The sequence below is a fragment of the Flavobacterium sp. ALD4 genome (assembly GCF_002836475.1).
Taxonomy (GTDB): Bacteria; Bacteroidota; Bacteroidia; order Flavobacteriales; family Flavobacteriaceae; genus Flavobacterium.
The window spans coordinates 1-57,671 of sequence record NZ_PJBJ01000022.1; the positions used below are offsets into that span (position 1 = coordinate 1).

General features: G+C 35.6%; 49 protein-coding genes and 3 tRNA genes (1 of these 52 running past the window's edge). 28 read left to right on the forward strand and 24 right to left on the reverse strand.

Annotated features, from left to right (window positions below; translation table 11 throughout):
* A partial coding sequence (locus CXF59_RS00170) for a T9SS type A sorting domain-containing protein (RefSeq protein ID WP_157824488.1) occupies window positions 1–1,273 on the forward strand: 1,273 nt, incomplete at its 5' end.
* A 430-nt stretch (window positions 1,274–1,703) separates the two neighbouring features.
* On the opposite strand, the gene CXF59_RS00175 is transcribed toward CXF59_RS00170, so the two are convergent.
* Together CXF59_RS00175 and CXF59_RS00180 are read right to left on the reverse strand one after the other, a co-directional pair.
* On the reverse strand, window positions 1,704–1,994 hold the full coding sequence (locus CXF59_RS00175; protein ID WP_101135712.1) for a GIY-YIG nuclease family protein: 291 nt from the start codon (window positions 1,992–1,994) through the stop codon (window positions 1,704–1,706).
* Between the two features lie 480 nt (window positions 1,995–2,474).
* The gene (locus CXF59_RS00180) at window positions 2,475–3,044 is read right to left on the reverse strand and encodes a DUF1543 domain-containing protein (protein ID WP_369828515.1); all 570 of its coding nucleotides are present in this window, start codon (window positions 3,042–3,044) and stop codon (window positions 2,475–2,477) included.
* 98 nt (window positions 3,045–3,142) lie between these two features.
* On the opposite strand from CXF59_RS00180, the gene CXF59_RS00185 reads away from it, so the two are divergent.
* Window positions 3,143–3,643, forward strand: a complete 501-nt coding sequence (locus CXF59_RS00185) for a hypothetical protein (protein ID WP_101135714.1) — start codon at window positions 3,143–3,145, stop codon at window positions 3,641–3,643.
* A 97-nt stretch (window positions 3,644–3,740) separates the two neighbouring features.
* Window positions 3,741–4,313 (forward strand): hypothetical protein, encoded by a 573-nt coding sequence (locus CXF59_RS00190; RefSeq protein ID WP_101135715.1) that lies wholly within the window; start codon window positions 3,741–3,743, stop codon window positions 4,311–4,313.
* A gap of 368 nt (window positions 4,314–4,681) precedes the next feature.
* Here the strand turns inward: CXF59_RS00190 and CXF59_RS00195 are convergent, their stop codons facing one another.
* A complete protein-coding gene (locus CXF59_RS00195; protein ID WP_101135716.1) occupies window positions 4,682–5,641 on the reverse strand; it encodes a TerC family protein in 960 nt (319 codons plus the stop codon).
* 291 nt (window positions 5,642–5,932) lie between these two features.
* Here CXF59_RS00195 and CXF59_RS00200 point away from each other — a divergent pair, with 291 nt between their 5' ends.
* A complete protein-coding gene (locus tag CXF59_RS00200) occupies window positions 5,933–8,122 on the forward strand; it encodes a glutamine synthetase III (protein ID WP_101135717.1) in 2,190 nt (729 codons plus the stop codon).
* 338 nt (window positions 8,123–8,460) lie between these two features.
* Here CXF59_RS00200 and CXF59_RS00205 read toward each other — a convergent pair whose 3' ends face one another.
* The gene (locus tag CXF59_RS00205) at window positions 8,461–8,742 is read right to left on the reverse strand and encodes a DUF4242 domain-containing protein (protein WP_101135718.1); all 282 of its coding nucleotides are present in this window, start codon (window positions 8,740–8,742) and stop codon (window positions 8,461–8,463) included.
* Window positions 8,743–9,121: 379 nt separating this feature from the next.
* Between CXF59_RS00205 and CXF59_RS00210 the strand changes: the two genes are divergently transcribed.
* From CXF59_RS00210 to CXF59_RS00220, 3 genes are all read left to right on the forward strand, one after another.
* Entirely contained in the window at window positions 9,122–10,300 is a 1,179-nt protein-coding gene (locus CXF59_RS00210; protein WP_101135719.1) for an AIR synthase related protein, read from the forward strand.
* A 105-nt stretch (window positions 10,301–10,405) separates the two neighbouring features.
* Window positions 10,406–10,762: a hypothetical protein gene (locus CXF59_RS00215; RefSeq protein WP_101135720.1), complete on the forward strand. Its 357-nt coding sequence runs from the start codon at window positions 10,406–10,408 to the stop codon at window positions 10,760–10,762.
* 221 nt (window positions 10,763–10,983) lie between these two features.
* Window positions 10,984–11,598, forward strand: a complete 615-nt coding sequence (locus CXF59_RS00220; protein ID WP_101135721.1) for a GNAT family N-acetyltransferase — start codon at window positions 10,984–10,986, stop codon at window positions 11,596–11,598.
* A gap of 2 nt (window positions 11,599–11,600) precedes the next feature.
* Here the strand turns inward: CXF59_RS00220 and CXF59_RS00225 are convergent, their stop codons facing one another.
* The 3 genes from CXF59_RS00225 to CXF59_RS00235 form a co-directional block, all read right to left on the reverse strand.
* On the reverse strand, window positions 11,601–13,463 hold the full coding sequence (locus CXF59_RS00225; protein ID WP_101135722.1) for a PAS domain-containing protein: 1,863 nt from the start codon (window positions 13,461–13,463) through the stop codon (window positions 11,601–11,603).
* A 269-nt stretch (window positions 13,464–13,732) separates the two neighbouring features.
* Window positions 13,733–15,622, reverse strand: a complete 1,890-nt coding sequence (locus CXF59_RS00230) for a cation-translocating P-type ATPase (protein ID WP_101135723.1) — start codon at window positions 15,620–15,622, stop codon at window positions 13,733–13,735.
* A 176-nt stretch (window positions 15,623–15,798) separates the two neighbouring features.
* Entirely contained in the window at window positions 15,799–16,929 is a 1,131-nt protein-coding gene (locus CXF59_RS00235; RefSeq protein WP_101135724.1) for a Rieske 2Fe-2S domain-containing protein, read from the reverse strand.
* Window positions 16,930–17,253: 324 nt separating this feature from the next.
* Between CXF59_RS00235 and CXF59_RS00240 the strand changes: the two genes are divergently transcribed.
* Window positions 17,254–17,694, forward strand: a complete 441-nt coding sequence (locus tag CXF59_RS00240) for a hypothetical protein (protein ID WP_101135725.1) — start codon at window positions 17,254–17,256, stop codon at window positions 17,692–17,694.
* A gap of 87 nt (window positions 17,695–17,781) precedes the next feature.
* Here CXF59_RS00240 and CXF59_RS00245 read toward each other — a convergent pair whose 3' ends face one another.
* From CXF59_RS00245 to CXF59_RS00270, 6 genes are all read right to left on the reverse strand, one after another.
* On the reverse strand, window positions 17,782–18,993 hold the full coding sequence (locus CXF59_RS00245; RefSeq protein ID WP_101135726.1) for a peptidylprolyl isomerase: 1,212 nt from the start codon (window positions 18,991–18,993) through the stop codon (window positions 17,782–17,784).
* Window positions 18,994–19,034: 41 nt separating this feature from the next.
* Window positions 19,035–20,159, reverse strand: coding sequence for a peptidylprolyl isomerase (locus CXF59_RS00250; protein ID WP_101135727.1), 1,125 nt, complete (start codon window positions 20,157–20,159; stop codon window positions 19,035–19,037).
* A 19-nt stretch (window positions 20,160–20,178) separates the two neighbouring features.
* Window positions 20,179–20,871, reverse strand: a complete 693-nt coding sequence (gldI, locus tag CXF59_RS00255; protein ID WP_101135728.1) for a gliding motility-associated peptidyl-prolyl isomerase GldI — start codon at window positions 20,869–20,871, stop codon at window positions 20,179–20,181.
* A gap of 6 nt (window positions 20,872–20,877) precedes the next feature.
* Window positions 20,878–21,885 carry a bifunctional oligoribonuclease/PAP phosphatase NrnA gene (locus CXF59_RS00260; protein ID WP_101135729.1) on the reverse strand — a complete coding sequence of 336 codons (1,008 nt, stop codon included), beginning with the start codon at window positions 21,883–21,885 and terminating at the stop codon, window positions 20,878–20,880.
* A gap of 68 nt (window positions 21,886–21,953) precedes the next feature.
* Window positions 21,954–23,210 (reverse strand): voltage-gated chloride channel family protein, encoded by a 1,257-nt coding sequence (locus tag CXF59_RS00265; protein WP_101135730.1) that lies wholly within the window; start codon window positions 23,208–23,210, stop codon window positions 21,954–21,956.
* Window positions 23,211–23,254: 44 nt separating this feature from the next.
* On the reverse strand, window positions 23,255–23,665 hold the full coding sequence (locus tag CXF59_RS00270) for a RidA family protein (RefSeq protein ID WP_101135731.1): 411 nt from the start codon (window positions 23,663–23,665) through the stop codon (window positions 23,255–23,257).
* 260 nt (window positions 23,666–23,925) lie between these two features.
* On the opposite strand from CXF59_RS00270, the gene CXF59_RS00275 reads away from it, so the two are divergent.
* Both CXF59_RS00275 and CXF59_RS00280 read left to right on the forward strand, forming a co-directional pair.
* Window positions 23,926–24,522, forward strand: coding sequence for a hypothetical protein (locus CXF59_RS00275; RefSeq protein ID WP_101135732.1), 597 nt, complete (start codon window positions 23,926–23,928; stop codon window positions 24,520–24,522).
* 167 nt (window positions 24,523–24,689) lie between these two features.
* The gene (locus tag CXF59_RS00280) at window positions 24,690–25,391 is read left to right on the forward strand and encodes a hypothetical protein (protein ID WP_232758538.1); all 702 of its coding nucleotides are present in this window, start codon (window positions 24,690–24,692) and stop codon (window positions 25,389–25,391) included.
* 16 nt (window positions 25,392–25,407) lie between these two features.
* Here the strand turns inward: CXF59_RS00280 and CXF59_RS00285 are convergent, their stop codons facing one another.
* The gene (locus tag CXF59_RS00285; RefSeq protein WP_101135734.1) at window positions 25,408–25,935 is read right to left on the reverse strand and encodes a hypothetical protein; all 528 of its coding nucleotides are present in this window, start codon (window positions 25,933–25,935) and stop codon (window positions 25,408–25,410) included.
* A 343-nt stretch (window positions 25,936–26,278) separates the two neighbouring features.
* Between CXF59_RS00285 and guaA the strand changes: the two genes are divergently transcribed.
* The 5 genes from guaA (at window position 26,279) to yidC (ending at window position 34,235) form a co-directional block, all read left to right on the forward strand.
* Window positions 26,279–27,808: a glutamine-hydrolyzing GMP synthase gene (guaA, locus tag CXF59_RS00290; protein WP_101135735.1), complete on the forward strand. Its 1,530-nt coding sequence runs from the start codon at window positions 26,279–26,281 to the stop codon at window positions 27,806–27,808.
* 131 nt (window positions 27,809–27,939) lie between these two features.
* Window positions 27,940–29,922, forward strand: a complete 1,983-nt coding sequence (locus tag CXF59_RS00295) for a LysM peptidoglycan-binding domain-containing protein (protein ID WP_369828516.1) — start codon at window positions 27,940–27,942, stop codon at window positions 29,920–29,922.
* Between the two features lie 322 nt (window positions 29,923–30,244).
* Window positions 30,245–30,478 (forward strand): DUF3820 family protein, encoded by a 234-nt coding sequence (locus tag CXF59_RS00300; protein ID WP_101135737.1) that lies wholly within the window; start codon window positions 30,245–30,247, stop codon window positions 30,476–30,478.
* Between the two features lie 153 nt (window positions 30,479–30,631).
* Entirely contained in the window at window positions 30,632–32,245 is a 1,614-nt protein-coding gene (locus CXF59_RS00305; protein ID WP_101135738.1) for a CTP synthase, read from the forward strand.
* An 85-nt stretch (window positions 32,246–32,330) separates the two neighbouring features.
* Entirely contained in the window at window positions 32,331–34,235 is a 1,905-nt protein-coding gene (gene yidC / locus CXF59_RS00310) for a membrane protein insertase YidC (protein WP_101135739.1), read from the forward strand.
* 69 nt (window positions 34,236–34,304) lie between these two features.
* Here yidC and CXF59_RS15620 read toward each other — a convergent pair whose 3' ends face one another.
* Window positions 34,305–34,562: a fasciclin domain-containing protein gene (locus CXF59_RS15620; RefSeq protein WP_157824503.1), complete on the reverse strand. Its 258-nt coding sequence runs from the start codon at window positions 34,560–34,562 to the stop codon at window positions 34,305–34,307.
* Window positions 34,563–34,801: 239 nt separating this feature from the next.
* A complete protein-coding gene (locus CXF59_RS00315) occupies window positions 34,802–35,773 on the reverse strand; it encodes a fasciclin domain-containing protein (RefSeq protein WP_101135740.1) in 972 nt (323 codons plus the stop codon).
* Window positions 35,774–36,231: 458 nt separating this feature from the next.
* Here CXF59_RS00315 and CXF59_RS00320 point away from each other — a divergent pair, with 458 nt between their 5' ends.
* From CXF59_RS00320 to CXF59_RS00345, 6 genes are all read left to right on the forward strand, one after another.
* Window positions 36,232–36,942: a toxin-antitoxin system YwqK family antitoxin gene (locus CXF59_RS00320; protein ID WP_101135741.1), complete on the forward strand. Its 711-nt coding sequence runs from the start codon at window positions 36,232–36,234 to the stop codon at window positions 36,940–36,942.
* A gap of 75 nt (window positions 36,943–37,017) precedes the next feature.
* Window positions 37,018–38,205 (forward strand): tRNA 2-thiouridine(34) synthase MnmA, encoded by a 1,188-nt coding sequence (gene mnmA / locus CXF59_RS00325; RefSeq protein ID WP_101135742.1) that lies wholly within the window; start codon window positions 37,018–37,020, stop codon window positions 38,203–38,205.
* A gap of 112 nt (window positions 38,206–38,317) precedes the next feature.
* Window positions 38,318–39,925, forward strand: a complete 1,608-nt coding sequence (locus CXF59_RS00330; RefSeq protein ID WP_101135743.1) for a S8 family serine peptidase — start codon at window positions 38,318–38,320, stop codon at window positions 39,923–39,925.
* 15 nt (window positions 39,926–39,940) lie between these two features.
* Window positions 39,941–40,885: a nitronate monooxygenase family protein gene (locus CXF59_RS00335; RefSeq protein ID WP_101135744.1), complete on the forward strand. Its 945-nt coding sequence runs from the start codon at window positions 39,941–39,943 to the stop codon at window positions 40,883–40,885.
* 11 nt (window positions 40,886–40,896) lie between these two features.
* Window positions 40,897–41,313 (forward strand): hypothetical protein, encoded by a 417-nt coding sequence (locus tag CXF59_RS00340; protein WP_101135745.1) that lies wholly within the window; start codon window positions 40,897–40,899, stop codon window positions 41,311–41,313.
* A 911-nt stretch (window positions 41,314–42,224) separates the two neighbouring features.
* Window positions 42,225–43,226, forward strand: a complete 1,002-nt coding sequence (locus CXF59_RS00345) for a porin (RefSeq protein ID WP_101136104.1) — start codon at window positions 42,225–42,227, stop codon at window positions 43,224–43,226.
* A gap of 169 nt (window positions 43,227–43,395) precedes the next feature.
* Here the strand turns inward: CXF59_RS00345 and CXF59_RS00350 are convergent, their stop codons facing one another.
* On the reverse strand, window positions 43,396–44,298 hold the full coding sequence (locus CXF59_RS00350; protein ID WP_101135746.1) for an N-acetylmuramoyl-L-alanine amidase: 903 nt from the start codon (window positions 44,296–44,298) through the stop codon (window positions 43,396–43,398).
* Window positions 44,299–44,417: 119 nt separating this feature from the next.
* Here CXF59_RS00350 and CXF59_RS15625 point away from each other — a divergent pair, with 119 nt between their 5' ends.
* Window positions 44,418–44,633 carry an SWIM zinc finger family protein gene (locus CXF59_RS15625; protein WP_101135747.1) on the forward strand — a complete coding sequence of 72 codons (216 nt, stop codon included), beginning with the start codon at window positions 44,418–44,420 and terminating at the stop codon, window positions 44,631–44,633.
* A gap of 234 nt (window positions 44,634–44,867) precedes the next feature.
* Here CXF59_RS15625 and rimO read toward each other — a convergent pair whose 3' ends face one another.
* The 4 genes from rimO to CXF59_RS00375 form a co-directional block, all read right to left on the reverse strand.
* Window positions 44,868–46,181, reverse strand: a complete 1,314-nt coding sequence (gene rimO / locus CXF59_RS00360) for a 30S ribosomal protein S12 methylthiotransferase RimO (protein WP_101135748.1) — start codon at window positions 46,179–46,181, stop codon at window positions 44,868–44,870.
* A 256-nt stretch (window positions 46,182–46,437) separates the two neighbouring features.
* The gene (locus CXF59_RS00365; RefSeq protein WP_101135749.1) at window positions 46,438–47,940 is read right to left on the reverse strand and encodes an OmpP1/FadL family transporter; all 1,503 of its coding nucleotides are present in this window, start codon (window positions 47,938–47,940) and stop codon (window positions 46,438–46,440) included.
* A 39-nt stretch (window positions 47,941–47,979) separates the two neighbouring features.
* Window positions 47,980–48,930 (reverse strand): hypothetical protein, encoded by a 951-nt coding sequence (locus CXF59_RS00370; RefSeq protein ID WP_101135750.1) that lies wholly within the window; start codon window positions 48,928–48,930, stop codon window positions 47,980–47,982.
* Window positions 48,931–49,741: 811 nt separating this feature from the next.
* Entirely contained in the window at window positions 49,742–50,740 is a 999-nt protein-coding gene (locus tag CXF59_RS00375) for a hypothetical protein (protein ID WP_101135751.1), read from the reverse strand.
* Between the two features lie 101 nt (window positions 50,741–50,841).
* Between CXF59_RS00375 and proS the strand changes: the two genes are divergently transcribed.
* The 5 genes from proS to rpsT all read left to right on the forward strand — a co-directional run bounded on the left by proS (window position 50,842) and on the right by rpsT (window position 52,986).
* Window positions 50,842–52,320, forward strand: a complete 1,479-nt coding sequence (proS, locus tag CXF59_RS00380) for a proline--tRNA ligase (protein WP_101135752.1) — start codon at window positions 50,842–50,844, stop codon at window positions 52,318–52,320.
* A 78-nt stretch (window positions 52,321–52,398) separates the two neighbouring features.
* Window positions 52,399–52,470: transfer RNA gene (locus CXF59_RS14815), tRNA-Glu, on the forward strand.
* Between the two features lie 43 nt (window positions 52,471–52,513).
* Window positions 52,514–52,585 (forward strand) — tRNA-Glu (locus CXF59_RS14820).
* Between the two features lie 41 nt (window positions 52,586–52,626).
* Window positions 52,627–52,698: transfer RNA gene (locus CXF59_RS00385), tRNA-Glu, on the forward strand.
* Window positions 52,699–52,734: 36 nt separating this feature from the next.
* The gene (gene rpsT, locus CXF59_RS00390; protein WP_101135753.1) at window positions 52,735–52,986 is read left to right on the forward strand and encodes a 30S ribosomal protein S20; all 252 of its coding nucleotides are present in this window, start codon (window positions 52,735–52,737) and stop codon (window positions 52,984–52,986) included.
* Between the two features lie 347 nt (window positions 52,987–53,333).
* Here rpsT and CXF59_RS00395 read toward each other — a convergent pair whose 3' ends face one another.
* Window positions 53,334–53,756, reverse strand: a complete 423-nt coding sequence (locus tag CXF59_RS00395) for a response regulator (RefSeq protein ID WP_101135754.1) — start codon at window positions 53,754–53,756, stop codon at window positions 53,334–53,336.
* A 4-nt stretch (window positions 53,757–53,760) separates the two neighbouring features.
* On the reverse strand, window positions 53,761–55,473 hold the full coding sequence (locus CXF59_RS00400) for a PAS domain-containing protein (protein ID WP_101135755.1): 1,713 nt from the start codon (window positions 55,471–55,473) through the stop codon (window positions 53,761–53,763).
* A 159-nt stretch (window positions 55,474–55,632) separates the two neighbouring features.
* Between CXF59_RS00400 and typA the strand changes: the two genes are divergently transcribed.
* Window positions 55,633–57,429 carry a translational GTPase TypA gene (gene typA / locus CXF59_RS00405; RefSeq protein WP_101135756.1) on the forward strand — a complete coding sequence of 599 codons (1,797 nt, stop codon included), beginning with the start codon at window positions 55,633–55,635 and terminating at the stop codon, window positions 57,427–57,429.
* A gap of 204 nt (window positions 57,430–57,633) precedes the next feature.
* On the opposite strand, the gene CXF59_RS00410 is transcribed toward typA, so the two are convergent.
* Window positions 57,634–57,671 carry the 3' end of a T9SS type B sorting domain-containing protein gene (locus tag CXF59_RS00410; protein WP_101135757.1) on the reverse strand. The gene runs 5,131 nt beyond the window's last position, so 38 of the gene's 5,169 nt are visible here — the last part of the coding sequence; its start codon lies beyond the right edge, outside the window; it ends in the stop codon at window positions 57,634–57,636.

The following is a 57,671-nucleotide window of genomic DNA, read 5'->3' on the forward strand; positions in this document are numbered from 1 at the left end:
TTCTCACACAGATGTTACTTGTTATGGAGACGCAGACGGAAAATTGACAATAGATAGTTTCAGCGGAACTGGTACTCCTACCTTTTATCTTAAAACGGGAGCAGGCGCATTTGTAGTAACAACGAAAGCTGCTATTGAAGCTGCTAGTTATGGACCAAACACCTACGTCATTAAAGTAGCCTATCCAGATGGAAATAATCCTCCAGGTTCAGGAGTTTGCGAAAAAATGGAGACCGTGATCATCAATGAAGGACCAGTTTGTACGACAGCCTTATGTACATACACTCAGGGTGCTTATGGTAATTCTGGAGGTAAATATTGTGACGGAACAGTAGGAGGAATTTCCACTACTAATCTAATTGCACAGGCATTAACTAATGCCGGCGGTTCTATTACCATAGGTAAATTTGGTCAGTCCGTTGTCATGAATTCAGGGGATGAAGATTGTATCATTAATGTAATGCCTGGCGGAGGTAAAGCTAGCGAACTTCCAACAGGTAATATTGGTATTTGTTCGTTGACCTCTCCATATTTGAAAAATGGCAGAATTAACAACATACTTCTTTCACAAACCATTGCAATGGCGTTGAATATCAATATAACCAGTCCTTCAGATTTAGGAGGCTTAATATTGCAAGCAGGTACTTTGGCAACAGCCAAACCAGCTGGCGGTTGTGGTACTGATATTCCACAAACAAGAGTTTGTGGTCATTATGAAGGCGATATTTGGGTGCCAACTGTAAATGAATATACTTACAGAACATTAAGCGCCGCTGTTATTAATTCTATTAATGGTGATAAAACAGTTGCCGGATTGTTAGATTTAGCAAATCGTGCTTTAGCTAATGTTGACGGAATTAAAAACTCTGAGGGAGGCGCATCATTATCTGATATTGCTGGTGCCGTTGGTTCCATAAATGAAGTATTTGACGAATGCGCTATATTCATAGGTTGGGATGTTTCTAAATGTTCTCCTAAAACAGAAGATTCTAGCTCGACTTCAAAAATTGAACTTGCTGGTTTTACCGCCAGCCCGGTTCCTTTCGAAGACCAACTGACTATCAAATATGATTTTGATTATCGGTCTGACGTGAAAATCGAAGTGTTCAATGTACAAGGAAACAAAGTCCTTTCAAAAGCAGATACAAATAGTTATTTGGGTAAGGAAGTGAGACTTAATGTTAATGTAAACAGAGGCCAAGAACAGGTTTTTGTTATCAAATTGACCACTAATCGAGGAAGCAGCACCAAAAAAGTGATGTCTTCCAGATAACAAATTTTATTAACCTTAATGTAAAAGCATCCGTTTTCGCGGATGCTTTTTTTGTGCTCGTAAGTTTGGTTCTGTCAGTTCGATTTGAGTAGTGATTTGCGATCGAAAATCATTGCGAAGTATTGAGAACAGTCGTGTACTTAAGGCTTCTCGATACAATTTCACGTCATTAAAGCTTGTGCTTTAACAAAGTAAAATCACTCGAAGTGACGGGAGTTGTTGCTATGTTTTGTAATTGTCGGTTCGATCTTGTCAGTTCGTTCCGAAACTTCGACTCCGTCAGTTCGAGTTGAGCAATGATTTGCGACAGAAAATCATAACGAAGTATCGAGAACCGTTCTGTCCTTAAGGCTTCTCGATACAATTTTACTTCATTAAAACGGGCGTTTTAACAAAGTGAAATTACTCGAAGTGACTGAGGCTGGGATTATCATTTAAATTTTTTCCTTGCTAAATTCGGGAGTGCGTCATAATCATCATTTATTAACGCTTCTTTTTTGGCTTGAGACCATTTTTTAATTTGTTTTTCAGTGTCAATTGCTAAATTTATATCGGTAAACTCACAATAAAAGACCAATTTAATGGGTCTTCTTTTGATAGTGTAGCAATCTGGATAAAATCCGACTTGATGTTGAAAAACTCTTTGTTCTAAATTACTTGTTACACCGGTATAATAGGTTTTATCGGAGCACTTTAGAATATAAACATAGGATTGTTTCATTTTACGAATATAATGATATTCCGTCAGTTCGAGTTGAGCAATGATTTGCGACAGAAAATCATTGCGAAGTATCGAGAACAGTTGTGTCCTTCAAGCTTCTCGATACAATTTCACTTTATTAAAACTAACGTTTTAAAAAAGTAAAATCACTCGAAGTGACGGCTTTTTGCGTGAAGTATTGAGAACAGTCGTGTACTTAAGGCTTCTCGATACAATTTCACGTCATTAAAGCTTGCGTTTTAACAAAGTGAAATCACTCGAAGTGACAGCAGTTGTTGCTATGTTTTGCAGTTTTCGGTTCGATCTCGTCAGTTCGCTCCGAAACTTCGTCTACGTCAGTTCGAGTTGAGCAATGATTTGCGACAGAAAATCATTGCGAAGTATCGAGAACCGTCGTGTCCTTAAGGCTTCTCGATACAATTTCACTTTATTAAAACTAGCGTTTTAAAAAAGTAAAATCACTCGAAGTGACGGCGGTTGTTATAAAGTATCGGCAATTTTACTCAGTTTCAAATACCCGATATGCAAAACGTCTTCTTGCAGAGTATCCTCTGATTTGCTGATTTTTAAAGCATACAGTTCTTTGAGTTGGCTATCCAATATGTCGGTTACTCTATAGAGGTCATCCACATCGATTCCGTATTTGTCGTCGATATGGGAGGCGCCGGTTCCCTTGAAACCGCAATGTTTGAAGAAGGTGCTCTTTTTTGCTTTTTTGGACGCCAATCCCATACTTTGGGCAACAGTCAGGATTTTATAATGGTACTCTTCAAACTCATTTTCCTTATAACCGCCCAAGTTAATGAAAAACAGATGATCTAAACTGGTGTTTTCAAACGCTTCTTTGGCTATGATTTCGATTGCAAAATTATCGATTACTGAAACTTCGCGCCAAGCATCGATATGTATGCGTCCTTTGGCTTCAGGCCAAAAATCTTTCATTTTTGGGATCATTTCTTTCAAGGAAGAACCAATTCCAAAAAAAATATCATGCTGTTCGGTAAGGCGGCCAGGCGTTACACAGCCCAACATCACCATATATAATTTCATCTTTTTTTCCATGTTTCAAAGCTACATTATTTTTTCAAAATATACTTTGGCATAGTTAATGAATATATCCAAAAACAGAAACACTTAAAATTTAAATTATGAAAAAAATAATTACTCTTTTATCCATTGCAGGATTATTTGTTTTGCAAAGCTGTACTACATCAGCTAGTTTTGAAATTGCTCCTATTGCGAGAAATGAAGTTTTTGAAGTTACCACGTCGTTTAATTCCAACAATAATTACGGCAGATTGGTGACGCTTAATCCGCCCATTTATTCATCGGATGTAGTTTTGGTCTATCGATTAGCGGGTTCAAATTCTCAGGGGGACGTATGGAACCCATTGCCTGAAACCTTTTCTTTCAATAATGGAGCACTGGATTTCGGTTATAAATTTGATTACACTAATAGCGATGTGGACATATACATGATCGGTAATGATTTGCAATCCGTGACTGCAGAATATAGATCCAACCAGGTTTTGCGAATCGTGATCGTGCCGGCAAGTTATGCTAAAACAATAAACAAAAACAGTTATTCTGATGTCATTACGGCCTTGAACGTAAAGGACAGTCAAATCCAGAAAATTGCCCTTCAATAAGGGAATATTACAAAAAAAGGAGCCGAAAAGTTTTCCTTTTTTTGTAACTTTATAAGCAACCAATTAATAAAACAACCTTTTAAAAAAAAATACAGTTATGAGAAAGATTAGTACATTTTTAGCAGTTATTGCAATGATTGTGATTTCAAGTTGCGAAGGACCAGCAGGTCCACCTGGATTTGATGGTCAAGATGGATTTGACGGCCAAGATGGATTAATTGCGGAAGTTTTTGAAGAAACTATTGACTTTAACGCAAATAATAATTACCAAGTAACATTTGCGTTAAATCCAAAGATTTATTCAGGAGATAATCTTTTAGTATACCAATTACTGAATGAAAATGGTGGTATTGATACCTGGGCACTATTGCCGCAGATTTATTATTTTGAAGGTGGTACTGCACAGTATAATTATAATTTTTCGTTTGATCAATTTTCAATCCTTCTAGATGCAAGTTTTCCTTTAAATCAATTACCTACAAGTTTTACATCAAATAAAACATTTAGAATTGTTATTGTACCCGGTGATGATGGGGTAAATACGGGAGGACCAAATTCTAAAATTTCTAGTAATAAAGTTGATTATTCAGATTATAATGCGGTGATTAAAAACTACAACATTGATGATAGTAATGTTAGAAAATTGAATAAAGATTTTAATATTAGGTAGGTGTAAAAAAAGCATAAAAAAAGGAAATCGGGAGATTTCCTTTTTTTATGCTTTTTTCTCAAAGGATTGCGTGGCGAAGGGATGCTTCCAAAAACGAAGCCCCATTGTGCATTCATGTCCTATGGAGTTGTCCTATTTTAAAAGTATGCCGAAAAATCAGCAGAGACTGTCGGTATTACACGAGAATGTTCTGGATTAGACCATAAAATCATTTGGAATAAAATAGTTTTATTGGTTGCAAAAAGAAGAAAGAACTAGGCGTTTGCGTCTAAAGAACCTTTTTAGTAATTAAAATGATTATCAGGATTTAATTTCTGATAGCTTGTGTGATATCAGGTGAATTTGTGTGTGAAGACTTTAATTTGGGTTTATTGAGTTTCTTTCTCGTTTTTTAGTTTATTCATTCGTAAGGAAACAAGAATCCCTGCCAAAAGGGAAAAGGCAATAAAAGCTAAGGACGCCCATTCTGGAATTTCGATAAATTCATGGAGCAACATTTTAAGGCCCACGAAACTTAATATAGCTATAAGACTAAATTCTAAATAGCTGAATTTTTCAAGCATATTTGATAAAAAGAAATACATGGATCGCAATCCCAATATCGCAAAAATATTAGAGCTAAAAACTAAAAACGGATCGCTTGTGATGGCCAGAATAGCGGGCACACTGTCAATAGCAAAGACCACGTCCATAACTTCAATGACTACTAACGCTACAAATAAAGGAGTGGCAGCAGTAATATGCCGTCTTTTTACGAAAAAATGCTCCTTGTCGATGTGATTGGAAATGGGAACTAACTTTTTTAGTCCTTTATAAACAAATGATTTTTTAGGTTCGAATGTTTCTTCTCCACTTGTAAATAGCATTTTCATTGCTGTAAAAATCAGGAAAAAGCCAAATATATAGGTGGCCCAATAGAATTTATTGATCAGCAGCACTCCAAAAAAGATCATCAATCCCCTAAAAAAAATGGCTCCCAGTATGCCCCAGAATAAAACTCTGTGCTGGTATTTTTGAGGGATTTTAAAAGCCGAAAAGATAATAGCAATAACAAAGATGTTGTCGACACTTAAAGATAATTCTATCAAATATCCGGTAATGAATTTGATCGCTGCGCCAGCAGGTTTCAAACCGTCTGGATTCGAAATGTAGTTGTTAGCATATATCCAATAGATAACGCCAGAAAAGAGAAATGAAATGGTAACCCAGATTACGGTCCACTTGGTTGCTTCTTTTGTGCCTATAATATGGGGTGTTTTATTAAAAACGCCCAAATCCAATGCGAGTATTATAAAAACGATAACAAAGAAAGAAATCCAGACAATCATAAATCCTGATGTTTTTAGATTTACAAAGATACTTTTTGATTCCCAACTTAGAAAGTTATTCGAATAAAGTTGGGTTTTAGGTTAAACAGTACATTCGTATTTAACCAAAATGCCAATTTGAAAATATATGGGCTAAAAATTAATAGGTTGTCAGTAAAACGAGATATTTTTAAGAAAAACATAAATTAATTGGTTTTGCCCTAAAAAAATAGAGGTAAAATTTTATGAAAACATTATTTGAATTATATTTGCTCCTAAATAATAGGGGTTTAATTCATTAAATAAAATTTTATGTCAACAATACGTTTCCAAGCTTTGAGAGAAGCATCAACAAGAAAGCCAATTAAATTTGAAGAAACCGGCAGAAAATCAGTTCTTTTCGGTTCAAATGTGTTTAATGATAAAGCAATGAAGCAATATTTGACTTCAGATGCTTTTAAAGGAGTTAAAGGGGCGGTAGAGCACGGAACTAAAATAGATAGAAAATTAGCGGATTATATTGCTATGGGTATGAAAGAATGGGCCTTGTCTAAAGGAGTTACTCATTACACACACTGGTTTCAACCATTGACTGGGGCTACTGCTGAAAAACATGATGCTTTCTTTGAAACTTCATATGACGGTAGCGATCCGGTAGAAAAATTTGGAGGGGCACAATTAGTGCAACAAGAACCAGATGCATCTAGTTTTCCTAACGGAGGAATTAGAAATACTTTTGAAGCAAGAGGATATACAGCTTGGGACCCTACGTCTCCAGCTTTCATTTGGGGGACAACCTTATGTATCCCAACGGTTTTCATCTCTTATACAGGAGAAGCTTTAGATTATAAAACACCTTTGTTGCGCGCTTTACAGGTTATGGATGAAGCAGCTACAGATGTTTGTAAATATTTTGATAAAAATGTGAAGAAAGTTACTGCAACCCTAGGATGGGAGCAAGAATATTTCTTGATAGATAGATCATTAGCACTTTCACGTCCAGACCTTATGATGACTGGAAGAACTTTGTTGGGACATACCTCTGCTAAAGGGCAACAATTGGACGATCATTACTTTGGTTCAATTCCTACTCGTGCACTTACTTACATGAGAGATCTTGAGCAAGAATGTATGTTACTTGGAATACCAGTAAAAACACGTCACAATGAAGTAGCTCCAAACCAATTTGAATTGGCACCTATTTTCGAAGAAACAAACCTTGCTGTAGATCACAACTGTTTGTTGATGGATGTAATGGAAAAAGTGGCGGAACGTCATGATTTGAAAGTGTTATTTCATGAAAAACCATTTAAGGGAGTAAACGGTTCAGGGAAACATAATAACTGGTCATTAGCAACAGATACAGGTATAAACCTGTTGAGTCCTAGTAAAACGCCAATGAGCAATTTACAGTTCTTGACTTTCTTTATCAATACTATAAAAGCAGTACATGACCATGAATCTTTGTTAAGAGGAGCCATTGCAACTGCGGGTAACGATCATAGACTAGGAGCAAATGAAGCGCCACCGGCAATTATCTCTGTATTTATTGGAGAACAATTGACTAAAGTTTTAGCTGAATTAGAAGGCGTAACGGCAGGTAAATTATCTCCGGAAGAAAAAACAGATTTAAAATTAAATGTAGTAGGTAAAATTCCAGATGTTCTTTTGGACAATACGGACAGAAATAGAACTTCGCCATTTGCTTTTACAGGAAATAAATTTGAGTTTAGAGCGGTAGGTTCTAATTCAAACTGTTCTAATTCAATGACAACATTGAATGCGATTGTTGCTAAGCAATTGAAAGATTTCAAGAAAGAAGTGGATGCTTTGATTGAGACAAAAGACATGAAGAAAGACGATGCTATTTTCAATGTTTTGAGAGAATATATCAAACATTCTAAAAGAATCCTTTTTGAAGGAGACGGATATAGTGAAGCATGGGAAAAAGAAGCTGCTAAAAGAGGATTGAGTAACTTCAAAACGACTCCATTGGCATTGAAAGCAAGGGCATCTAAACAAGCTTTAGATTTGTTTTCTGACTTAGGTATCATGAATCATATTGAGGTGGAAGCGCGTTACGAAATTGAATTGGAAGAGTACACTAAGAAAATTCAAATTGAAGGTAGAGTTTTAGGAGACATTGCAACAAACCACGTAATTCCAACTGCTATTCGTTACCAAAATACTTTAATAGAAAATGTGAGTGGATTAAAAAATATCTTTGGAACTGATTTTGAAAAAATCGCTAAAGAGCAAATCACTTTGATCAAAGACATTTCTAAACATATCGAAGGAATCAATACTAAAGTAGTGGAGATGACTAACGAAAGAAAGAAAGCAAATGTATTGACTGACGGTCAAGAAATGGCAGAAGCATACTGTGATAAAGTAAAACCTTACTTTGAGGTGATTCGTGATCATTGTGATAAACTAGAGCTTTTAGTTGATAATGAATTATGGACTTTAACTAAATACAGAGAATTGTTGTTTACAAAATAGTAAACGAACAATCATAACATTAAAAATGCCTATCCAGTTGTGGATAGGCATTTTTTTATGGTTTTTGGTTTAGGCTGGAAACAAGTAGTTTTCAATTGTTTAATTACCGTCAAGAGTACTTCAGTCTATTTCTTTTCATCGGCGTAAGTGCCACTTTGTTTCTGCGGTGTCGGTGAATTGCGCCTTAAAGCGATTGGGTCCCTACAAAGCTTGCGGTGTCCGGTTTTTCGACCTTCAAAACTACAACATTCAATTCAACGCCATCATAGAAGTGAACTAAAGTGATTTTTTAAGACGGTCGATGCTCTTCCCTTTTTACTATCTGGGCTAAATATTTTCTAAATAGGTTCTTCCGCAGTGGTTGGGTCGATAGTTGCAAATACCTGACTGACGGAATTCGCAGGAAACCCACCTAGTTTAGCGTGCTCACGAATCATCTGTTCGTTAGGGGCAATGTAGGTACAATAGATTTTATTGTCAGTCACTTGGCTTGTGACCCATTGGACTTGTGCACCAACGTTACTAAGTGCGCCCATTGAAGTTTGCGCAATATCTTTTAGCTGATTAGAAGTTAGTTTTCCTGCGCCTGGCATTTCTCTTTCAATTATATATTTAGGCATGATATTGTGTTATTAATCTCCTACTCTTATGGCTTTTCGGTAAGGCCCCGTTTTTTTTAGTGGTAGCTGGTTTCCACTTTTTTTGTGTTTTATTCCAAGAATAAAATTAGTCACCCCAGTAAATCAGATTTCCTTATAAATTTTTTGTAAAAACCTAATTCAAATTTTAATAAGCTTACTTGATTTTTTCACTCTTGTCGATCAGTTTAAATAACTGATTATTAATGCGTTATTGTAAAATTAGTAAAATAAATCGATATTATGAAGAGATAAAATGCATTTAACTAAACAGCTAATTCCGCAAGGGAAAACCCAAAAAAAATATTTATCTTTGCCGCACAACCCAGTTGCTAATTAGCAGCTCACACAACTACACTACATGAGTTCAGATTCTAGTAAACGATATGCACTACGCGGAGTTTCAGCAGCCAAAGAAGACGTGCATAACGCCATCAAAAACATTGACAAAGGATTGTTTCCTCAGGCGTTTTGTAAAATAGTCCCGGATTACTTAACCCAAGACGAAGACTATTGCCTAATCATGCATGCGGACGGGGCAGGAACCAAATCTTCTTTGGCCTATATGTATTGGAGAGAAACCGGAGATATTTCCGTTTGGAAAGGGATCGCTCAAGATGCTTTGATCATGAATATCGATGATTTATTGTGTGTAGGTGCGACTGATAATATTTTGCTTTCCTCCACAATCGGAAGAAATAAAAATTTGATTACAGGTGAAGTTTTGTCAGCTATAATCAACGGAACCGAAGAACTGATAAAAGAACTAGATTCCTTTGGTGTGACTATTCATTCAACTGGCGGGGAAACGGCTGATGTGGGTGATATTGTTCGTACCATTATTGTAGATTCTACCGTAACAGCGCGTATGAAACGTTCTAAAGTGATTGACAATGCCAATATTAAAGCAGGGGATGTAATCGTAGGTTTGGCTTCTTTTGGTCAGGCAACTTATGAAAAAAGCTATAATGGGGGAATGGGTAGCAACGGACTTACATCTGCTCGTCATGATGTTTTTGAGAAATATTTGGCGACCAAATACCCGGAAAGTTATGATGCTGCCGTTCCAGAAGATTTGATTTATTCAGGACAGGTGAAACTGACGGATGCCGTAGAAAATTCTCCAATTGATGCGGGACAGTTAGTGCTTTCGCCAACCAGAACCTATGCGCCAATAATCAAGAAAATTTTAGACAAATACAGTTCTGATGCCATTCACGGAATGGTACATTGCAGTGGGGGAGCCCAGACTAAGATTTTGCATTTTGTGGAAAATCTACACATTATAAAAGACAATTTATTTCCTGTGCCACCTTTATTTCAATTGATCCAAGAGCAGTCTAAAACAGATTGGAAAGAAATGTACCAAGTTTTCAATTGTGGACACCGTATGGAATTGTACGTTCCTGAAGCAGTTGCCCTGGATATTATTGCTATTTCAAAATCATTCAACGTCGATGCACAAATCGTAGGAAGGGTAGAAGCAGCAGATGCTAAAAAATTGACAATCACCAGCGAATACGGAACTTTCCAATATTAATATAATTAGGAGCTCATCCCGCTGTACACTATATCTGTTTTGGTCTCGTAAATAGACGAGACCACAACAGGATGCCGTTTCCATCGGGGCTAAAAACACAATGATATGTACGAATTGATTTTTTGGAAATATTTAGAAGACGTTTATTTAAACCATCAAGAAGTGTATGAATCACTCGATGGGGAAACCGCAATTGAAGGTCTGGAAGAACTTCCTGTTCAAGTAGTTTTGAATAGAATTGCTTCCGTATTTTCAAAATGGGAAAAAGTAGACGAGAACAGTTGGAAAAACAATAGTGGACCAGGTGCTTTTCAAGTACTAACGACTCCGCAAAGTATTCAGATTGATTGCTATGGTACCGAAGGTAAAACAATGGATCTTTTAGTAAGCGTTATGGAAGAGTACAAATGTCCGCTTTACGACCCACAAGTTCCCATGCGTTACGATGAGATGAGTGAATAGATTCATAAATGCTGTTTTTAGTTTAGAATCTGCGTTTTGACAGACAGTTTTCATAAATTACTAGAGCGATTTGTCATTATGACGAAGCAGGTCTTCTTCATGCATTCAGTTCGCTGAGTCTCCTTTGTCGGACACGAGGGTTTTATCCGAAAAGGCGTGCAATGATAAAAAAAAACAATTTTTAAGTGTCAATTGACACCTAGAATAGTCACGAAAATACAATGGCTGCAGCTTTCAATTTCTCACAGCATATACTCCTAGAAGACGAACGCGTTGAGCTTCGTCCGCTTCAACATAGCGATGTGGAGCATTTATTGGAAATTTCTCTCAACGAACCGGAGACTTGGGAGTACTCCTTAGTAAAGGCAAATGGAAAAGAAAACCTGATCAATTATATTCACTTGGCTGTAGCAGCAAGAGATACTAAAACTCAATTCCCTTTTATAGTTTTCGATAAGCAATCTGGTAAATATGCTGGAAGCACTCGTTTTTATGATATCAATCTTGAATTTAAAACACTTCTATTAGGCTTTACTTGGTACGGGAAACAGTTTCGCGGTACTGGGTTAAATAAACACTGCAAATTTTTAGTATTACAATTTGCGTTCGAAACTCTTGGGATGGAACGTGTGGAATTCCGCGCTGACAATAATAATAAGAGAAGCATAGCCGCGATGAAAAGTATCGGTTGTAAGGAAGAAGGGGTATTGCGAAATCATATGCCGACAGCTAATATCAATTTACGGCGTGATACCATTATTTTAAGCATTCTTAGGGAGGAATGGTTCGGGAATATTAAGCAACACCTTGTTTCAATTATGAAGGAATCGAGCTAAATTTATTTCTTCGTGTCTTCTTCTTTATCTTCTTCTTCGGGGACTTCTTTATCTTCTTCTTCTATTTCGTCTTCCTTGTTCTCTGTTTTTCTAAAACCGATTAATTTTCTGTATTTTTTTTCTGTTTTCTTTAATTCGTACTCTAATTGTTTGTATTTGCTAATATCTCTTATGGTAACCACCGCTGCAACTACATGACTGTCTTGGTCTATTAAAGGCCTGCCGCTAATAAGTACTCGTTTTTTCTCGCGTTTAACAGAGTCCCAAAGCACAACATCAACATCATCCGTTACCTCCCCGTTCAATGCGCGTTCCATTGGTAAATTTTGAGAGGGGAAAACGGTTTTTTCATCTGGAAAATAAAGTTCAAAATGATCTGTGAAATTGGGAGATATTGCATCATCCTCTTCAACTCCAAATATTTCATTGGCTACATAATTGACTAAAACTATTTTTTTATCAGAATTAGCAACGATCACGCCTTCGCTTATATTCTCTAAAATCAATCGCAATTTCTCTTCGTTTTCATAGAGTTCGTTAATCGCTTGTTGTTGCTCTTTTTCTAATTTTGCCAGTTCCGTAATATCACGGGCAACGGCATACATCAATCCAGTGGCTGGTTCGGCTATGGCAGACCAAACGAGCCATTTAATGGAGCCGTCTTTGCAGACCCATCTATTTTTAAACTCAAGTATTTGCAAGTCTTCTCGGATCGTCTCAATTTCCTTTTGGGTACTTTCCTTATCATCAGGATGCACAAAATCGAGGAAGGGATGTTTTAATAACTCCTCTTCAGCATATCCTAATATCTTAAGCATCGCAGGATTTATTTTTTCGAATTTTTCTCTTGAAGCAATGATCATGCTATCTAATGAGATATTGAAAAAATTATCGGCTGCTTTTAATGATTTTTCATTTTCAACTAATTTGGTTACATCGCTGGCTACAGCATACAATAACCCAGTTTTTACATCAGGGTAGGTCGACCACTGAATCCATTTGATAGATCCGTCTTTGCCGACGTACCTGTTCTTGAACTGTTTCGTGGTAGCTCCGGTTTCAAGTTTAACAACTTCACTTTCAGTGTTATTTTTATCTTCTGGATAGACAAAGTTGAGAAAGGGCTGATTTAATAGTTCCTCTTCAGTATATCCCAATATTTTGATAGCAGCCGGATTTACTTTAATGAAGTGTGTTGAGGTGGCAATGATCATCATTTCTGCCGACATATTAAAGAATTTATCAGATGCTGCTCTGGATTCTTCCATTTCTTTTCTTTCGGTAATATCGGTGGATATTCCTCCGATAGCATAAATTCTCCCCGTTGAATCATACAATGGGAATTTTACGGCTATGTAAGTATGCTTACCGTCTTTCTGCTGGATGGTTTCTTCTGTCTTTAATTCACGTAGTTTTTTAACGACGTCAATGTCTGAGTTTCTGTAGGCATCAGCAACACTTTCCGGCAAAAAATCATGGTCTGTTTTTCCGATGATTGCATCATTCGATATTTCAAATAAGTCACCAAATTGTTTATTAATCAAAAGATATTCTCCGTTTATTCTTTTTATAAAAATTGGATTGGATGTATTGTCAATAATAGATTGAAGTAATTGTCTGTTGTCGTACAGTAATTTTTGAGACATTGTTTTAGATCTCAATTGCGAATTGATAATAAAGTAGACAACAATTAATAAAATGATGGATAACACAAATAAAGAAATCTCTACCCAATCCAATATCGAATCCATCGTTTTGTCTCTTTTTTTGTCAAGCCGTGAAATAAAAATCCACCCTGAAGCAATCACTACCAGAACATTTATGACAAATCCGAAAAAGACTTTTTTTTCAAATGATATTTTCATGAACTAACATTTTAATTTGATTTAGAAAAGCTCGATAAGGACAGAGTTACATACTTATTAGTATGAAAGTTAGTGAATTATATCCAGTTTAGTATCTCAAAATTATTTTTTTTAGATTGAAATACCTCATGAAAAGGAGATACGGTGGATTTGTAGCACTGCAAATTAGTTCGTAATTTTTAGTAGACTTGCGTTTATTTTTAGCAATAAAAACGGAAAGTCATTCGAGACATATAATTATTTTAAAATTAGGGTACGGTAGTTTGCCTTTACTTGTTTTCAAATTTCATCAAGTTTAGGCTCAATAAAATGACAACCAAAGTGACACCAACATCTGCAGCAATAGCGAAAACCAGATTGCTGTATCCCAAAAATGCCAATGCAATAAAAATTAGTTTTACGGCGATGGCTCCTATAGTATTAGTTTTTATTCTTAGCAATGTTTTTTTGCTGAGACGAATCAGAAACGGGATGAGGGAAAGCTTGTCGTTCATCAGGGCAATATTGGCGGTTTCAATTGCTGTATCGCTTCCGGCTGCTCCCATTGCAATCCCTACGGTACTCAATGCCAGTGCCGGCGCATCGTTTATACCGTCACCAACCATGGCCACGCTACCATATTCTTTTAAAAGAGTCGCCATTTTATCCGATTTGTTTTCCGGAAGTAAACCTCCATATACTTTTTTGATACCGATGGTATTGGCAACATAATGAGCTGCTTTTTCACTGTCCCCAGTTAGTATTATTAAATCGATATTAAGCGCTTGCAATTGCTTTACGGCGGCTATACTATCGGGTTTAATTTCGTCTGTCAAACCGATAATACCGGCTACACCTTGACCAAAACTAACTAAAACGCTTGTTTTACCCTGGGAAGCTAATTGTGCGACAATCTTTTCAGCTTCCTCGCTTACTTCGTGATATTCTCGAATGAATTCAAGTTTGCCTACAAAAACGGTTGCGTCCTCACAAATCAAACATCTTGCAGTGGCACCTTTTCCCATGATGCTTTTAAAAGCTTCTGCTTTGTGTGGTTCGAATCCTTCAGCTCTGCTTGCCGTGACAATGGCTTGCGCCAAGGGATGCTCCGAAAAAAGTTCGGTTCCTGCAGTACAGGCCAGCAGTTGTTTACGGCTGCTTCCATTTAGCGGAAAAACATCGGAAACGATTGGAGTTCCATAAGTGATGGTTCTGGTTTTGTCTAAGGCTATCGCTTTGATTTGAGCCATGGCTTCGAGGTATCTCCCTCCTTTCACCAGAGCTCCTTTTGCGGAAGCATTCCCTATCGCGGCATACATTGCAACAGGAGTGGAGATTACAAGTGCACAGGGACAAGCAATCACTAGCAGCGTAATGGCTTGTTTCAGCCATAAATCAAAATCTAGGTGCAGTATAAAAACCGGTATGGCAAAAACCAAAACTGCCATGGCGATTATGGTAGGGGTATAGAATTGTGAAAAACGCTGAATGAATTTTTGGGTATCACTTCTCGATGCTGCTGCTTCAAAAGTCAGGCGAATTATTTTTGCAAAGGTGGTGTCTATGGAAAGGGTAGTGGTTTCCATTTCAACGAAACTATCTTTGTTGAGTGTTCCCGCAAATAAAATATCACCAGGACGCTTGTCTTTTGGGATGGGTTCTCCGGTAATGGCCGCTTCATCAACGGTGGTTGCTCCTGAGATTATTTTTCCGTCCAATGGAATCATTTCACCGGGTTTTACCTGAATGATTGTGCCTACGGCAACTTTGTTTACGGCAACATTTTTATTTTTCGATTTGACAAAAGCGGTTTTTGGGGCTATATTTACTAATTGGTCTAATGCTGATTTTGAGTTTTCAAGACCAATATTCTCCAATCGTTCACCCAAAACATAGAGTACAATCACGACGGCTGCTTCCGGGTATTCTCCCAAATAAAACGCAGCAACAACAGCAATGGTCATCAATAAATTGATGCTGCTGAATTTAAGTTTGAAAATGGCTTTAATACCATTTAGCAAAACTTCGTGGCCAATGCCTATAATAAAAGCTGCGAAAACAACCGGGGCATAAGGCATTGGGATGTGTAAGCCAATAATCGATAAAATTTCTAAAATGATAACAATTGTTACGGAGGAAAGCAGAAAAAGGAATTTGTTATCTTGTATGGGGAGTTTCATAAATAAATGGTTTGTCCTAACTGAATTTTAGTAATCCGCAATATCCGAACAGACCGTTTTATGGGTATGCTGGAAGTCTTTTTTCGTATTGGGGACATCAAGTCTCGTCAGCTGAATTAGCAGCTATGAAAACAGCTTCTTTAAACATTTTTTTTGCGTAGTACTTTTATCTAATGCTATAGATTCATATCCGGATTTTCAATATCCACAGATAAGGAATCTTGTCGGTGCGGTTTGGGTGCGATTATTTTGATGGTGTTCATCTTTTTTATTTGGGATATAGTTTCGATACAGTTATCGATCATTTCTTCGGTAGTGCGCTTTATATAATCACTCTTTTTAAATTGAAGTACATTCTTGTCCATGTCTTCGGCCGTCCATCCTCTGCTCCATCCTACGAAGCTGAAGGGAGGAAATACAAATCCCAAATCAGTAAAAAACCACATTAATTGACCTGCAACGGATTGGATATTGTCTTGACCGCCAGTAATAATAAAAGCAGCTACCTTGTTTTTAATTAAAATATTTTTGTTTAAGGTGATCTGATTTTGCACTGTGTTAAGTCGTTCTGCCATTTTATAATACAAGGACGAAGCATTTCCCCATCTGATAGGAGTGGCCAGTAGAACGATATCAGCCCACAATACCATGTCGCGATACACCTGTGTCATACCGTCTTTGGCATCCATTTCGGTAATGCTGCAGGGCCAGGTGCAAGCATTCATATGTTGAGAATAATAACCTTCACAATGCCGAAAGTTTAACTGCCGTAGTTTAATCATTTTTGTTTCTGCACCATATTTTTCAGTAGCATACGCTAAAGCCTTTTCAAGCGCATTTTCGGATGTGCTGAACCGCGCCAAATTATCATTCATATTAGTGGTAGAGATGCCTAATATGTTTAAAGAAGTTCCTGTAGTCTGGTATTTTAGATCAATTAAATCGGCTAAGTCACTTAAATCGTGTGTGGCTTTTATCGATTGAACGATAGGTTCCTCGCTAATTAGAATAACATCATCCTCTATTTTTATTTCGTAGACAGACTGCTGGTCTTTGTATCCCGGCGGTGCTTTACCCGTTTCGATATTGTACTCCCAACCATGCCACGGACAGGCAACAAAAGTGCCGCCGTGTTTTTTCTCAACACAGCCTAAACCAAGTGGGCCTCCTTTATGTAAACAGGCATTGCCAATGGCAGTGACTTTTCCGTCGAAATGAAACAGAGCTACTTTTGAGTTTTTTACTTTCACTATCTTACTGCTACCTTCCGGTAGTTCAGAAAGCGATGCTACTTTTATGAAATCCATTTTCGAATAATTTAATGTTTGAAACAAAAAATCGGGTTGTGACGTCAATCCAACTCTTCAAGCGCTACTTTTAGAAGTTAATTGGTCATAGCTGTATTAGAAGTGGCGTTGAAGCTATTTTGACTTCTGGATGTTGGGGATTATAATAAGCTGAATGTTTTCAGCTTCATAAAGATAGCGAAAAAGCAATCAACTGCAAAATGGTTACAAGCGGCAGGTCTAGTCAGAATTCCTAATATTAAGAAGACATTGAAATTGATAAAAAAATAAAACATAGCGCACTTTGTGAAAAACTTTGCGAACTTTGCATTAAAATAGAATCAGATGAAAATAAACTTAAAGAACGGAATTGATAAACTCATTTTCGGGATGAAACAAAAGGATGTTACCGCTATTTATGGTAAGCCGGATAGAAATTACAAAGACGAAGATGACAATGTTATTTTTGCCTACAACACACTCAAAATCCGTTTGACATTCTATAAAGAGGAAGACTTTAGACTTGGATATATGGTAGCTTCCAATGCAAATTTAGACTTGTTTGGAAATAAAGTAGTTAACAGAAAAATCAGTGAAGTCAAAAAAGAATTGGCTACAAAAGGAGTGGCTAAATTTACTCAGGAAGAATTTGATACTTTCGAAAACTATTTTAACGAAGACAATTGGATTATCTTCCAAACAGAATTTGATGAGGTTGTAAAAGTTGAAGTTGGTGCAATTATCAATCAAAAAGATGAATTCGACTGGAAATTTAAGAGCAAATAATAGTTGAAGAATTCGTATAAATATAAAACCCGATACATTTTTTAATGTATCGGGTTTCTATTATAAAGTCACTTTAGAGGGCTTCGTTTATTGCTTTGGACCTGTTGGTCTTTCGAGCATTTCCATTTCAAAAATCAGGGTTGCGTTTGGCGGTATAACGCCACCAGCGCCGCGTTCTCCGTAAGCTAAATTAGAAGGTATGAATAATACCACTTTATCTCCATAAGACATCAGGCTTAATCCCTCTAAAAATCCAGGAATCATACCGTCTTTTTTTCCCGCTTGAAAAGGAAAGGCTTGGTATCCGTTTTGTGCGGCTCTATTTTCATCGTATTTACCATACGTTTTATTTACGTCTTCATAGCTGCTGTCAAATAAATTTCCGTCTTCAAAATAACCTGCGTAATGAAAATAAAAAGTACTGCCATCAAGGGGTTTGATACCTGTTCCTTTTTGGACTATTTTGTAAGTCAGTCCAGAAGAAGTTGTAGTTGAAGTGGCTTTTATAGTGGCAAAATAAGCTTTTTTTGTAGCAACTACTGGCGCATATTTTTCTATAGATGCTTTTTTACTTTCTGCTTCTAGTGCCGTTTCTTTCGCTTTGTTTTCAGCATCGATAAATGCTTGTCTTTTAGCATCTTCCATTTTATTAAGAAAATAATCAGAGAATACTTTTGGAGCATCAAACTTTTTAGCCAAAGTACCTTTTCGCGTAATAGTTACCTTTTTTATAACATCATCTTGAGCTATAGTATTCACGACATTCATACCCTCAGTTACATGACCAAAAATGGTATGTTTTCCGTTTAACCATGGTGTGTCTTTATGAGTTATAAAAAATTGACTTGAATTGGTAGCGGGACCAGAGTTGGCCATAGCCAAAATACCAGCTTGGTTAAACTTTAGGTCAGTAAATTCATCTCTGAAAGAATAGCCGGTACCGGCAGAACCACTTCCTGAAGGATCACCTCCTTGAATCATGAAGTTCGGGATCACACGATGAAATTTTAAACCATCAAAAAAAGGTTTTGCTTTTAGTTTTTCGTCAGTTACAAATGTGTTTTTTCCTTCAGCTAAGGCAATGAAATTAGCAACGGTAACGGGTGTTTTTTCGTACTCTAATTGGGCGGTTATGTCTCCTTTAGTTGTGGTAAAAGTGACAAAAATGCCATCGATAACTGGAGTTTTTACTGCAGTTTTATTGGGTGAGGCCTTGGTCTGCAGTACTACTTTTTTTGCAGTCTGAGCTTGTACATTGAGCATTCCAATGCATACTAAAAATAAAAGTTTCATTTTCATTTTATATTTATTTAAGGACTAATTTATATAAAGCTATTTGACTATTGAGGTGCTGATTCTAACAATTCTATTTCAAACACAATATTGGTATTAGGAGGAATTACATCTCCCGCACCACCTGCACCATAAGCTAAGTGAGAGGGTATGAATAAAATGGCCTTATCACCAAAAGATAGTTTTTCTAATCCTTCGATGAAACCAGGAATCATGCCATCTTTTTTTCCAGACTGAAATGGAATGGGTTGGTATCCATTTTGAGCTGCTCTAGCAGGATCAAATTTGCCATAAGTTTGAGCGACGTTTTCTATACTTGTATCAAATAGATGTCCATCTTCTAGAAAACCTGCATAATGGATGAATAATGCAGCTCCTTTGGCCGGTTTTTTGCCACCCCCTTTTTTAGTGATAACGTATTTAAGGCCGGTAGATGTTTTTGTTGCCTTTCTTTGCAGGGCGTTAAAATATTTCATCTTGTCTTGACGGACATCCTTATACTTCTCGTCGTACTTTTTTTTACTCTGTTCTTCAATAGCTAGTTTTTTCTTTTGATTTTCAGATTCCACAGAGAAATAATCGTAGAAAGTTTTTGTAGCATTAAACTTTTTTGCTGCTTCTCCTTTTCGGATAATAGTTACTTTATTAACGTAATCGTTTTGCTCAATCAGATTTACGACATCGATTCCTTTATCGACTACGTGGCCAAAAATAGTATGCTTACCGTCTAACCATGGAGTAGCAACATGTGTAATAAAAAATTGACTACTGTTAGTTGCAGGACCATTATTTGCCATTGCTAAAACGCCACCTGCATCAAAACGTAAATCGGTAAATTCATCTTTAAATTTATATCCAGCATCGCCCGATCCTGTGCCTAATGGATCTCCTGTTTGTATCATGAAGTCTTTGATTACTCGGTGAAATCGCAGTCCATCATAAAAAGGGCGTCCCTTAAGGTTGTCATTAGTGACAAAATCATTTTTACCTTCTGCTAAAGTAATAAAGTTGGCGACCGTTATAGGTGCTTTGTTATAATCTAAAGCTACGATTATATCTCCTTTGCTAGTTGTTATTTTGGCAAATAAACCATCTGGGAGGTTGCTGTTTTCCTCGTTACAAGAGTATAATGTTGTAATTGCGAGTAATACGAATAGGATCTTTTTTTTCATAACGATATTGGTTAGCTTACTACTTTAAAGTGTCTTTTGGTTGTGTTGGGGTTGATCTTGTTTTTTTTATTGGACTCTGCACTTGCTCTTTAGGGGCTTGTATTGCTGTTTTCATGGCTGATACATCAGGAATTGATGTTGGATCCATTTGTTTTTTATAGACCGCTTCCGACATAAAATCACGTAATGTAACGGTGCAAATCAAGGGTTGGTTGTGGCCAATTCTTTTATTGTCACCATGATAACCAAATCCCATGTGCGACGGAAAAAGAAAGTTCACTTTTTCATTTTTATGCATTAGTTTGATACCGTCTCTTAATCCCATCATGATGTCTTGTTTGTCGACATAATAAATTTGCGGTCGTAATTCTAATTCCGAGTAGATGATAGCACCGCCAAGGTCTTTTATTTCATAGTCAAAGAAAACCACATCTCCTTTTTTTGGAGTCAGGGTGTCTACTTCATTTTCACTTTCATAGGAATACCAATAGCCTTTTGAAGAAGACATATAATCCAACCCTGGATTACTTTTCATCAGTTTTTTTATCTGATCTTCTTCGCCAGCCACTAATTTTTTATTTCTTTCCACTGATTTTTTCATGAAACTTCCCGACGTTTGTGAAATAGGTCTTCGGGCTTCCTGATGCTGTTTACAACTGGAAACCATAAGTGATAAAAATAAGGCAATTACAATAATAGGATTAAATTTCATGATGTGTTATATCGTTAGTTTTGTTACTAAATCCTCAAATTTGCGTACTGTTTCTTCCATCGATACTTCTGACTTTCCACCAGCGGCATTGCGATGTCCACCGCCGTGAAAATGATCTCTTGCGAATTGATTGACATCAAAGTCACCTTGTGAACGAAAGGATATTTTGATTATTTTTTCGTCTTTATTTTCGATAAAAATGGCTGTAAATACAATTCCTTTTATACTTAAACCATAATTTACGATGCCTTCAGTATCTCCCTTAACATAATCAAAGGTATTCAATTCATCTTGAGTTAGCGTAGTATAGGTTGTTTGATGTTTTAAAATTACTTTCAAGTTTTGAAGTGCTCTGCCCAATAGTTGCAATCGGCTGTACGAACTGTTTTCAAAAAGCAAAGTGGGTATTTTAGTGTTTTCAACACCTAAATCAATTAATTCGGCAACGATTCTATGCGTGTTTCCGGTGGTTCCCGGGAATCGGAAAGAACCGGAATCAGTTAGAATTCCAGTATAGATGCAGGTTCCGATTGTCTTGTCGATGTCTTCTTTTTTACCAAGAAAAGAAATGAAGTTGTATAACATTTCGCAAGTCGACCCAAAAGAGGTGTCCGAATATGTGTAAGCGGCATAATCATCCGGTTTTTGATGGTGGTCAATCATGATAAATGGCGCTTTCATCTCAGATAAAACAGCTTCCATTCCGCCACCTACACGGTGCAAAGCATTGAAATCTAAAGTAAAAATTAGATCGGCCGCTTCGAGTATTTCAGTGCAGTTTTCTTTGTCTTGTTCGAATATTTTAACGGTCTCTGAGCCTGGAAGCCAAGCTAGGAAATCCGGAAATTCATTTGGAGCAATCACGATAGGTTCATGATTATTTTTTAATAAAAAGTGGTATAATCCTAAGGTAGAACCCATAGCATCCCCGTCAGGACCTCTATGTGGAATAATTGCAATTTTTTTTGGTGTTGCTAATAACAACTGTATCGCTTGAATGTCTTGTGTTTTCATAGTATGCGAATTTACATTTTTTTAATGTAATGTTTAAATCATTTAAGGAATTAACGTTGTTTTGTAGATCAAAAATTGTCCAGTTTTCTTCTTTTAAATTTTTGATACAAATGATATTTAGCTCCTTTTATAATTTGTGAGTGGTAAATACCTACCGATCCCGATGCCAAATAAGCTATAAAACAGGCAATTCCGATAAATAATCCGCTTTCCATTCCAAAGAGTTCCATGCCCATAATCGTGCAGGCGACAGGCGTATGAGTGGCCCCTGAAAAAACAGCCACAAATCCCATTCCTGCTAAAAGCGCAATAGGTAATGGGACAAAAATCGATAAGGCGCTTCCCAATGTGGCGCCAATAAAAAAGAGAGGGGTGACTTCACCGCCTTTAAAACCTGCACCTAAGGTAAATCCAGTAAACAATATTTTGAGTAAAAAGTCATAATATTCACTTGGGTTAGAAAAGGATTCGACAATAATAGGAACTCCTAAGCCCAAGTATTTTGTGGTTCCGATGAAATACATAGCGGATGCAAATATAATCCCTCCCACAAAAGGACGCAGTGGAGGATATGGTATTGTTTTCGAAAATAAACTACCCCAATAATGGGTGCTTCTGGAAAAAAGCATCGCTGCTAGGCCAAATAGAACACTAATAGGAATTATCCAGAGCAATAGCGTTAAAGTGAAGGAAGGGACGATAGGAATGGCATAGTGGGTGTGTTTTACTTCCCATAACTCGACTGTATAGTAAGCGATAAAGGCTACCAGAAAGGACAAAATAATACTCTTATAACTAATTTTACTAAAATACAGTACCTCTAACGCAAATAAAGCCCCTGCTAACGGTGTCCCGAAAACGGAAGCAAATCCAGCACTGATTCCTAAAATGATTAGTGTTTTTCTGTCTGAATTATCGAGTTTGAAAAGCCCAGTAAATTGATCGGCTATTGCTCCACCCATCTGTACTGCAGTTCCTTCACGACCGACTGATCCACCAAATAAATGGGTAATTATCGTACCGATAAGCACTAACGGAGCCATTTTTAAAGGAATCGTCTTTTGTGGATTTTCGTATTCTTCCAGTAATAAATTATTGCCTTTTACGACTTCTTTGCCATAATAATGATATCCTAATCCAATAAGTAATCCCCCAATTGGCAACAGCCAAATGACCCAGTTGTGTTGCCCTCTGTATTGTGCTGCCCATTCTAAAGCCGCTAATAAAAAGGCGGAGGCCGAGCCAGACAAAAAGCCAATCAAAACACAAATGAAAAGCCATTTAAGAGAGCTTGCTGTAATTTTTTTTATTTTTTCTGAATTCATTCGTTTCAATAGTGGAATTGCCCAAGCAATTTTTGGCTAAAGTATTACAATCCTTTCGAAATATTTTGTTTTTCAGGAAGTACAGCTGTAAATTCAATTTCCACAAGATATTCAGGAGCTATCAATTTACTGATTTCATAGAAACCGGTAGTAGGTTTTATATCTTTAAAAAATGCAGTATGCGCCTTAGCAACGGCCTCAAAGTTATTGATATTTGTAGTGAAAATTCGGGTACGAATGACGTCTTTCATGCTCGCGTTTAAATCTTCAAGTACTTTTTCTACTCTCTCTAGAATATTAAATGTTTGAGAGTAAGCATCGTCAGCTTTTACTTTTGCTCCATCCACGATAGCCACCGTTCCAGAAACTTCGATAATATTGCCAATACGCACAGCGCGACAATAGCCCATTTTATCTTCCCAAGGCGAACCTGTTAATATGTTTTCTCTTTTCATGATGATACATTTTTTAGTTTATTTCTATTAGAATTTAATTTTGTTATAAAGTTTGGTACATTTTTTGCAACTTTTAAAGGTAATAAAATAAAAAACATTGATTTTTGCATATAAATTCGATTTTGATAGATGGGTTTTAGCATATTTGATACACTGAAACATACTATTTTTGACAATTTAAAGTTATAAGAGTAAGTTAAAGTACGCCATTGTTATGTTTTTATAATATTGGTTTTTTATTTTTAAAAAAAATTGCATAAATGATCAATAAATATACAAACGGTATAAAGCGAATTTTCCTTTTTATTTTGACATTTGGAATAATTTCCAACAGTTATTCTCAGGATAAATTTGACGATAAGTTTAAAGCAGTTCCTCCGAAAATTAAGCCTTTAAAAATTAAAGAAGTAATAGCACAGGTACCAGGGCCTCCTAAAGTGAAACCTTATGTTGCTGATCCTATCCCAGAAAACAATTTTAAAGTGCCCAAAAATGATGATATCATTGCATCAGAAGTTTATAAAAAAAACCAGGATTTAGGTGTTTTTAAAACTAGTTCTAAAATTGCAAACGTAAGATATCGCGATGGAGCCTATGTTGATGGGGATAAAATTAGGATTTATGTAAATTATAAGGTCGTAGAGTATGAGGTGGTATTGGATGGGGACTTTAAAGGATTTGAAATAAATCTGGAAAAAGGGGTTAATATAATTGATTTTGAAGCGTTAAATGAAGGTTTTGCCGCACCCAATACGGCAGAATTTGAAGTTTATGACGATAATGGTAAGATGATTTCTTCGAGTCAATGGAATATAGGAATTGGGTACAAGGCTACAATAATTATAGACAAGCAGTAGATGTATTTTTTAATAAGACTGATTGAACTCTAAATGTGGGATGTTTTTCAATTAGATAAGGTTAATTTTTTTTTAATGTTAGTTTGAGGTTTTGTTTTCTAATTAGAAAGCTTGGTATATTTGTCGCGACTCGATATTTAGAGTATTTAAAAACAAAGAGGTGTAACATGAAGCATATATTATTGGTTATTATGACGTGTTTTGCAATAAACGGCTATTCTCAAATGGAGTTTAGTTCTAAGTTTAAAGCAATACCTCCTTTGGATACAGGCATTAAAACTAAAAAAGCAATTCCCGCACCGGTTGCGCCACCAGATATTATAGCTCCTAATATTTTAAAAAAGCCTGAAGTCAAATTTCAGAGTACTAATTTTAAAATTGGTGATCCTGACCCTATTTCCATGATTCAAACCAATGATTTTATTAATCCAGGGGATGAAGTGATGGATAAAATGAATAAGAGTATTGAAAAATCATTAGTAAAAAATGGATTAAAAGAGGATACATCGTATTTAAATATCAAAGACTTGGATTTTGGAATCATCCGAACAAAGTCAAAATCTTTAATGATTCGAGTACGAGATTATGGTGCAATTGATGGCGATTTAATCAAAGCTACCATTATACATAATTATAAGGGTACTGTTTTAGTAAATAATTTATACTTGGATACAAATTATAAAGACATCAAAATAGAGCTTCAAGAGGGACTTAATTATTTAGAGTTAGAGGCTCTAAACCGCGGGGCACTTGGAGGAAACACAGGCGCTTTTTATATTTATGATACTGAAGGAAAGTTGTTGCTGTCTGACTTGTGGAATAATTTTGACACAGGAGTCAAATCTAAATTTACATTTATAAAAGAATAAAGTTGCCTTGTACGAGCTAAAAAGGATCAGCTGTAACTCTGAACTTCATATCTCCTTTCACGGTAATGTCTTGCGTTATAGTTTCTTTAATCACAGCTTCAGCTCGCAATTTAAAGGAAGGAGCTTTGATGTACTTATCCAGTTTCTCAGCAGTAGTTATAAGTGTTAAAATGTTTGAAGTGGAATTTATATCGTCTTTGTAAGCTAATTCAATTTCGTCGTTCGCATCTGTTGAAATATAAAGATGAATTGATTTTAAAAAACTGAAAGTTTCGTTGGCAGGGTCACTTATTGTTACTGTCAACTCTTTTAATCTCACGTCTTTTACTAAGTTAGCCTTCGTGTTGTTATTCTCAAATTCAGCGCTGGAATTGGTAGTGATATCTGGTGTTACAAAGGGAACGGCTATACCAACAGGTAATCCGCTTGGAATTGTAAAAGTAGTCTGATTGGAAATTGTAAATGTCAGTAATTGGTCTACTACACTACAGGAAACGATAAAAAGACTTAAAGTAGCGATGGTTGTATAAATATATTTCTTCAAAATATTTTTTTTAAATTAATGATTTACAAAAGTACTTAATAAAGTATAAGTAATACGTTATTAAACAGACTTGTGTCTATTGTTGGATTTTTTGATTGTATTTTTTTTGTAAGTATTCTGTTTTTAAATAATTAGATTCTTTATTTTTAGATTGATTTGCGTTGAATTATACAGTAATTTCTTAGGTTATATAAAAACAGTGTAGCCTGCATTCAAAGTCTTGTATCATGTCAGTTTGCCTGTTTTCTTCACTTTTTCACACTTAATAGCTGTACCGGAAAAATATATTGCAATTTTTCAAAATTCAATTTTTCAATCCCGAATATAAAAAGTATTTTTGCGCATGCAACACAACGTACTTATTTTAGATTTCGGATCGCAATATACACAGCTTATTGCGCGTAGAGTTCGCGAATTAAATATATTCTGCGAAATTTTCCCATACAATCATTTCCCGAGTGATTTATCAAGTTATAAAGCCGTAATTCTTGGAGGAAGCCCCTTTTCTGTTAGAGGAGAAGATGCGCCGCATCCAGATTTATCCCAAATTAGAGGCAAATTGCCTATGCTCGCCGTATGTTATGGAGCACAATACTTAGCTCATTTTAGTGGTGGGGAAGTAGCGGCTTCAAATACGAGAGAATATGGTCGAGCTAACTTATCTTATATTAAAGAGAATGAAGTTTTCTTTGAAGGTGTTTCAGAGAATAGCCAAGTTTGGATGAGTCATAGCGACAGCATAAAAGCCTTACCAACAAATGGTGTAAAGCTTGCCAGTACCCATGATGTCGAATTTGCAGCTTACAAAATTGAGGGCGAAACAACATATGCTATTCAGTACCATCCAGAAGTTTTTCACTCTACTGACGGGTCAAAAATGCTGGAAAATTTCTTGGTAAAAATTGCTGAGGTTCCTCAAAATTTCACTCCAAATGCTTTCGTAGAAGATATGGTTGCTGAACTGAAAGAGAAATTGCAGGATGATAAGGTAGTTCTTGGACTTTCTGGTGGAGTAGATTCTACTGTGGCAGCGGTTTTATTACACCAAGCTATCGGTAAAAATCTATACTGCGTTTTTGTTAATAATGGTTTACTTCGTAAAAACGAATACCAAAGTGTACTGGATCAATACAAAGGAATGGGTTTAAACGTTAAAGGAGTAGATGCGGGGGATCGCTTCTTGTCAGAACTTGCCGGCGTAAGTGATCCTGAAACAAAACGTAAAATTATCGGTAGAGTATTTATAGAGGTTTTTGATGATGAATCTCATTTAATTGAAGACGTAAAATGGTTGGCACAAGGAACAATATATCCTGATGTAATTGAATCGGTTTCTGTAAAAGGACCTTCAGCTACAATAAAATCACATCATAATGTAGGTGGTTTACCTGATTATATGAAATTGAAAATTGTAGAGCCACTTCGTATGCTTTTTAAAGATGAAGTTCGTAGAGTAGGGGCTTCATTAGGAATTGATGCTGAATTATTAGGAAGACATCCTTTTCCGGGACCTGGATTGTCCATTAGAATCTTAGGAGATATCACACCAGAAAAAGTTAGTATTTTACAAGATGTAGATGCTGTTTTTATCGATGGATTAAAATCTTGGGGATTGTACGACAAAGTATGGCAAGCCGGAGCAATCCTTCTTCCTGTAAATAGTGTAGGGGTAATGGGTGATGAGCGTACTTATGAAAAAGTAGTTGCGCTACGTGCTGTAGAATCTACCGATGGTATGACTGCAGACTGGGTACATTTACCATATGATTTCTTAATGAAAGTGTCAAATGATATTATCAATAAAGTAAAAGGAGTTAATAGGGTGGTATATGACATTAGTTCAAAACCGCCTGCAACAATTGAATGGGAATAGGGTATAATTTTTTTTATTCCTTGTTGCGAATAATTGTTTTTAATATTCGTTAGATAAACGGTACCAATTTTTTTTAATTAAAATTTGGTACCGTTTTTGTTATCTTTGAACCAATAATTTATACACATACTATGATGAAGTATTTTTTTGCAATTTACATTACCCTTTTCCTATTTACCTCAAACGTTTTTTCACAGGAAAAAATAATAACACATAAAGTAGAGAAGGGAGAAACAATCAATCAAATAGCACAAAAGTATACCGTTACCCCTTACGATATTTATCAATTAAACCCTGATGTACAAAGAGGGCTTAAGCCAAATAGTATTTTACTGATCCCAAATAAAGCAGGTGCGAAAATTCCAAGTACACAGACTGAAACAAATGGGCAGTCGCAATCTCATGTAGTGATTGCAAAAGAAACTTTGTACGGACTCGAAAAGGAATACGGGGTTTCTGATGAAGATTTGAAAAGAGCTAATCCGTTTCTTGAAGAAGAAGGATTGCAAATTGGACAGATTATCACTATCCCGTCAAAAAATGTACCGAAAGATGTCCCGAAAAATACGGTTGTACACCAAGATAAAATCATTTTTCATGATGTACTTGAAAAGGAAACTAAATATTCTATTGCTAAAAAACATGGAATTTCTATTCAGGAATTAGAAAAACGCAATCCAGCAGTGGTTAGTAGTTTACCCATTGGATTCAGATTGATAATTAAGGGTACGGATCTAAAAGCAGAAAAAGTAGTAGAAAAAGTAACAGGAAGCACAACTAATAAAGCAGAGGTAAAAGACGAAAAGGAGAAACAAAACCTTAAAACGGCCATTGCGGTGGTTGATTATGTTTCTTATGAAGTAAAACCTAAAGAAACGCTATACAGTCTGTCAAAAATGTTTGACACGACACAAGAAGAGATTATCACGCTTAATCCGGAGCTTAATAGCGGAGTTGAAATTGGGATGGTGTTGAGAATTCCTTCTAAAACTCCGGTTTCAATTGAAGATAAAAAAGAATATAAGTCTTTGTCTAAAAAAATCACCTACGGATCCCGTAAAAGAATTGCGTTACTTTTACCTTTTAATATAGCTGCTGTTGAAGGGGATACCATAAATTCTACTTTTGCCCGTTTGAAAAAAGATAAGTTTTTAAATATGACTTTAGATTTTTATGCGGGAGCTTTAATAGCTATTGATTCAGCTAGAACTTTAGGTTTTCCTATCGATGTCGAAATTTATGACTCCCGTGAAACTAAAAACAGTTCTGATGTCGCTGCGATAATTCAAAATAAAAATCTTGAAAATGCCAACGCCATAATTGGCCCGTTTTATCAAAGTAATGCAGAAATAGCTGCACGGCTACTGAGTGTGAATAATGTGCCTGTTATTTCTCCATTATCGAAAGATATCGGAAATCCTTACGCTAACTTATACCAAACCATACCTACAAACGAAGCGATTAAAAATGCTATGTTCGACTATATGCGATCAAAGAGTGGCAATATCATAGCTGTAGTGGACAAGAAGAAAGAGTCTATTGTACAATACATAAAACAAGGCCAAAAGGATGTGCGGTTTGTGGCTTTCAAGGAAAATGGAAGTTTGTCAGCGGAAAGTCTGAAAAGCATGTTGGTGAAAGATAGAATAAATTATGTAGTAATGGAAACTGGGAATACCTGGATGATAAAAACCACTATGGAGACTATGTTGAGCTCTATGCCAGTTTATCAAGTACAGTTAGTGATTTTAGAGCCGAATGAAACGTTGGACACAGATGAAATTAAATTTTTGAATCTTGCGAAATTAAAATTGATGTATCCTTCGGTTACCAGTGATTACGTCTCTCCTGAAGAAGCGATTTTTGAAAAAAAATATAGAAAAACAAATAATGTTTTTCCTAGTGATTATGCTACACGTGGTTTTGACATGACTTTTGATACGATGATGCGATTGGTGCAAAATAAAAGTTTTGAAGAAACGGTGAATTCAGCAGCAACAAAACAGGTAGAAAATAAATTTGAATACTATAAAAAACAAGATGGCGGGTACACAAACAAAGGCGTTTTTATAATGTATTACGATACGGATTTGATCATCAAAGAAGCGAACTAATTACCTCAAGGCTAAACTGATTAAGAGGTTTAATAACGTCATCGTTACAGTTGTATCAGGATCTAATTATTTTGAATGCTCCAGTGAAAAAAACAGCGAAGACTTGTCCTGTTTTGTTAAGTTTAAACACTGAAATCGAAAAAGAATTATTATAACTGGAAATAAATTAAATAATAGAGAGTTTAGAAATGGGCGGTTAGAATGAAAAACTAAGTAGAACTGTTTTTTTTTCTTGACGAATTTAGGATGTTATTTATTCTTTATTACATTATCTAACCTCTAATCTCACACCTCTCACCTCTCACCTCTCACTTCTTTCTTAATGGATAAAAATCAACAACAACTTATAAAACTTGCCCACACTAAAATGCCTTTTGGTAAGTACGAAGGGAAATTCTTAATTGATTTGCCGGAATACTATGTGGTATGGTATAATAACAAAGGGTTTCCAAAGGGAGAATTAGGCGACCAGTTAAAACTTATATATGAGTTAAAATTGAATGGACTGGAAGAATTGATATGGAATATCAAAAAAAGATATCCTAAACCTCACTAATTTAAGATATTAGTGAGGTTTTTTTCTTGAAATGGGTTGTGTTAAGCAATTGTCAATTTTCCGAATTATCTCATTTTCAAATTAGCATATTCTCGATTTATAATCGTATTTTTGCCAAGTTTTTGACACAACTACAATACAAACAACAACAGAATGAATCAAACGAAATATATTTTTGTTACTGGCGGTGTGACTTCTTCTTTAGGGAAAGGTATAATCGCAGCATCTTTGGCAAAATTGTTACAAGCACGAGGATATCGAACGACTATCCAAAAGTTCGACCCCTATTTAAATGTTGATCCAGGTACTTTAAACCCATATGAACATGGGGAATGTTACGTGACTGATGATGGCGCTGAAACTGATTTAGATTTAGGTCATTACGAACGTTTCTTAAATGTTCCTACTTCTCAAGCAAATAATGTTACTACAGGAAGAATTTATCTTTCGGTTATTGAAAAAGAAAGAAGAGGGGAGTTTCTGGGGAAAACCGTGCAAGTCGTGCCTCATATCACTAATGAAATAAAAGACAGAATGCAATTGCTTGGTAATTCAGGTGATTTTGATATTGTTATAACTGAAATTGGAGGAACAGTAGGGGATATTGAATCGTTGCCTTATATAGAATCTGTTCGTCAATTAGTTTGGGATTTAGGAGAGCATAATGCTATTGTCATACATTTAACTTTAGTGCCTTACTTAGCTGCTGCTGGTGAATTAAAAACAAAACCTACACAGCATTCAGTGAAAACTTTAATGGAAAGCGGAATTAAAGCTGATATTTTAGTTTGTAGAACAGAGCATGAAATTTCAGATGAAATTCGCAATAAATTAGCCTTGTTTTGTAATGTAAAAAGAGAAGCAGTAATTCAGTCTATTGATGCCGCAACTATTTATGAAGTACCTAATTTAATGTTGGAAGAAGGTCTTGATGTTGTTGCTTTGAAGAAATTAGACTTGCCTAAAAAAGCCGCTCCAGATTTGAAAAATTGGAATACTTTTTTACGTAGAATAAAAAACCCAAAACATTCTATAAGTATTGGTTTGATTGGCAAGTATGTAGAAATGCAAGATTGTTATAAATCAATTTTAGAAGCTTTTATTCACGCAGGAGCTTCAAATGAGACTAAGGTAAATATAATTTCAATTCATTCTGAGTATATTGACGCTTCAAATATTGAAGCGAAATTAAAAAACCTTGACGGTATACTTGTTGCCCCAGGTTTTGGAGAAAGAGGAATTGAAGGGAAGATAGAAGCAGTTCGTTATGCACGTGAAAATAAAGTTCCTTTTTTCGGAATTTGTTTAGGAATGCAAATGGCGGTTATCGAATACTCCAGAAATGTTTTAGGGTATGCTGATGCCAATTCGACAGAAATGAATGAGCATACTGAACACCCGGTCGTTGGTTTAATGGAAGAACAAAAGAATATAACTGATAAAGGGGGGACAATGCGTCTTGGCGCGTGGAAATGTGACCTTAAGCCAGATTCATTAGCCTATAAAATATACGGAGAGTCGACTATTTCTGAACGCCACCGTCATCGTTATGAGTACAATAGTGCTTATGTTGATGAGTTGCAAAATGCAGGATTGAAAGCATCAGGAGTGAATCCAGATACAGGGCTGGTTGAAATCGTGGAATTGGAAGATCATCCTTTTTTCATCGGAGTACAATACCATCCGGAATATAAAAGTACCGTTGCAAACCCACATCCTATTTTTGTGAATTTTGTAGCCGCTGCTGTAAAAGCAAAAAAGAAATAATTTCAGTATATCAAAAAGATAATGAAATCTAATTTTTGTTTGTCGGAAAGCGATAAACAATGAAACATAAATAATTTTTAGTATAATGGAACAGAAGAAATTTGACCCGAATTCGATAATTGGCTTTGTATTGATTTTTGGGATATTGCTGTGGATAATGTATCAAAACCAACCAGATCCGGTAGTAATTGCAGCCGAGAAAGCGCAAAAGGAAATGGTGGTTCAGGAAGCGAAAGCGAAAGAATTGAATGACAAAGTGGTTGCTGAAGCCACAGTTGCTGTTGCCACCACTGGAGATTCTACACAATTAGCGCAATTGACTCAAAAACTTGGAGATTTTGCTTATTCCGCTACATTACCATCTGCTAAAGAAGGCTTTACGACTATCGAAAATAAATTAGTTAAATTAAAAATTGCTAATAAAGGGGGGTATATTGTTGAAGCTACATTAAAAGATTTCCAAAGATTTAAAAAAGGATCTGGAGAATTAGTAAAGTTGATTAGAGATAGCAATGCTATGTTGAATGTACAGTTGCTTACAAGCGACAACCGTACTTTAAATACGAAAGATTTATTTTTTGAACCTAATTTAACAAAAGCAGGTTCTGATGAGGTGCTTACCATGCGATTAAAAGCGGGTGCAAACGAGTATTTAGAATATAAGTATGTTTTGAAGGCAGATGATTATATGCTTGATTTTGATATTCATTCTCAAGGTTTAAATAAGGTTTTAAATTCATCAAAACCATTAAATCTTGAATGGAATTTAAAAACGTACACTAACGAGAAGAGTACGAGCTATGAAAATCGTTATTCTGAGCTTTATTACGAGCATGAGGATGGGAAAAGTAATTATTTAGGGCTTGGGCAGGACGAGGCTGACATTGTTAACGACGTATCTTATATTGCTTATAAGCAACACTTTTTTGCTTCCATTTTATTGACAGACGTACCATTCGCAAAAGCGGAAATATTTTCAAACAATTTAGTTAAGGATGAGGCAACGGATACGATTTTTACAAAACAATTTAAAGCGGTTATTCCTTTAGCATTCAAAAACGGGGAGATTGATCAAAAAATGAATTGGTATTACGGTCCAACGGATTACGCCTTGTTGAAAACGTATGACAAGAACTTAGAAGATATCGTTGCTTTAGGTTGGGGTATTTTTGGATGGATAAACCGTCATGCGTTTATACCTATGTATGGTTTTTTAAGTTCGTTTATTCAACATGGTTGGGCTATTATATTGTTTACTGTATTAATTAAATTAGCGATGTCTCCTATTACTTATAAATCATTTTTGTCACAAGCAAAAATGAAAGTATTGAGACCGGAAATTAATGAGTTAGGTGAAAAGTTCAAAAAGGATGCGATGAAAAAGCAACAGGAAACAATGAAGCTTTATAATAAAGCGGGCGTGAATCCTATGGCAGGTTGTATACCGGGACTAATGCAGGCCCCTATTTTTTATGCTTTATTTCAATTCTTTCCTTCTGCAATAGGTTTGAGACAAAAAGGATTCCTTTGGGCAGATGATTTATCTTCATTTGACTCCATTTACGAGTTACCGTTTCATGTTCCGTTATACGGGAGTCATATTAGTTTATTTCCTATTCTGGCCTCAATTGCTATTTTCTTTTATATGAAAATGACGACAGGAGATCAACAAATGGCTGCTCCTACGCAGGAAGGGATGCCAGATATGGCAAAAATGATGAAAATAATGATTTATGTTTCACCATTGATGATGTTGTTTTTCTTTAATAGTTACGCTTCTGGATTGAGTTTGTATTATTTTATATCTAATACAATTACAATTGGAATTATGCTTGTCATTAAAAATTATATTATTGACAGTGATAAGATCCATGCTCAAATTCAAGAGAATAAGAAAAAAGAGCCTAAGAAACAAGGTAAATTCCAACGTAAACTTCAAGAAGTTATGGAACAAGCTGAGGCTCAAAAAGCGAAAGATAAAAAGAAATAGTAATTGCTACTTCATAAAAAAAAAGCTCCCAATTTGGGGGCTTTTTTTGTTTTTAGTAAATTACGTTTTTTAAAAAGTTGGTAGTGCGACTTTGCCCAGAACAGGAATGACTCCATTGAAATATTGTACACGAGTTGCAGTTATTGTTGCTTTTCTGGTTTTTTTATTTGCAATTTTGGTTCGCCTTATCAATAGAATTTTAAAGTTTTGGGTAGTTTGTAGCGTAGCGACGATTTGACCCTTTGTTAAATTATATGGGAGAATATCTTTTGGCGCCAGGTGGTGTTGTAAAACTTTTGTGGGATTGTCGTTAGAAATACTTTCGATTGCTGTAGAGGTTGACTTTGTATTAGAATTATACTATTGAGGGTTATGTTATTAGACTAAAATTCAAAAGAGCAAGTAATAAGAGTCACAGTAACAAGGTCAACTCCAACGTAAATTTCAAAAAGTTATGGAATAGTATGAGACTCAGAAAAGCAAATCATTAAAAGAAATAACTGTTTCTGCTTCATAAAAAAAAGCTCCCATAACTGGGAGCTTTTCTGTTTTTAATAAATTATTTTTTAAAAAGTAGGTAGTAGTACTTTGTCTAGAACATGAATGACTCCATTAGAACATTGTACATCAGTTGCAGTGATAGTTGCTATTCTAGCATTTGCATCTTCAATCTTGGGAACCCCTGTCAATAGAACTTTAAAGGTTTGAGGAGTTTGTAGCGTAGGAACAACTTGACCTTCTGTTAAACTTGCAGCTAGAATATTTCCGGAGACCACATGGTATTGTAAGACCTTTGTCAAATTAGCGGCAGAAACGCTCTCGATTCCTCCAGGTGCTAACTCCGTATTTAAAGCAGTAAAAGCATCGTTAGTCGGAGCAAATACGGTAAAAAATGGTTTTTCTCCTGATAAAATGGTTACAAAATCCGGTTGACCTTCTCCTGTTAAAGCACCAACTAAAGAAGTGAAATTAGGATTGGCAGTAGCATGAGTTACAATAGTTGGTAAACCTATAACGTTATCGACTAGATGTATAACACCATTAGAAGCCATGATGTCAGCATTTGTAACTGTTGCAACACCATTAAGCATTACCTTACCCCCAGCTGTGTTTACAAACATACTTAAGGGGTTTGCGGTCGAAGCGCTTCCTTTGGCCAAAGTTTTGATGTAAGTAGTTGTTAAGTCGGTAGATTTTACAGAACCGCTAACAACGTGGTTCAGTAAAATTTGCATTAAAGCAGCTTTTGGAACATCATCTAAGGAGGGGTATCCTTCTGATGAAAGGAAAGCTGTAAATGCTGCATTGGTCGGTGCGAATACAGTAAACGGTCCGCTTCCTTGTAAAGTAACTGCCAGCTCGGCTTTTGTCAATGCTTGAACCAAAATACTCAAGTCAGCTGTTTTTAATGCGATTCCTGTGATCGTATTGTCTACAGGAGGAGCAGTAGTGTTATTGTCATCATCACTACAGGAGGTTGCAAAGATAAATAAAATGACAAGCAAAGTAAAAATTTTCGTTTTCAATAATGTTTTCATGATTTTTATGTTTAATTGTTTTTTCTAAATTAGGTAAATTTTTAAAGTTTTTGTTAAATTTTTATTTAAAAATAATAAACAAAACATAAATTTATGATTTTTTTTTAAAATGTTTATCTTTCATAGATTAGGGTAATTGACTTATTAGTACGTTGATAATCAGTTATATATGTTTTGTTGTTAATTTTTTTATTTATCAAATGTGAAACAAATGTTAAAGCTGTTTTAGTAGGATTTCTTCTAGTGTCATCAAAGTTTTCTTTTTTAGTGCATATGTCATTTGATCATAAAAATGAGAAGTAGTGGGATGAAAACAGCTTGATGAATAGTTGGATTTATTCAAATGTTATTTAGGGGTTTTAATAAGGATTGAGAAATAATAAAATAAATAGTAAAATCGTTTACAGATAAAAGCGGTAATTTTGTTTCATAATAATAGCCTTAAATTATACAATACAATGAAAGATTATAAATTTTGTTTCCTTCTATTTTTAATGTTCTCGTGTCATATCATAATCGCTCAGACAGGTTATAATAAGAGTGATGAAAAAGGTAAAAAAAATGGAGTTTGGAGAGGGTTTTACCAAGATTCCAAAAGACCCAGGTATGAGGGAACTTTCGAACATGGAAAAGAAGTTGGAGTTTTCAATTTTTATGATGACACGAAGGCAAAATCGATAATAGCGACCAGAGAGTTTAATTCCACAGACAACTCAGCCTATACTGTTTTTTATGATCAGGCAAAAAACAAGGTAAGCGAGGGGAAGGTAAGTAATAAGTTGTTTGACGGGCAATGGAAGTATTATCATCAGGCTTCGAAAACCGTTATGACTGTCGAAAATTACAAGAATGGGAAGTTAGAAGGTGTGCGGTCTGTTTATTACCCCAGCGGTAAAATTGCTGAAGAAACCAATTATAGGAACAATGTAAAAGAAGGTGTCTATAAAAGTTTTTCCGATAACGGAACTGTACTAGAAGAATCGACTTATAAGGATAACGAATATAATGGACCAGCCGCTTTTAAAGATCCGCAAGGCAACGTAGTTTCAAAGGGAGAGTTTTTACACGGGAAGAAATCGGGGATTTGGCAATTTTTCGCGATTGGAAAACCAGTCGAAGAAATTAACATGAGTACTTCCGGAAATGCATTGAAATTCAAGGGCAATTAAGTGTATCCCTGAACAGTTCTTGTGATAAAAACATTGTAACTTTGCAGTCTTGTAAAAATTAATAAAGAGAATAAAATGAAGCGAGTTGTAGTAGGACTTTCTGGAGGTGTGGATTCAAGCGTTGCCGCGTATTTGCTGCAGCAACAGGGATATGAAGTGATAGGTCTTTTTATGAAAAATTGGCACGACGATTCAGTTACTATTTCAAACGATTGCCCATGGTTGGAAGACAGTAATGATGCATTGTTAGTTGCTGAGAAATTGGGTATTCCTTTTCAAACAGTTGATTTAAGTGAAGAGTATAAGGAGAAGATCGTGGATTACATGTTCAATGAATATGAGAAAGGACGTACTCCGAATCCAGATGTACTTTGTAATCGCGAAATAAAATTTGACGTTTTTATGAAAATTGCTTTAAGCTTGGGGGCAGATTATGTAGCTACAGGTCATTATTGTAAAAAAAGTGAACTCGAAGTCAATGGCAAAACGGTGTACCAATTACTTGCCGGTGCTGATAATAATAAAGATCAATCTTATTTTCTTTGCCAATTGTCGCAAGAGCAATTATCTAAATCTTTATTTCCGATAGGTGAATTAACCAAGCCTGAAGTACGCGAAATTGCTGCTCAAATGGAATTAGTGACTGCCGAAAAGAAAGATTCTCAAGGTTTATGTTTTATAGGTAAGGTTCGTTTACCGGAATTTTTACAGCAGAAATTGCAACCAAAAGAAGGGGAGATTATCCAAATTGATAAAAACGATTCTATATACGCCGTTGAAGAGCAAGAGGGACTGTCTAACGAAGAATTATTGTCATTAGCGTCGAAAAAAATAGCATATACTCCAGATATGGGGAAAGTGGTAGGAAAGCATCAAGGGGCTCATTATTTCACGATAGGTCAACGTAAAGGACTGAATGTGGGAGGAAATAAGGATCCGTTGTTCATTATTGCCACTAATGTAGAGACTAATACAATCTATACCGGTTTGAGCAGTCAACATCCGGGATTGTTTAGAACGGGCTTATTTATAGAAAAATCAGAAGTGCACTGGATTCGTACCGATATGACCTTGGCTAACGGTGAAGAAATGGACGTTATGGCAAGAATACGCTACAGACAGCCGTTGCAAGCAGCTACTTTACATCAGTTTGAAAACGGAATGTATGTGTCTTTCCGGGAACCGCAATCAGCTATCACAGAAGGGCAGTTTGTTGCCTGGTATATGGAAGATGAATTAGTTGGTTCGGGAGTTATTTCTTAGATTAGTGCTTTATTTATAAATAAATTGCAAAACACCTGTTCGCTTAATTCATGCATTCATTTTATGAGTTAATTATTGGGCGATATCGTTTTGTCTCATGTGAAAATTGACTATGAAAAAGTTTTTTCTATTCTTATTGTTATCGCTTAGTACCATAGCTTTTTCTCAAGAAGATGCATGGGTTTATTTCAATGCTAAATCGAATCAGCAGTCGTATTTTGACTCGCCCATACTGATGCTTTCTCAAAGAGCTTTGGAAAGAAGAACAAATCAAAATATAGCAATTGATTTCAAAGATGTTCCCATTAATCCCGCTTACATAAGTCAAGTAAAATCCGTTACGGGGATTACTGTTATGGCAAAATCAAAATGGATGAATGCGCTTCATATTCGAGGGACTCAAACCTTGATAAATTCGTTGAAAGGATTCGCTTTTGTGGATAAAGTAGATTTCGCCAACAAAACATTGAATCAAGCAGGTAAAACAGCGAAGGTATTTAAGCAAAAAGAACAAGGGAAGACCAGGAAGATTAAAATTGATTATGCTTACGGTTCATCCGATAATCAAATTAAGATGCTTAACGGCGACGTATTACACAAACAAAATTATACTGGTACAGGAAAGATTATCGCTATAATGGATTCAGGTTTTTTGGGGGTAGATACGACACAGCCTTTTCAAAGGCTGAGAAATAATAAGCAAATTTTGGATGGTTATAATTTTGTATTGAGAGAATCTAATGTGTATACTTCAGATTCTCACGGAACATCAGTCCTATCAACTATGGGAGGTTATACGGAAAATAAATTAGTAGGGACTGCCCCAGATGCTTCATATTACTTGTTTATTACTGAAGATGTTAGAAGCGAGAACCCAGTGGAGGAATCACTTTGGGTTGAGGCAGCTGAAAAAGCAGATAGTTTAGGAGTAGATATTATTAATACATCTTTGGGATACTTCGAATTTGACAATGCTGCCTACAGTCATACCTATAGTGAAATGAATGGAACTACGGCTTTTATATCTAGAGGAGCTGAAATCGCTTTTAGTAGAGGAATGATTGTTGTCGCATCTGCAGGTAATGAAGGAGTTACTTTGAATCCTCATATTGGAGCACCAGCCGATGCAGTGTCTGTACTTGCAATTGGAGCCGTTAATTCATTAGAGACAAGAGTTTCCTTTAGTTCTATTGGTCCTTCCTACGACCAAAGGGTAAAACCGGATGTAATGGCACAAGGAGTGTCCACTGTTTTATCAAATCAATTTGGTGCTATCGTAACTGCAAGTGGAACGTCTTTTTCTGGGCCTGTCATGGCTGGTATGGTTGCTTCTTTTTGGCAGGCGTTCCCCACGAAAACAAATAAAGAAATCAGAGCGTTAATTATTGAATCCGCGGACAGATATACTGCACCGACAGCTCAATATGGTTATGGTATTCCTGATTTCAGTTTGGCTTTAACTCTTTCTGTAAAGGATCTTGCCAACAATTATTTTGTGGTTTATCCGAACCCAACTTCTGATTATATTTCGGTTCGGTTTCCTGAAAGTTTTAATAAAGGAACGGTTGTTTTTTATACCGTTTTAGGACAAAAAGTTTTAGAACGAGAAGTTAGCAGTCCGGTAGATACTTTCTCATTAAAATCATTAAGTAATGGAATTTATATCTATAAAATTGAATCGGAGGCTTTTTCGAAAAGCGGAAAAATAATAAAACAATAATATCCAACCTACTAAATGAATACAATTACAAAGCTTTTTAATATAAAATATCCTATTATCCAAGCAGGAATGATTTGGGTAAGTGGGCATAAACTCGCAAGTGCAGTAAGTAATGCAGGAGGATTAGGATTGATAGGAGCGGGATCCATGTATCCGGAAGTACTACGCGAACACATTCAGAAATGTAAAAAAGAAACTTCTAAACCCTTTGGAGTGAATGTTCCTATGTTGTATCCCAATGTGGAAGAAATCATGAAGATTATTGTCGAAGAAGGAGTGAAAATTGTTTTTACCTCGGCAGGAAATCCAAAAATATGGACTCCGTATTTAAAAGAAAACGGTATTACGGTAGTGCATGTAGTCAGTAGTACTTTATTTGCGTTAAAAGCGCAAAATGCAGGAGTAGACGCTATAGTCGCAGAAGGTTTTGAAGCCGGTGGTCATAACGGAAGGGATGAAACTACTACTTTTACGTTAATTCCAATGGTAAAAGAACAAATAAAAATTCCTGTTATTGCAGCAGGAGGGATTGCAAACGGACGAGGAATGCTTGCCGCAATGGTTTTGGGGGCAGATGCTGTTCAGGTGGGTAGTAGATTTGCGGCATCGATGGAATCATCGGCACATGACAATTTTAAGAAAACGATAATAGAAACTAAAGAAGGAGGGACACAACTTACATTAAAGGAATTGGCTCCCGTTCGGTTAATAAAGAACAAGTTTTTTCAGGATGTTCAAAGTTTATATGAGAAATGTCCAACAAAGGATGAATTAGTGACGTTGTTAGGCAGAGCAAGGGCAAAACGAGGTATGTTTGAAGGTGATTTAATTGAAGGTGAGTTGGAGATCGGTCAAATTGCAGGTTTGATACATGAAGTAAAATCGGCAGAAGGAATCATTTTAGAAATGATGGCAGATTATAATATGGCGAGAAAAGAAATAGTAGCTCTTGATTTTTAATTATTGAACTAATGACCAAAATTAAATTATATATAGTGTTGCTGTTCTTTGGAGTTGGGTTGCAACAGGGCTATAGTCAGATTTATAAATTCAAAACTTCAGGTGTTAGTTTTTTGGAGAAAAACGAAAAAGGGAAATGGGGAAAATGGTCTGATTTAGAATTGGTAAATGTTGTAGTTTCATTGGATACCGATAAAAGCAGAATTGTTATTTACTCCCAAATTATTCAATTGTTTGAAATCATCGAGTATCAGGCAACTGAGGAAAATGATACTGATGTTGTTTACTCCTTTACCTGTAAGGATAATAATGGAGATGATTGTACTCTTTCCATAATAACTAGGAAGCACCAGGATAATAGAAAGCAATTATATGTTAATTATGGAAATAGGATTATTGTTTATAATATTTTTAATTTAGAAGGGTAAATAAATCAAAATTGAGTTGCGTTCCGCTTCGGGTTATTTTTAATAGGCTATAAAAAAGAGCCGATACCGTATTAAATTTATAAGATTAAGCGATTGTTGAATAGAGTGAATTCTATTCTCAATCGCTTTTTTTGTATTCTATTTTTAGTTAGGGGTCGATTATCGTATTTGTGTTTGTGGGGTCAAAAGGAGAACCGATTTCGTCAGTGCATGCTAAATTCATAAGAATGCATCTGGTTTAAAACAATTAGTACGCATATTACAAGAACGTACTTAATTAGCGACTTTCTATCTTTATGAGAAGCTGGCATGAGATTCTATCGGAAGTAACTTCCGTAAATTACTTTACTTATACAAGTATGAAAAGCTCTTGCTGAGTTGTCCAACTCGGTCATTTATTCATTCATTTTACTGTATTCTATTTTGAGAAGCACTGAGTGATTTTTTGAACTCCTCTGTGCTTCGGTTTTTCTTCCAGTTAGGGTTGAAGCTTGAAATTTTAGTGTACTCCTTTTTTTTATGATATTAATCTTATTTTACGCTAGGTTATAAATGTAAATAAATTTCATTACCCCTAATCTTAATGGGGTTAATTTCGTTATTAAGATATTTTAAGTTAGATAATAGTGATTTAAATTTAATATTTACTTCCAAATACTAAAAAACACGTGGTCTACTGTCAAAAATTAATTATGAATATAATATTTTTATATTGACAAAAATGTGGATTTCTTGTTTTTTTGAAGTGATTTTTTGTAATTGATAATTCTTTCCAAATCAAATCAAAAAGTCAATATTTATTTATTTAACTAGAGTAAAAGTTGATAAATTCGTCCCAACAAAAAAGTTAAAATCAGTAAGAAAATAAATAACCAACAACCAAAATAATAAATAACCAAAACAAAATGATGATGAAAAAAGTAATTTTAACTTTAGCTCTAGCGTTGACCGGGAGCCTAACATTTGCGCAGAATAGTCCATTAGAAATCTCAGGCTCTGCAGATGTGTACTATAAATATGATTTTGCAAAGAAAGAAAATATAGGCACTAGTTTCGCAACTGACCAAAACTCAGTTTCTTTAGGTATGCTTGATATTGCTTTGAAAAAAACAACAGGTAAAGCTTCTTTTGTAGGGGAAATTTCCTTTGGCCCAAGAGGTCAATTCCAGTCTATACCTAATGGTGATGGAACAGATTTAAATAGTTTCCACATTCAAAACTTATATGCAACTTATGCTGCGACAGATAAATTAAGTTTCACTGCGGGTTACATGGGGACTTTTATTGGGTATGAGGTAATCTCGCCAGTTGCTAATTTTCATTATTCAACTTCCTATTTATTTACGAATGGGCCATTCCAAAATGCGGGAGTTAAAGCAAATTATGCAATCTCTGATAAAGTGGGTATCATGGTTGGCGCTTTTAATGATGCTTGGAATTCTTATAAAGCAGATCCAATCAAAGGTTTAAATGCATTTGGGGCTCAGTTGTCATTTGCTCCTACTGATGGTGTAAGTGCTTATCTTAATTTTATGGATGGTTCTGTTAGTGGTACTATAGTTGATTTAACGGCGTCATTCCAACTTTCTGATAAATTCAAACTAGGCTTAAATGCCGCTGATTTCTCAAATGAAGGTAAAGTAGGTTATACAGGTTTAGCTTTATATCCTGCAGTGGATGTAAGTGATAAATTTAGCTTGGGTTTACGTGGGGAGTATTTTAAATTTAAAGAAGGGTCTGGGGATAACTCAGTAACTGCATTAACATTATCAGCTAATTTAAAAGCTGGTGGATTAACTCTTATTCCTGAGTTTAGATTAGATAGCGGTTCTGATGAAACTTTCGAAAAATCGAGCGGAGACCCTACAAAATCGGCATCTCAATTTGCTTTAGCAGTGGTTTACGGATTCTAAATTTATAATTTTTTTTTTGACTGCCAAGACACTGTAAGGTGTGTTGGCAGTTTTTTTATTATAATGAATGAACTGTAATAGGTATCCTTAAATCTTTAGTTTATATCAAAAAAAAACAGTTCTTTGATAAGTCAAAGAACTGTTTTTAAGATGCGTTTATAGTGTCAATTTACTGTTTTTTATAAATCGAGTAAATTGTATTGATAGTGTTTTGATTTAAAATTGAATCGACTTCCGTTTGGATAAAGTGTAACTTAAACGCTGTTATGGCAGAAGGAAGATTTTTGGTGTCATATCCTATGATTCGTAGTGCCTGTTCCGGGTTAAAATCAAGTGGAGCGGTTTCCAAAACATCATCTTTCCATAAACCAAATCCATTTTCGGCCAATGTATTCCAAGGGAATAGGGCGCTGGGGTCATTTTTACGAGTAGGGGCAATGTCTGAATGGCCTACAATGTTTTGAGTTGGAATATTATATTCTTTCTTTAATTTGCTCAATAGTGCCATTAAGCTGGTAATTTGTGCTTCGGAAAAAACCTCTGTTCCATTATTGTCAAGCTCAATTCCTATTGATGATGAGTTGATATCGGTGTCTTTCCCCCACGAACCTCTACCAGCATGCCATGCGCGTAAATAGTCATTTAACATTTGTACTACACTACCGTCATCGGCAATAACATAATGTGCGCTTACTTGGGTTCTGGTTACGGTAAACGTTTTTATCGTTTGTTGAAGCGAGTCTTGGGCTGTATGGTGAATGATGATGAAATTAGGTTTTCGCAAATTGAAATTCACGGTGCCAATCCATTCAGTACGTATGCCGTTATCTAAAGCAGTTGATCCCATTTCGGACATAGTATCCTTGAAGGAGTATAATTGTTTTGTGTATACATTATCTATATTTATTATCGTTTTTGAAACGATGGGTAATGGCTCAGGTTCTTTATTTGATATAGTTTCTTTAAAGGTTTTTAGCTTAGTGTCATATTCTTTTTCGCTTGCTTTATAGGGATTTGTGGAACAGGAAGCTACTATGCCCGCAACAATCAGATAATAGAAATATTTTTTCATAATTTAAAGGAACTTGTTTTGTTTAAAAATATAATTATCTATTTCTTCTTGATTTTTTGTTTTTGCCTTCTTCGTTCAGCGCTTTGTATTTTACTTTTTGATCCTCATTTAAAAACTGATTGATTTTCCTGTCCATAGTTTCTGAAAGGGCTTCAATTTCTTTTGCTTTTTGTTCTTGTCCGGTGTCAGCTTTTAATAAGATTCCTTGTGTTCTCATGCTATCTGTCAATACATTTGCGATGGCAATTTCCTGTAATGCATCAAGGTTAAGTTCTGGTTTTAACTTTTCAATTATTTTACCAACAGTAACCTCGACAGGGATTTCTTTAGGCTGATCGTGGCTCGGGCCCTGAGGCATTTGAGCCATTTGATTATTTCTTCCGTTTTGATTTCCGTATCCACCTCCGCCATAACCGCCTCCTCCATAACCGTTGTTTCGATATTGTGCCGAAACGGTATCTATGGATAATAACATAAGTGCCAAAACGAATAAGATTTGAATTGTTTTCATGTTTATTTTTTAAAAAAGGGTTATCAAATAGTTTTGTTAGGTAATGAATGTCAAAAATCTATACAGGTTCTCCGTATAAGTCAAATTCAGTGGCTTCAATAATTTTTATCATAGCAAAATCTCCGGTTTTCACATAATGTTTTGAGGCATCAATTAGTACTTCGTTATCTACATCTGGACTATCAAATTCCGTTCTTCCCACAAAATGACCACCTTCTTTCCTGTCGATAATACATTTGAAAGTTTGACCTAGTTTTAATTGGTTTAAATCCCATGAAATTTGAGATTGTAATTCCATTATTTCATTAGCGCGGTCTTGCTTCACATCAGCGGGAACATCGTCTTCCAATAAGTATGCATGGGTGTTTTCTTCGTGAGAATAGGCAAAACATCCCATTCTGTCAAATTTCATTTCTTGAACCCAGTCTTTTAAGATATTAAAGTCTTCCTGCGTTTCTCCTGGATATCCTACGATTAGAGTCGTACGAATCGCCATTTCTGGAACTGCTGCGCGGAAATCTTTTAATAATTTGGTTGTTTTCTCTTGAGTTGTTCCGCGACGCATTGATTTCAAGATAGAATCTGAAATATGCTGTAATGGAATGTCAATATAATTACAAATCTTAGGCTCACGTTTCATGATTTCCAAAACATCCATAGGGAAACCGGTCGGGAAGGCATAGTGCAAACGTATCCATTCGATTCCTTCTACTTTTACCAATGCTTCCAGTAATTCGCCAAGATTACGTTTTTTATAAATATCAAGACCGTAGTAAGTTAGGTCTTGTGCAATTAAGATCAACTCTTTCACACCATCTCTTGCTAATCCTTCGGTCTCTTTGACTAGCTTTTCAATAGTTTGTGAAACGTGTTTTCCACGCATGATTGGAATAGCACAAAAACTACAAGGTCTGTCGCAACCTTCGGCAATTTTTAAATAAGCATAATTTTTCGGGGTAGTGGTCAATCGCTCTCCCAGTAACTCATGTTTATAATCAGCTCCCAAGGCTTTCAATAATGCAGGCAATTCAGTTGTCCCAAAATATTGATCTACATTTGGTATTTCTTTTTCTAAATCAGGTCTGTAACGTTCCGACAGACATCCGGTAACAAAAACCTTATCTACTAATCCTTTTTCTTTTTTATCAGCATATTCCAAAATCATGTTCACTGATTCGGCTTTTGCATTGTCGATAAATCCACAGGTATTAATGACAATAATATTTCCTTCTTCGGCAGCTGGAGCTTCATGCGCAACATCCTTTCCGCTTGCGCGTAGTTGTCCCATCAGCACTTCACTGTCGTATATGTTTTTAGAGCACCCTAGAGTGATCACGTTGATTTTATTCTTTTTTAATGACTTGGTTCTCATATATTTATAAATTGGAGTGCAAAATTACGTTTTTTTTATTCAAACAGAGCTTTTTCTGGGGTCTTTTAGCTTTTATTTAAGGGGGCATTATCCGCATCTGTTGTAATTTCCTGAAGAAAAACAGGGAAGGATTTCACTGCAAACGATGTTTATTGGACTCAATTGAAAATAAAATTTAAGTGAAGTGATTTGGGGTATAAAAAAATCCGTTCCAATTCGTTGCAACGGGTTTTTCTGTTTTTATTTCTTATTTGGATTACAATTCAAACAATAAAGTCAATGAGATTGTATTGTTGACGGAATTTATTTTAGCGCCATCAGTTAACCCTTGCGTAAAAAAGCCTTGCTGTGAGTCTCTTTCGGCATAAGCATAAGATAAATCAACTTTCGTTGAACCAAAATTATATCCCAGACCTCCTGAATAGCCTGTCAAGTCACCAATGGTGTTCGTGTTTTTGTAAGGACTTTGCTCATAACGATATCCTGCTCTCAGGCTCAGTTTCTCAATTTTATATTCGCCGCCTATTCTCAATTCACCGGTATTGTCTAAGGTGTTACTCATAGTGTTGTTCAAGCCGTTAAAATAAGTGTCGTTTTCAGGTTTAAACTTGGTGTTGCGGTAGTCTTTTATTGCGTAATCAATACTGATTAAACCAGATTTTCCAAAAACATAGGCAAAGCTTCCTGTTAGTTTGCTTGGTGTCTGCAATTTGTATGCAGCATATACATTCGTAATTCTGGGGTCCACAACATCTGAAGGAAGAGAACCGTCGCTATTACTGCTTACTGCAATAAGCTTTTGGGAGAGCTCGTCACTTAAACGGTACCAAGTTGATGATTCGTAAGCAAGTCCCAAACGTACCTCGTTGGTTACTTTTGCAATAGTACCTAATTGAAAGGAGAAGCCTGTACCATAAGTATATAGGTCATTGTTAAATTGTAATTTGGTTACGTCGTAATCAGTCCCTAAAGTATTATTATTGTCTTCATAAAAAAGAGAGGATTGTCTGAAGTCCGTGAAATGTGAATTAAGATTCAGGCCTATATATAATCGGTCATTATAGGATGTCGCTGCATTAAAAGATAGCTTTCCGTTATAACCGCTTGAATAAATTGTATTTTCCTGATAATAATTACCTCCTGCAGCTACGTTTGATGTATACTCGGTATTGTTTGGGTCATTATTTACGGGATTTATAACATACCCTTGATAGCCTAAAAATGCTTGTTGCTCCCCATTGCTTAAATTTCCGTAATTAGAATCTTCTAAAATATTCAGGGGAATTCCATTTGCAAATTTCACAAAATAGGAACCGACGGAATTATTGGGATTTGTTCCAGCGCTAAATACAGAATTATTATAATTATTAGTATTCTCATAATTTACGGCCACTGAAAACTTTTTCCAACCGCTTTTTGTATTATTGTTGTTAAAGACAAAAACACCTCCGGCTTGATTGAGGTCAAAAGAATTATCTTTTTGAGTTGTTGTTGTGCCAAAATAATTTGAATTATTTTTTGTATCTCTATTGCTTAGCGTGATTCCAACTTGGTTGTTTGAAAAAACAGCAGATCCGGCTGGGTTGATGCCTATAGAGGAAAAGTCTCCACCCAAGGCCCCAAAAGCCCCGCTCATTGCCTGAAAGCGAGCAGTTCCGTTTAGATTGTCTTGTGAGTAGCGTAAGGCATCTTTTATCTCTTGTGATTGGGCTACGCCAAATGTAAAACCCGTAGCTAATAAAAATAAATATTTTTTCATTTTAATATTCTTTATGTTTTTGATATATGACAATGATAATTATCTTCTTCCTCCTCCAGAGGATCTTCTTCCACCTCCACCACTGTTTGAGGATCTGCCGCTATTACCGCTATTTGATCTTGAAGGGGTATAGCTATTGTTTCTTGAATTGCTTGAGTTTTGCTGTCTGCTAGTGTTTCTATTAACTCTCGTTCGAGTAGGAGCGTTGTAAGAATTATTTTGGTTCTGACTTCTTCTCGTAAATGTGGGACTTGTTCGAGTTCTGCTATCGCTACTGTAATTTGAGCTTCTTCTTCTATCTGTGTAGTTTGTGCTTCTATTATTGTTAGTTCTATTTTGGGAATAGTTTCTACTACTGTAGTTTCTATCTCCGTTTATGGAATTGGAATAGGAAGAACCTCTTCTGCTTGGGTTATTGGAGTAGTTACTGTTGTTTTGGTAATTATAATATCCCCAGCCATTCCCATACCAGTTATTTCCATACCAATTATTCCAGCCCCAGCCATTTCCATACCAATTGTTCCATCCCCAATTATTTCCATACCAGTTATTCAAACCAAATCCTACGTTCATTCCCCAGCCGTAACCTCCATTCCATCCCCAGTTGTTTCCGTACCAATTATTCATTGCCCATCCGGTATCGTAAACATTAATGCTTACCCCTTGAGGGTTACTACCCCATCCAGGATAGTTTTCGTAATCGTTTTGTGAGTTGTTGTTTTCTAAATTAGAATTATTGTAATTGTCGACATCTGTAAAGATTTCGGTAGATTGGTTGTTATTTTGTAAAGATCCAAAGTACTCTTTGTATTGATTTTGATTGTTCTGAGTCTCCGTTTCAATAGGCCTGTTGTAGGAGTTACCGTAAATCCCATCGGAATCATAGTACGAGCTATTTTGGTAGGATCCACAAGATGTCAATAGGACGCTCAATAATCCAAGAATGTAGTATATTGATTTGTTTTGGAAAGAAAGGATACTAGGTTTCATGTCTGTAGAGTTTTGATTGTTGCACATTACAAAAATAGTTAGTTTTGTTGAACTATTTATATAAATAATATAGCACAAAATTTATGCCAAACTACTCAATATGAGTGAGAAACTTGTTGCAAGATTAGCAGATTATTCAAAATGTTATTTTTTTGATGCTAAGTGCTGCTACGAGCAACGTTTGGGGTGGATTAGGTATTGTTTATATCATTGTTTAAGGGGTTTATAGCATATCTTAGTAGCTAAGCTTGTTGCGATATATGGCTTAAATTGCTGTATTTAGAACGTTCTAGAGTATCTAATGGAATTCCATTTGCAAAGTTTATATAATAAGTGCCAATTGAGGTGTTGGGATTTGTTCCTTCGGAAAAAACGGGGTTATTGTAATTATTGGTTTTCTCATAACTAATAGCTGCCGAAAATTTTTTCCAATCGCTATTTTAAGCATTATTAAAAACTAAAATATCTTTAGCTTGACTCAGATCAAAGAAATCGTCTTTTTGGGTTGTCTTAGCACTAAAATAATTTGAATTAATTTTTATATTATCATTACTTAGACTGACTATAGTTTGGTTATTTATAAAAACCGCTGATGCAAATGGGCTTTATGCTTGCAGGGCAAAAGTGCTCTCCTAAAGCTCCACTTATTGCTTGAAAGCAAACGGTTCTGCTTAGATTATTTTGGGAGTATCTTGTAGCACCTGAGGTTTCTTAAGACTGAGCGCTAACTGTAAAACTTGAAATTAAAATATATGTATTCGTTTTTGTTCAAATAAAGGTTTTTTATTTAAATTAAAGTCTTGATTTAATTTTAGCGTCCTCCTCTTCTGCCACCGCCAGAAGACCTTTCATTTCCGGAGTTAGAAGAGCTAGAACTTGAAGGCGAGTAGCTCTCACTTCTTGAAGTGTTAGGGCTAGTATTGTTTCTATCGTTATTGCTGTTGTCAAAAAGGTTAGTGTTCCTCGGTGTATTGTTGTTTTGGTTGCTGCTATTATTTCTTGTAGGAGTATAACTGTCTCGTCTTGTCTCGTTTTGATTTACTCTTGATCGAGAAGGTGTATTGTCGTTTTGATTAGTGGAATTATATCTTCTACTGAAAGTTGGTCTGTTGTTGGAATCGAAAGGGTTGTTTGAATTTCTTCTGTAGTCCGTCTCGTTGGTATTTTTGTTTGTGTCACTTATGTTATCCTGATAATTTCTGGAACTGAAATTTCTGTTCCCGTTTACTGAGTTGGTATGCGTAGAACCTCTTCTGCTTGAGTTGTAGGAGTAGTTGCTATTATTTTGGTAATTAGAGTATCCCCAGCCATTTCCATACCAGTTATTCCAGCCCCAATTGTTGCCATACCAATTGTTCCAGCCCCAATTATTTCCATACCAGCTATTCCAGCCAAAGCCAACGTTCATTCCCCAACCGTAACTTCCATTCCACCCCCAGTTGTTTCCGTACCAGTTATTCATTGCCCATCCGGTATCGTAAACGTTGAGGCTTACGCTTTGTTGGTTACTGCCCCATCCAGGATAGTTTTCGTAGTCGTTTTCTAAATTATAATCATTGTAATTGTCGATATCTGTAAAGATTTCGGTAGACGGGCTGTTATTTTGTAAAGATCCAAAGTAATCTTTGTATTGATTTTGATTGTTTTGAGTTTCCGTTTCAATAGTTCTGCTGTAGGAGTTTCCGTAAATTCCATCAGAATCATAGTAAGAACTATTTTGATAGGAGCCACAAGAGACCGTCAAAAGACTCAAAAACCCAGCAAGAGTGAAAAGGGAGGCTTTGTGGGATGAAAAAATAATAGTTTTCATATCTGTAAGGTTTTTTATTGTTGTGCAGGACAAAAATAGTTAGTTTTGTGGAACTATTTAGATAAAAAAAATAAAGCAAAATTTGTACCAAACTATTCAATATGAGCAAGAACCTTACTACAAGATCAGAAGATTATTCAAAATGGTATAATGAACTGGTTGTAAAAGCTGATTTAGCTGAAAATTCGGGTGTTAGAGGCTGTATGGTAATCAAGCCATACGGATATGCCATTTGGGAAAAAATGCAAGCAGAGTTGGATCGAATGTTTAAAGAGACAGGTCATCAAAATGCCTATTTCCCTTTATTTGTTCCTAAAAGCATGTTTGAGGCAGAAGAGAAAAATGCGGAAGGATTTGCAAAAGAATGTGCTATTGTGACGCATTACAGATTAAAAAACGATCCAGATAAACCGGGTAAGTTAATGGTGGATCCTAATGCAAAACTAGAAGAAGAGCTTATTGTTCGACCTACAAGTGAAGCAATTATCTGGTCTACTTATAAAGGGTGGGTGCAATCGTATAGAGATTTACCTTTGTTAATCAATCAATGGGCCAATGTGGTTCGATGGGAGATGAGAACACGATTGTTCTTGAGGACAGCCGAGTTTTTATGGCAAGAGGGGCATACGGCACACGCAACTAGGAATGAAGCTATCGAGGAAACTGAAAGAATGATGAACGTGTATGCTGAGTTTGCTGAAAATTTTATGGCTATTCCGGTCGTAAAAGGGATAAAAACGGAAACAGAGCGATTTGCCGGAGCAGAAGAGACTTATTGTATTGAAGCATTAATGCAAGACGGTAAAGCGCTTCAGGCGGGAACGTCACATTTCTTGGGACAGAACTTCGCAAAAGCATTCGACGTGAAATTTGCTAATGCCGAAGGGAAGCAGGAATATGTTTGGGGAACCTCATGGGGTGTTTCAACTCGTTTGATGGGAGCGCTGGTAATGACACATTCAGATGACAAAGGATTGGTTTTACCGCCCAATTTAGCGCCTATACAAGTTGTGATCGTACCAATACATAAAACGGACGAACAGTTAGCGGAAATCACTACTGAGGTAAATATTTTAATATCGGAGTTGAAAAAACTTCATGTTTCGGTGAAATACGATGATAGAACAACTCAAAAACCCGGATTTAAATTTGCTGAATGGGAATTGAAAGGGGTTCCTGTCCGAATTGCAGTAGGACCGAAAGATTTGGAAAACGGAACTTTTGAAGTGGCTCGAAGAGATACTTTGACAAAAGAAGTGAAGCCTAAAGACGGAATTGCGACGTATATCAGCGATTTGTTAGCGCAAATTCAAGCAGATTTGTTTAATAAAGCATTAAATTATAGAGACTCTCATATCACTGAAGTGAACAGTTTTGAGGAGTTTAAATCGGTTTTAAATGATAAAGGTGGTTTTGTATCAGCGCATTGGGACGGAACAGCAGGTACTGAAGAGAAAATTAAGGATCTTACAAAAGCTACTATTAGATGTATCCCTTTGGATGGTGTAGAAGAGGCGGGAAGCTGTATTCTCACTGGTAATTCTTCTAATAGAAGGGTGCTGTTTGCAAAGGCATATTAAAAAAAAACAAATTTTTTTGCCTCTAGTATTGTACGTCTAAAAAATAGTTGTATTTTTGCATCCGCATTACAGAAGCACGGTCCGTTCATCTATCGGTTAGGATCTCTGGTTTTCATCCAGGAAAGAGGGGTTCGACTCCCCTACGGACTACTATTTTTGTTTTGCAAAGTATTCCTTAGCTTTAAAAGGAGATGGTCCGTTCATCTATCGGTTAGGATCTCTGGTTTTCATCCAGGAAAGAGGGGTTCGACTCCCCTACGGACTACAATTTCAATTTAAATTGAAGAAAAAACTTAGGAGGATAATGGTCCGTTCGTCTAGGGGTTAGGACGCCAAGATTTCGTCTTGGTAACAGGGGTTCGATTCCCTTACGGACTACAAAAAAAGAATAGTAAAAGATAAAAAAGTAATAAAATGGCAAATCATAAGTCAGCTCTAAAGAGAATCAGAAGTAACGAAAAGAGAAGAGTATTAAACAGATACCAACACAAAACTACTCGTAATGCAATTAAAGCATTAAGAATAGCAACTGATAAGGTAGATGCTACATCTAAGTTATCAAATGTAATTTCTATGATTGATAAATTAGCTAAAAAGAATATCATTCATGATAACAAAGCATCTAATTTAAAATCTAAATTAACGAAATACGTTTCTAAATTGTAAGCATTACAATTTAGATATGCCATAAAAAAAAGGCTCCTTTTTAAGGAGCTTTTTTTATCTTTTTTTTTTAAAGTTAAAGCGAACTCTCGTTTCAAAGACTAATCGATTCTACTTTCTTTTAAGGGTGTAAAAGCGGTTTGCTTCGATAGTAAAGCGTTTAATTTAAAATCTAAATTAACGAAATACGTTTCTAAATTGGTAAGCACTATATCTTATATATGCTATAAAAAAAGCTCCTTTTTAAGGAGCTTTTTTTTTTTAAGTTAACTTTCGTTTCAAAGACTGATCGATGCGACCTTCTTTTAAGGGTATAAAAGCGGTTTGCTTCGACCAAGCCTATTGATGGCTTAATGTTGTGTAACGCCTTTATTTGATAAATAATCCAGCATGGACAGGGTAATGGGTTTTGATAAAAAATCGATAACCATAGGGTATGTCTTTGCTTTTTCTAAATCTTCTGGATCGATTGTTGACGAAAGAATTAAGACTTTTGTGGTAGTGTTAAAATCAGAATAGCTGGCGCTGCTAAAACAATCTAAAAATTCCCAGCCGCCCATTACAGGCATATTTAAATCTAAAAAAATTAATTGAGGTTGCTTTTTGGAATCAGGATTAGTTACTTCTAGTTTGAGTGAATCAAAGTAACGAAGTGCTTCCTCTCCATTTTGTGCTGTAACAATTTCATTCGAAAATGTGGTTTTGCAAATTACTTTTTTGCATAGCATTAGGGTTATAGGGTCGTCATCAACACATAAAATTAGGTCTAGCATTATGTTATTTGTTTTTAAATGTTAAAGTAAAAGTAGTTCCTTTATCGACTTCGCTTTCGATACTAATGGTTCCTCCCATAGCTTCAACTTGTGATTTTACGAGGTATAGTCCCAGTCCTTTGCTGTCAGGGTAGTTGTGAAACCTTTGGTAAAGACCGAAAACTTTATCTCGATTTCTTTCTAAATCAATTCCGATTCCATTGTCTTGAAAAATCAACGTGGTGTATCTCTCCCCTTGATGAGTAGATGCCACTATTTTAAGTGTTTTATTTTCTGATTTATATTTTATGGAATTTGTCAAAAGATTCAATAGGATGCTCTCTATGTAAGATTTGTTGATCTCTACTACAGGGGCTTTCTCAAAATCAATACGTATTATAGGCTGGAGGGTGCTAATTTGAAAAGTGAGTTGGCTGTAAACGTTATCAAACACTTCTTTTAGTACAACCGCTTCTTTTTGAATGGAAGGGTTATCTTTTATGATCATCACCTTAGTTAGATCATTGATTGTCTCATTTAGTAGGTGAGTTGACTTATTGAAGCCGTTTAAGATTTCTTTTAGTTCCGAGTTTTCAATGGGTATATCGTCGAGTAAACTCAATAAACCAGTTAGGTTAGACAAAGGGGCCCTAAGGTTGTGGGAAGTGATATATGAAAATTGCTTCAAGTCCTTATTATTTTGAGTTAATTCCCGAATGAGATGTTCTTTTTCTTTTTCCTGATTTCTCTCTTCAGAAACATCTCTTTGTATCGAAACCCAATGTGATAGTTCATTTTCTGAATTGTAAATCGGAATCATTGAAAATCGCAACCAAAACTCTTCTTGGTTCTTGGTGTAAGCTATCATTTCTATTACACGCTCCTCTCTGTTTGTTATAGCCGATATTATTTTTTTGATATTACTCTTATCGGAATTAACGCCTCTTAAGAGGTCTGGAGATTTGCCTATAATTTCGTAAGTAGAATATCCTGTCATGACTGAAAAAGCCGGATTGACATAAACTATTTTTGGTAATTTACGTGCGTTAAAATTGGCTTCCGTAATCATTATTGAATCTTTAGTTTGAACAATTACGGTTTCTAGTAACTTAAGTCGCAGTTCTTCTTCTTTTTGCTTTGTGATATCTTGAATGGCCCCAATCATTCTGATTGCTTTGCCATTTTCGTCTTTTAGAAGGAATCCTCTGTCAAGTACATATTTATAGGAGTTGTCAGCGCATTTAAAGCGGTATTCATCTTGCCAATTTTCTGTTTTTTGTTCTATAAAAGAATAGAGTTTAATTGACATTTTGATACTATCTTCGGGATGTATGTTGTCAAACCACCATTTTGAACTGTCTCCAACTTGATGTTGTTCGTACCCGAAAATACTTTTTATTCCTTTGCTCCAAAAGAGATTGTCTTCCTGTATTTTCCAATCCCATATAGTGTCGCTAGTAGCCTTGGCTACAATATCGTATTTTTCATTTGATTCTTTAATTTCGTCGTTTGTATTCTTGAGTTTTTCAAAAATAATTTTGCTTCTCTTGTCGTTAGTGGATAGTATATACCTAAAAGTAATACCAGTAAAAAATACTAAAACAAGATCCTTCGAGAAATTGTAAAACAGGTAATCATCTAAAAAATAGTACTTTACGGAAAGTTTGTGAAAAACGATAGCCAAAAAGACGGCTATAATGATATAAATGAGAGTTAACTGGTTGGTTTTGCTTTTCATCACTCAAATGTAATTAATTATAATGAATTATAAAATACCCTGATACACTTATTTTTCTACTCTAATTTGATATCTAAAACGTTAACAATATGTAAACTATTGTAGAAATATTTTTTATGTCAAAATAAAGTGTACCTTTGCACACATTAAAAATCACAGATGGAATCTATTAGAAACATTGCAATTATTGCCCACGTCGATCACGGTAAAACAACTTTGGTTGATAAAATTATGTATCACTGTCAATTATTTCGTGACAACGAAAACACAGGTGATCTAATCCTTGATAACAACGACTTAGAGCGTGAAAGAGGTATTACCATTACTTCTAAAAATGTTTCGGTAGTATACAAAGGAACAAAAATCAACATTATTGACACTCCTGGTCACGCCGATTTTGGTGGTGAGGTAGAACGAGTATTGAATATGGCTGATGGAGTTTGTCTACTAGTAGATGCTTTTGAAGGACCAATGCCACAGACACGTTTTGTATTACAAAAAGCGCTTGACCTTGGTTTGAAGCCATGCGTTGTAATTAATAAAGTTGATAAAGAAAACTGTACTCCTGAAGAAGTTCATGAGAAAGTATTTGACTTAATGTTTGAATTAGGTGCAGAAGAGTGGCAGTTAGATTTTCCAACTGTTTACGGTTCGGCTAAAAATAACTGGATGTCTGACCATTGGGAAAACGTAACGGATAATGTTGAAGCATTGTTAGATATGGTACTTGCTAACGTGCCTGCTCCTAAAGTTTCAGAAGGTACTCCACAAATGTTGATTACGTCATTAGACTTTTCAGCTTTTACGGGTCGTATCGCTATCGGTCGTCTTGAAAGAGGTGTGTTGAAAGAAGGTATGCCAATCTCATTAGTTAAAAGAGATGGTACAACAACAAAATCAAGAATTAAAGAGCTTCATACTTTTGAAGGTCTTGGTCGTAAGAAAGTGCAAGAAGTAACTGCTGGAGATATATGTGCTATTGTTGGAGTTGAAGGTTTTGAAATTGGTGATACTATCGCTGATTATGATAATCCGGAAGCTTTGAAATCAATCGCTATTGATGAGCCTACAATGAGTATGTTGTTTACAATCAATGACTCTCCTTTCTTTGGTAAAGAGGGTAAATTTGTGACTTCTCGTCATATTAGAGATAGATTGACAAAAGAATTAGAGAAAAATTTAGCCATGAAAATGGGTGAAACTGATTCTGCTGATAAATTTATGGTTTTTGGACGTGGAGTACTTCACTTGTCTGTTCTTATTGAAACAATGAGAAGAGAAGGATATGAATTACAAATTGGTCAACCGCAGGTTATCATCAAAGAAATTGATGGTAAAAAATGTGAGCCAATTGAGGAATTAACTATCGATTTACCAGAAAATCTTTCTGGAAGAGCTGTAGAGTTTGTTACAATCCGTAAAGGAGAAATGTTGAGCATGGAAGGTAAAGGAGAACGTATGATTATAAAATTCAATATTCCATCACGTGGAATTATCGGATTGCGTAATCAATTGTTGACTGCTACTGCTGGAGAAGCTATTATGTCGCACCGTTTCATAGGATACGAACCTTTTAAAGGAGCAATTCCTGGAAGAAATAATGGTTCACTGATCTCTATGGAAAATGGAAAAGCAATTCCTTATTCTATCGATAAATTACAAGATCGTGGTAAATTCTTCGTTAACCCTAATGATGAAATTTATGAAGGTCAAGTAATTGGAGAAAATTCACGTAGTGATGATATGAGTGTAAACGTAACTAAGGCTAAGAAACAGTCTAACGTTCGTTCTTCTGGAAATGATGAAAAAGCGAGAATAATACCTCCAATTATTTTCTCATTAGAAGAAGCTTTAGAATACATTCAGAAAGATGAATATGTAGAGGTAACTCCGAAATCTATTCGTTTGAGAAAAATACATTTGACTGAAACTGATAGAAAAAGATTTAAAATCTAATTTTATTATTAAATAGAAAAAAGCCATTCGAAAGAATGGCTTTTTTTATGCCTGCTATTTAGATAAGTTATGATTTCATCCTAAATAAGTAGGTTATACTAATTATAGTTCTTTATTAGTACGGAAAATTATGGTATAAGGCCGATATAGTATGAAAGCGATCCAATTTTTATTGAAGTATATTGAATACATAATCAGTATTACTTATCTTTTCAAACTAAAATGGCCCTTTGCAGCTCTTC

What these genes read in the sequence shown, in the direction of transcription:
- typA (WP_101135756.1), top strand. Translation starts at nt 55,633, where the DNA reads ATGGAATCTATTAGAAACATTGCAATTATTGCCCACGTCGATCACGGT.
- CXF59_RS00305 (WP_101135738.1), top strand. Translation starts at nt 30,632, where the DNA reads ATGAATCAAACGAAATATATTTTTGTTACTGGCGGTGTGACTTCTTCT.
- CXF59_RS00300 (WP_101135737.1), top strand. Translation starts at nt 30,245, where the DNA reads ATGGATAAAAATCAACAACAACTTATAAAACTTGCCCACACTAAAATG.
- CXF59_RS00235 (WP_101135724.1), bottom strand. Translation starts at nt 16,929, where the DNA reads ATGGATTTCATAAAAGTAGCATCGCTTTCTGAACTACCGGAAGGTAGC.
- proS (WP_101135752.1), top strand. Translation starts at nt 50,842, where the DNA reads ATGAGCAAGAACCTTACTACAAGATCAGAAGATTATTCAAAATGGTAT.
- CXF59_RS00180 (WP_369828515.1), bottom strand. Translation starts at nt 3,044, where the DNA reads ATGAAATTATATATGGTGATGTTGGGCTGTGTAACGCCTGGCCGCCTT.
- CXF59_RS00345 (WP_101136104.1), top strand. Translation starts at nt 42,225, where the DNA reads ATGAAAAAAGTAATTTTAACTTTAGCTCTAGCGTTGACCGGGAGCCTA.
- guaA (WP_101135735.1), top strand. Translation starts at nt 26,279, where the DNA reads ATGCAACACAACGTACTTATTTTAGATTTCGGATCGCAATATACACAG.
- CXF59_RS00280 (WP_232758538.1), top strand. Translation starts at nt 24,690, where the DNA reads ATGAAGCATATATTATTGGTTATTATGACGTGTTTTGCAATAAACGGC.
- CXF59_RS00275 (WP_101135732.1), top strand. Translation starts at nt 23,926, where the DNA reads ATGATCAATAAATATACAAACGGTATAAAGCGAATTTTCCTTTTTATT.
- mnmA (WP_101135742.1), top strand. Translation starts at nt 37,018, where the DNA reads ATGAAGCGAGTTGTAGTAGGACTTTCTGGAGGTGTGGATTCAAGCGTT.
- CXF59_RS00395 (WP_101135754.1), bottom strand. Translation starts at nt 53,756, where the DNA reads ATGCTAGACCTAATTTTATGTGTTGATGACGACCCTATAACCCTAATG.
- gldI (WP_101135728.1), bottom strand. Translation starts at nt 20,871, where the DNA reads ATGAAATTTAATCCTATTATTGTAATTGCCTTATTTTTATCACTTATG.
- CXF59_RS00200 (WP_101135717.1), top strand. Translation starts at nt 5,933, where the DNA reads ATGTCAACAATACGTTTCCAAGCTTTGAGAGAAGCATCAACAAGAAAG.
- CXF59_RS00370 (WP_101135750.1), bottom strand. Translation starts at nt 48,930, where the DNA reads ATGAAACCTAGTATCCTTTCTTTCCAAAACAAATCAATATACTACATT.
- CXF59_RS00335 (WP_101135744.1), top strand. Translation starts at nt 39,941, where the DNA reads ATGAATACAATTACAAAGCTTTTTAATATAAAATATCCTATTATCCAA.
- CXF59_RS00315 (WP_101135740.1), bottom strand. Translation starts at nt 35,773, where the DNA reads ATGAAAACATTATTGAAAACGAAAATTTTTACTTTGCTTGTCATTTTA.
- CXF59_RS00225 (WP_101135722.1), bottom strand. Translation starts at nt 13,463, where the DNA reads ATGAAAATATCATTTGAAAAAAAAGTCTTTTTCGGATTTGTCATAAAT.
- CXF59_RS00365 (WP_101135749.1), bottom strand. Translation starts at nt 47,940, where the DNA reads ATGAAAAAATATTTATTTTTATTAGCTACGGGTTTTACATTTGGCGTA.
- CXF59_RS00295 (WP_369828516.1), top strand. Translation starts at nt 27,940, where the DNA reads ATGATGAAGTATTTTTTTGCAATTTACATTACCCTTTTCCTATTTACC.
- CXF59_RS00270 (WP_101135731.1), bottom strand. Translation starts at nt 23,665, where the DNA reads ATGAAAAGAGAAAACATATTAACAGGTTCGCCTTGGGAAGATAAAATG.
- CXF59_RS00215 (WP_101135720.1), top strand. Translation starts at nt 10,406, where the DNA reads ATGTACGAATTGATTTTTTGGAAATATTTAGAAGACGTTTATTTAAAC.
- CXF59_RS00350 (WP_101135746.1), bottom strand. Translation starts at nt 44,298, where the DNA reads ATGAAAAAATATTTCTATTATCTGATTGTTGCGGGCATAGTAGCTTCC.
- CXF59_RS00220 (WP_101135721.1), top strand. Translation starts at nt 10,984, where the DNA reads ATGGCTGCAGCTTTCAATTTCTCACAGCATATACTCCTAGAAGACGAA.
- CXF59_RS00320 (WP_101135741.1), top strand. Translation starts at nt 36,232, where the DNA reads ATGAAAGATTATAAATTTTGTTTCCTTCTATTTTTAATGTTCTCGTGT.
- CXF59_RS00185 (WP_101135714.1), top strand. Translation starts at nt 3,143, where the DNA reads ATGAAAAAAATAATTACTCTTTTATCCATTGCAGGATTATTTGTTTTG.
- CXF59_RS00400 (WP_101135755.1), bottom strand. Translation starts at nt 55,473, where the DNA reads ATGAAAAGCAAAACCAACCAGTTAACTCTCATTTATATCATTATAGCC.
- CXF59_RS00240 (WP_101135725.1), top strand. Translation starts at nt 17,254, where the DNA reads ATGAAAATAAACTTAAAGAACGGAATTGATAAACTCATTTTCGGGATG.
- CXF59_RS00205 (WP_101135718.1), bottom strand. Translation starts at nt 8,742, where the DNA reads ATGCCTAAATATATAATTGAAAGAGAAATGCCAGGCGCAGGAAAACTA.
- CXF59_RS00260 (WP_101135729.1), bottom strand. Translation starts at nt 21,885, where the DNA reads ATGAAAACACAAGACATTCAAGCGATACAGTTGTTATTAGCAACACCA.
- CXF59_RS00265 (WP_101135730.1), bottom strand. Translation starts at nt 23,210, where the DNA reads ATGAATTCAGAAAAAATAAAAAAAATTACAGCAAGCTCTCTTAAATGG.
- CXF59_RS00175 (WP_101135712.1), bottom strand. Translation starts at nt 1,994, where the DNA reads ATGAAACAATCCTATGTTTATATTCTAAAGTGCTCCGATAAAACCTAT.
- CXF59_RS00330 (WP_101135743.1), top strand. Translation starts at nt 38,318, where the DNA reads ATGAAAAAGTTTTTTCTATTCTTATTGTTATCGCTTAGTACCATAGCT.
- yidC (WP_101135739.1), top strand. Translation starts at nt 32,331, where the DNA reads ATGGAACAGAAGAAATTTGACCCGAATTCGATAATTGGCTTTGTATTG.
- CXF59_RS00340 (WP_101135745.1), top strand. Translation starts at nt 40,897, where the DNA reads ATGACCAAAATTAAATTATATATAGTGTTGCTGTTCTTTGGAGTTGGG.
- rpsT (WP_101135753.1), top strand. Translation starts at nt 52,735, where the DNA reads ATGGCAAATCATAAGTCAGCTCTAAAGAGAATCAGAAGTAACGAAAAG.
- CXF59_RS00230 (WP_101135723.1), bottom strand. Translation starts at nt 15,622, where the DNA reads ATGAAACTCCCCATACAAGATAACAAATTCCTTTTTCTGCTTTCCTCC.
- CXF59_RS00210 (WP_101135719.1), top strand. Translation starts at nt 9,122, where the DNA reads ATGAGTTCAGATTCTAGTAAACGATATGCACTACGCGGAGTTTCAGCA.
- CXF59_RS00195 (WP_101135716.1), bottom strand. Translation starts at nt 5,641, where the DNA reads ATGATTGTCTGGATTTCTTTCTTTGTTATCGTTTTTATAATACTCGCA.
- CXF59_RS00250 (WP_101135727.1), bottom strand. Translation starts at nt 20,159, where the DNA reads ATGAAAAAAAAGATCCTATTCGTATTACTCGCAATTACAACATTATAC.
- CXF59_RS00190 (WP_101135715.1), top strand. Translation starts at nt 3,741, where the DNA reads ATGAGAAAGATTAGTACATTTTTAGCAGTTATTGCAATGATTGTGATT.
- rimO (WP_101135748.1), bottom strand. Translation starts at nt 46,181, where the DNA reads ATGAGAACCAAGTCATTAAAAAAGAATAAAATCAACGTGATCACTCTA.
- CXF59_RS00245 (WP_101135726.1), bottom strand. Translation starts at nt 18,993, where the DNA reads ATGAAAATGAAACTTTTATTTTTAGTATGCATTGGAATGCTCAATGTA.
- CXF59_RS00375 (WP_101135751.1), bottom strand. Translation starts at nt 50,740, where the DNA reads ATGAAAACTATTATTTTTTCATCCCACAAAGCCTCCCTTTTCACTCTT.